This window comes from Natrinema amylolyticum (genome assembly GCF_020515625.1).
Taxonomy (GTDB): domain Archaea; phylum Halobacteriota; class Halobacteria; order Halobacteriales; family Natrialbaceae; genus Natrinema; species Natrinema amylolyticum.
On record NZ_JAIWPJ010000004.1, the window covers coordinates 57,672 to 115,342 of the forward strand.

General features: G+C 61.3%; 49 protein-coding genes and 1 pseudogene (2 of these 50 cut by a window edge). 24 read left to right on the forward strand and 26 right to left on the reverse strand.

What is annotated here, in order from left to right:
• Window positions 1-346, reverse strand: the 5' portion of a protein-coding gene (locus tag LDH66_RS19090) for a class I adenylate-forming enzyme family protein (protein ID WP_226482675.1). It extends 1,184 nt beyond the left edge of the window; the window shows 346 of its 1,530 coding nt (coding positions 1-346); it begins with the start codon at window positions 344-346; the stop codon falls past the left edge of the window.
• Window positions 347-780: 434 nt separating this feature from the next.
• Between LDH66_RS19090 and LDH66_RS19095 the strand changes: the two genes are divergently transcribed.
• Entirely contained in the window at window positions 781-1,206 is a 426-nt protein-coding gene (locus LDH66_RS19095) for an acyl-CoA dehydrogenase family protein (protein WP_226482676.1), read from the forward strand.
• A gap of 291 nt (window positions 1,207-1,497) precedes the next feature.
• Window positions 1,498-2,487 (forward strand): MBL fold metallo-hydrolase, encoded by a 990-nt coding sequence (locus LDH66_RS19100; protein WP_226482677.1) that lies wholly within the window; start codon window positions 1,498-1,500, stop codon window positions 2,485-2,487.
• Here LDH66_RS19100 and LDH66_RS19105 read toward each other — a convergent pair.
• Window positions 2,472-2,740 (reverse strand): annotated as a pseudogene (locus tag LDH66_RS19105) (zinc ribbon domain-containing protein); the annotation flags it as partial. The gene LDH66_RS19100 and the pseudogene LDH66_RS19105 overlap by 16 nt on opposite strands.
• Window positions 2,741-2,864: 124 nt before the next feature.
• Here LDH66_RS19105 and LDH66_RS19110 point away from each other — a divergent pair.
• Window positions 2,865-4,523 (forward strand): class I adenylate-forming enzyme family protein, encoded by a 1,659-nt coding sequence (locus tag LDH66_RS19110; protein WP_226482678.1) that lies wholly within the window; start codon window positions 2,865-2,867, stop codon window positions 4,521-4,523.
• 232 nt (window positions 4,524-4,755) lie between these two features.
• Here LDH66_RS19110 and LDH66_RS23400 read toward each other — a convergent pair whose 3' ends face one another.
• A complete protein-coding gene (locus LDH66_RS23400; protein ID WP_484549489.1) occupies window positions 4,756-5,001 on the reverse strand; it encodes a DUF7979 domain-containing protein in 246 nt (81 codons plus the stop codon).
• Between the two features lie 491 nt (window positions 5,002-5,492).
• Between LDH66_RS23400 and LDH66_RS19115 the strand changes: the two genes are divergently transcribed.
• From LDH66_RS19115 to LDH66_RS19125, 3 genes are all read left to right on the forward strand, one after another.
• Window positions 5,493-6,641, forward strand: a complete 1,149-nt coding sequence (locus LDH66_RS19115) for a thiolase family protein (RefSeq protein WP_226482679.1) — start codon at window positions 5,493-5,495, stop codon at window positions 6,639-6,641.
• A 268-nt stretch (window positions 6,642-6,909) separates the two neighbouring features.
• Complete coding sequence (locus LDH66_RS19120; RefSeq protein ID WP_226482680.1) at window positions 6,910-8,001, forward strand: amidohydrolase family protein; 1,092 nt, start codon at window positions 6,910-6,912, stop codon at window positions 7,999-8,001.
• The gene (locus LDH66_RS19125; RefSeq protein ID WP_226482681.1) at window positions 8,001-8,378 is read left to right on the forward strand and encodes a metal-sulfur cluster assembly factor; all 378 of its coding nucleotides are present in this window, start codon (window positions 8,001-8,003) and stop codon (window positions 8,376-8,378) included. Before LDH66_RS19120 ends, LDH66_RS19125 begins: the two co-directional genes overlap by 1 nt.
• 99 nt (window positions 8,379-8,477) lie before the next feature.
• Here the strand turns inward: LDH66_RS19125 and LDH66_RS19130 are convergent, their stop codons facing one another.
• Entirely contained in the window at window positions 8,478-9,227 is a 750-nt protein-coding gene (locus LDH66_RS19130) for an SDR family NAD(P)-dependent oxidoreductase (RefSeq protein ID WP_226482682.1), read from the reverse strand.
• Between the two features lie 172 nt (window positions 9,228-9,399).
• On the opposite strand from LDH66_RS19130, the gene LDH66_RS19135 reads away from it, so the two are divergent.
• From LDH66_RS19135 to LDH66_RS19145, 3 genes are all read left to right on the forward strand, one after another.
• Window positions 9,400-10,404 (forward strand): thiamine pyrophosphate-dependent dehydrogenase E1 component subunit alpha, encoded by a 1,005-nt coding sequence (locus tag LDH66_RS19135; protein WP_226482683.1) that lies wholly within the window; start codon window positions 9,400-9,402, stop codon window positions 10,402-10,404.
• Window positions 10,401-11,366 carry an alpha-ketoacid dehydrogenase subunit beta gene (locus LDH66_RS19140; protein WP_226482684.1) on the forward strand — a complete coding sequence of 322 codons (966 nt, stop codon included), beginning with the start codon at window positions 10,401-10,403 and terminating at the stop codon, window positions 11,364-11,366. The genes LDH66_RS19135 and LDH66_RS19140 overlap by 4 nt, the downstream gene beginning before the upstream one ends.
• A 185-nt stretch (window positions 11,367-11,551) precedes the next feature.
• A complete protein-coding gene (locus tag LDH66_RS19145; RefSeq protein ID WP_226482685.1) occupies window positions 11,552-13,012 on the forward strand; it encodes a 2-oxo acid dehydrogenase subunit E2 in 1,461 nt (486 codons plus the stop codon).
• 39 nt (window positions 13,013-13,051) lie between these two features.
• Here the strand turns inward: LDH66_RS19145 and LDH66_RS19150 are convergent, their stop codons facing one another.
• The 3 genes from LDH66_RS19150 to LDH66_RS19160 are packed head-to-tail and all read right to left on the reverse strand — an operon-like array spanning window position 13,052 to window position 17,801.
• Window positions 13,052-14,053: an LLM class flavin-dependent oxidoreductase gene (locus tag LDH66_RS19150; protein ID WP_226482686.1), complete on the reverse strand. Its 1,002-nt coding sequence runs from the start codon at window positions 14,051-14,053 to the stop codon at window positions 13,052-13,054.
• A complete protein-coding gene (locus tag LDH66_RS19155) occupies window positions 14,050-15,732 on the reverse strand; it encodes a hydantoinase B/oxoprolinase family protein (protein WP_226482687.1) in 1,683 nt (560 codons plus the stop codon). Before LDH66_RS19155 ends, LDH66_RS19150 begins: the two co-directional genes overlap by 4 nt.
• Window positions 15,729-17,801, reverse strand: a complete 2,073-nt coding sequence (locus LDH66_RS19160) for a hydantoinase/oxoprolinase family protein (RefSeq protein WP_226482688.1) — start codon at window positions 17,799-17,801, stop codon at window positions 15,729-15,731. Before LDH66_RS19160 ends, LDH66_RS19155 begins: the two co-directional genes overlap by 4 nt.
• Window positions 17,802-18,102: 301 nt before the next feature.
• On the opposite strand from LDH66_RS19160, the gene LDH66_RS19165 reads away from it, so the two are divergent.
• Complete coding sequence (locus LDH66_RS19165; RefSeq protein WP_226482689.1) at window positions 18,103-18,888, forward strand: acetoacetate decarboxylase family protein; 786 nt, start codon at window positions 18,103-18,105, stop codon at window positions 18,886-18,888.
• 62 nt (window positions 18,889-18,950) lie between these two features.
• On the opposite strand, the gene LDH66_RS19170 is transcribed toward LDH66_RS19165, so the two are convergent.
• Window positions 18,951-19,961: an alcohol dehydrogenase catalytic domain-containing protein gene (locus tag LDH66_RS19170; protein WP_226482690.1), complete on the reverse strand. Its 1,011-nt coding sequence runs from the start codon at window positions 19,959-19,961 to the stop codon at window positions 18,951-18,953.
• 455 nt (window positions 19,962-20,416) lie between these two features.
• Here LDH66_RS19170 and LDH66_RS19175 point away from each other — a divergent pair, with 455 nt between their 5' ends.
• From LDH66_RS19175 to LDH66_RS19205, 7 genes are all read left to right on the forward strand, one after another.
• Window positions 20,417-21,424 (forward strand): TIGR04024 family LLM class F420-dependent oxidoreductase, encoded by a 1,008-nt coding sequence (locus tag LDH66_RS19175; protein ID WP_226482691.1) that lies wholly within the window; start codon window positions 20,417-20,419, stop codon window positions 21,422-21,424.
• A 168-nt stretch (window positions 21,425-21,592) separates the two neighbouring features.
• Window positions 21,593-22,543: an LLM class flavin-dependent oxidoreductase gene (locus LDH66_RS19180; RefSeq protein ID WP_264182544.1), complete on the forward strand. Its 951-nt coding sequence runs from the start codon at window positions 21,593-21,595 to the stop codon at window positions 22,541-22,543.
• A gap of 136 nt (window positions 22,544-22,679) precedes the next feature.
• Window positions 22,680-23,609, forward strand: coding sequence for an MBL fold metallo-hydrolase (locus tag LDH66_RS19185; RefSeq protein ID WP_226482693.1), 930 nt, complete (start codon window positions 22,680-22,682; stop codon window positions 23,607-23,609).
• The gene (locus LDH66_RS19190; protein WP_226482694.1) at window positions 23,606-24,337 is read left to right on the forward strand and encodes an MBL fold metallo-hydrolase; all 732 of its coding nucleotides are present in this window, start codon (window positions 23,606-23,608) and stop codon (window positions 24,335-24,337) included. The genes LDH66_RS19185 and LDH66_RS19190 overlap by 4 nt, the downstream gene beginning before the upstream one ends.
• 297 nt (window positions 24,338-24,634) lie before the next feature.
• On the forward strand, window positions 24,635-25,840 hold the full coding sequence (locus tag LDH66_RS19195; protein WP_226482695.1) for an acyl-CoA dehydrogenase family protein: 1,206 nt from the start codon (window positions 24,635-24,637) through the stop codon (window positions 25,838-25,840).
• A gap of 2 nt (window positions 25,841-25,842) precedes the next feature.
• On the forward strand, window positions 25,843-27,003 hold the full coding sequence (locus LDH66_RS19200) for an acyl-CoA dehydrogenase family protein (protein ID WP_226482696.1): 1,161 nt from the start codon (window positions 25,843-25,845) through the stop codon (window positions 27,001-27,003).
• Window positions 27,004-27,283: 280 nt separating this feature from the next.
• Entirely contained in the window at window positions 27,284-28,402 is a 1,119-nt protein-coding gene (locus LDH66_RS19205; protein ID WP_226482697.1) for a phosphotransferase family protein, read from the forward strand.
• Window positions 28,403-28,806: 404 nt separating this feature from the next.
• On the opposite strand, the gene LDH66_RS19210 is transcribed toward LDH66_RS19205, so the two are convergent.
• The 9 genes from LDH66_RS19210 to LDH66_RS19250 form a co-directional block, all read right to left on the reverse strand.
• Window positions 28,807-29,991 (reverse strand): CaiB/BaiF CoA transferase family protein, encoded by a 1,185-nt coding sequence (locus tag LDH66_RS19210; protein ID WP_226482698.1) that lies wholly within the window; start codon window positions 29,989-29,991, stop codon window positions 28,807-28,809.
• Between the two features lie 209 nt (window positions 29,992-30,200).
• Window positions 30,201-31,013, reverse strand: a complete 813-nt coding sequence (locus tag LDH66_RS19215) for an enoyl-CoA hydratase/isomerase family protein (protein ID WP_226482699.1) — start codon at window positions 31,011-31,013, stop codon at window positions 30,201-30,203.
• 528 nt (window positions 31,014-31,541) lie between these two features.
• Window positions 31,542-33,086 (reverse strand): class I adenylate-forming enzyme family protein, encoded by a 1,545-nt coding sequence (locus tag LDH66_RS19220; protein WP_226482700.1) that lies wholly within the window; start codon window positions 33,084-33,086, stop codon window positions 31,542-31,544.
• Window positions 33,087-33,170: 84 nt separating this feature from the next.
• A complete protein-coding gene (locus tag LDH66_RS19225) occupies window positions 33,171-33,944 on the reverse strand; it encodes an ABC transporter permease (protein WP_226482701.1) in 774 nt (257 codons plus the stop codon).
• The gene (locus LDH66_RS19230) at window positions 33,941-34,792 is read right to left on the reverse strand and encodes an ABC transporter permease (RefSeq protein ID WP_226482702.1); all 852 of its coding nucleotides are present in this window, start codon (window positions 34,790-34,792) and stop codon (window positions 33,941-33,943) included. Before LDH66_RS19230 ends, LDH66_RS19225 begins: the two co-directional genes overlap by 4 nt.
• On the reverse strand, window positions 34,789-35,841 hold the full coding sequence (locus LDH66_RS19235) for an ABC transporter ATP-binding protein (protein WP_226482703.1): 1,053 nt from the start codon (window positions 35,839-35,841) through the stop codon (window positions 34,789-34,791). The genes LDH66_RS19230 and LDH66_RS19235 overlap by 4 nt, the downstream gene beginning before the upstream one ends.
• Window positions 35,842-36,283: 442 nt before the next feature.
• Entirely contained in the window at window positions 36,284-37,075 is a 792-nt protein-coding gene (locus LDH66_RS19240; RefSeq protein ID WP_226482704.1) for an enoyl-CoA hydratase/isomerase family protein, read from the reverse strand.
• A gap of 63 nt (window positions 37,076-37,138) precedes the next feature.
• Window positions 37,139-38,389, reverse strand: coding sequence for an acyl-CoA dehydrogenase family protein (locus LDH66_RS19245; protein WP_226482705.1), 1,251 nt, complete (start codon window positions 38,387-38,389; stop codon window positions 37,139-37,141).
• Window positions 38,390-38,482: 93 nt separating this feature from the next.
• On the reverse strand, window positions 38,483-39,502 hold the full coding sequence (locus LDH66_RS19250) for a TIGR03617 family F420-dependent LLM class oxidoreductase (RefSeq protein ID WP_226482706.1): 1,020 nt from the start codon (window positions 39,500-39,502) through the stop codon (window positions 38,483-38,485).
• Between the two features lie 337 nt (window positions 39,503-39,839).
• Here LDH66_RS19250 and LDH66_RS19255 point away from each other — a divergent pair, with 337 nt between their 5' ends.
• Entirely contained in the window at window positions 39,840-40,829 is a 990-nt protein-coding gene (locus tag LDH66_RS19255) for an ABC transporter substrate-binding protein (RefSeq protein WP_226482707.1), read from the forward strand.
• Window positions 40,830-40,955: 126 nt separating this feature from the next.
• On the forward strand, window positions 40,956-42,158 hold the full coding sequence (locus tag LDH66_RS19260; RefSeq protein WP_226482708.1) for an acyl-CoA dehydrogenase family protein: 1,203 nt from the start codon (window positions 40,956-40,958) through the stop codon (window positions 42,156-42,158).
• A gap of 41 nt (window positions 42,159-42,199) precedes the next feature.
• Here LDH66_RS19260 and LDH66_RS19265 read toward each other — a convergent pair whose 3' ends face one another.
• Window positions 42,200-43,267, reverse strand: a complete 1,068-nt coding sequence (locus LDH66_RS19265) for a phosphotransferase family protein (RefSeq protein WP_226482709.1) — start codon at window positions 43,265-43,267, stop codon at window positions 42,200-42,202.
• 140 nt (window positions 43,268-43,407) lie between these two features.
• Between LDH66_RS19265 and LDH66_RS19270 the strand changes: the two genes are divergently transcribed.
• On the forward strand, window positions 43,408-44,655 hold the full coding sequence (locus LDH66_RS19270; protein WP_226482710.1) for an acyl-CoA dehydrogenase family protein: 1,248 nt from the start codon (window positions 43,408-43,410) through the stop codon (window positions 44,653-44,655).
• Window positions 44,656-44,698: 43 nt separating this feature from the next.
• Here LDH66_RS19270 and LDH66_RS19275 read toward each other — a convergent pair whose 3' ends face one another.
• The 3 genes from LDH66_RS19275 to LDH66_RS19285 all read right to left on the reverse strand — a co-directional run bounded on the left by LDH66_RS19275 (window position 44,699) and on the right by LDH66_RS19285 (window position 47,891).
• The gene (locus LDH66_RS19275; protein ID WP_226482711.1) at window positions 44,699-46,228 is read right to left on the reverse strand and encodes a class I adenylate-forming enzyme family protein; all 1,530 of its coding nucleotides are present in this window, start codon (window positions 46,226-46,228) and stop codon (window positions 44,699-44,701) included.
• Between the two features lie 134 nt (window positions 46,229-46,362).
• A complete protein-coding gene (locus tag LDH66_RS19280) occupies window positions 46,363-47,439 on the reverse strand; it encodes a phosphotransferase family protein (protein WP_226482712.1) in 1,077 nt (358 codons plus the stop codon).
• Window positions 47,436-47,891, reverse strand: a complete 456-nt coding sequence (locus LDH66_RS19285) for a hypothetical protein (protein ID WP_226482713.1) — start codon at window positions 47,889-47,891, stop codon at window positions 47,436-47,438. Before LDH66_RS19285 ends, LDH66_RS19280 begins: the two co-directional genes overlap by 4 nt.
• Before the next feature lie 341 nt (window positions 47,892-48,232).
• On the opposite strand from LDH66_RS19285, the gene LDH66_RS19290 reads away from it, so the two are divergent.
• Window positions 48,233-49,141, forward strand: a complete 909-nt coding sequence (locus LDH66_RS19290; protein ID WP_226482714.1) for an ABC transporter substrate-binding protein — start codon at window positions 48,233-48,235, stop codon at window positions 49,139-49,141.
• 58 nt (window positions 49,142-49,199) lie between these two features.
• On the opposite strand, the gene LDH66_RS19295 is transcribed toward LDH66_RS19290, so the two are convergent.
• The 3 genes from LDH66_RS19295 to LDH66_RS19305 all read right to left on the reverse strand — a co-directional run bounded on the left by LDH66_RS19295 (window position 49,200) and on the right by LDH66_RS19305 (window position 52,901).
• Complete coding sequence (locus LDH66_RS19295; protein WP_226482715.1) at window positions 49,200-49,973, reverse strand: SDR family NAD(P)-dependent oxidoreductase; 774 nt, start codon at window positions 49,971-49,973, stop codon at window positions 49,200-49,202.
• Between the two features lie 186 nt (window positions 49,974-50,159).
• Complete coding sequence (locus LDH66_RS19300) at window positions 50,160-51,152, reverse strand: MBL fold metallo-hydrolase (RefSeq protein WP_226482716.1); 993 nt, start codon at window positions 51,150-51,152, stop codon at window positions 50,160-50,162.
• Between the two features lie 51 nt (window positions 51,153-51,203).
• Window positions 51,204-52,901, reverse strand: coding sequence for an acetate--CoA ligase (locus tag LDH66_RS19305; RefSeq protein WP_226482717.1), 1,698 nt, complete (start codon window positions 52,899-52,901; stop codon window positions 51,204-51,206).
• Between the two features lie 212 nt (window positions 52,902-53,113).
• Between LDH66_RS19305 and LDH66_RS19310 the strand changes: the two genes are divergently transcribed.
• Both LDH66_RS19310 and LDH66_RS19315 read left to right on the forward strand, forming a co-directional pair.
• On the forward strand, window positions 53,114-53,899 hold the full coding sequence (locus LDH66_RS19310; RefSeq protein WP_226482718.1) for an SDR family NAD(P)-dependent oxidoreductase: 786 nt from the start codon (window positions 53,114-53,116) through the stop codon (window positions 53,897-53,899).
• Window positions 53,900-54,109: 210 nt separating this feature from the next.
• Complete coding sequence (locus LDH66_RS19315; RefSeq protein WP_226482719.1) at window positions 54,110-55,054, forward strand: ABC transporter substrate-binding protein; 945 nt, start codon at window positions 54,110-54,112, stop codon at window positions 55,052-55,054.
• Between the two features lie 73 nt (window positions 55,055-55,127).
• Here the strand turns inward: LDH66_RS19315 and LDH66_RS19320 are convergent, their stop codons facing one another.
• The gene (locus LDH66_RS19320; protein ID WP_226482720.1) at window positions 55,128-56,303 is read right to left on the reverse strand and encodes a CaiB/BaiF CoA transferase family protein; all 1,176 of its coding nucleotides are present in this window, start codon (window positions 56,301-56,303) and stop codon (window positions 55,128-55,130) included.
• 75 nt (window positions 56,304-56,378) lie between these two features.
• Window positions 56,379-57,164, reverse strand: coding sequence for an enoyl-CoA hydratase/isomerase family protein (locus tag LDH66_RS19325; protein ID WP_226482721.1), 786 nt, complete (start codon window positions 57,162-57,164; stop codon window positions 56,379-56,381).
• Window positions 57,165-57,254: 90 nt separating this feature from the next.
• On the opposite strand from LDH66_RS19325, the gene LDH66_RS19330 reads away from it, so the two are divergent.
• On the forward strand, window positions 57,255-57,671 hold the beginning of the coding sequence (locus tag LDH66_RS19330; protein ID WP_226482722.1) for a TIGR04024 family LLM class F420-dependent oxidoreductase. 582 nt of this gene lie beyond the right edge of the window; only the first 417 of its 999 coding nucleotides appear in the window; the start codon lies at window positions 57,255-57,257; its stop codon lies off the right edge, out of view.

Here is a 57,671-nt window from a genome sequence, read left to right on the forward strand (position 1 = left end):
TCGCGTCGCTATCGAAGACACAGAACTCCGCATCGCTGTCTCTGAGGACGTAACTGACTTCGTCGTCTTTGAACCGATGGTTGATCGGAACCGGGAGTGCACCGAGTTTCATCGCGGCGTAGTACGTCTGTATGGTCTCCGGATGGTTCTGCATGTAGACCGCGACCCGGTCTCCGTCCGAGACGCCGCGACTCGAGAGCATCCGCGCGATTCGGTTCACTCGGTCGTCGAACTCGCGGAACGTGATCACGTCTCGGTCGCCGCCGGTGAGGGTCACGAGGCAATCGTCGTCCGGATATTTTCGCGCATTCGTCACAGCGATGTCTCCGAGGGTCAAGCCGTCCATAGTCGCAATCTATCCGGTGCCACTATAATATTTTTCACGGGCTACTTCGACTGCCCCGGTCGCGACGCTCACCGCGTCCCGATCGCTCGATCGCTCGAGCAGTTCCTCTCGAATCAGTCGATTATTGGCCTCAGCGAACCGATTCATAACCCTGAGTGAAGCCGTTTGAGATCTGCTATCCGGAGGAGTAAATAACGTCCTGAGAGTGTTATTACCCGACCGTCCCGAAGGCCGAGATATGTCCAGCCAAACCACGGGCTTGTTTGTTACACGATAGCACAGTAGTGAACAGCCTCGGGGTCAAGCCCCGAGGCACTCGACCTGTTCCGCCTGTAGACACGATTCGAACGCGCTGGGAAACGGCGAAAACGGCGTTCGGACGAACTATCGATCGTTCGATCCGCAGACGCAGGGATTCGTCACTGAACCGGTCAGTGACGTCCCTCGGACGCGGTCGCGTCGAGATCGGCTGCGCGGAGTGGCTGCTCGACGAGGCCACGACCTACGCGAACGAGCGCGAAGCGTTCGACGAGCGGATCGGCCAATATCAGGCGATATCGCACAAGATCGCTCGCGGACAAGCGAACGCGCTGGCGGCCGACGCCGTCGGACTCAAATGCGCCTGGCTGCTCGATCAGGGCGAGCCGGCAATCGCCGAGTCGTCGATCCTCAAGTGGTTCGCCAGCAACGCCTTCTGGGAGACCGCCGACGACGTCGTCCAGATTCACGGTGCCAACGGCCTCGCCGAGGAGAACCCGTTCATGGACCGCCTCCACCGCGTCCGGATCCAACGAGTCGTCGAGGGGACCGACGAAATTCAGCTCGACACGATCGCCAAACAGTACGGCGTGGAGACGTAGGCCGGGAGACGGAGCGAGGAACTCGAGCGCACTGACCGGGGCGCGGCCCCGCCGATACGTATCGGCTTCGATCAGACCGTCCCACGATTATCGAACGCCGTCGGCCACCGGTTCGATCGGCGAGCGGTATCCCGTTCCGTTCCGAATTTCGGGACCCGGCATCGGAACGCGTCGAGGCACGACCGACCCGCCGGCGGGCGAAGGAGCCCTCTCGCTACACAGCGGCGCATCTATAGGATTGCTTTGCCGCTAATCGAAACTTATCCATCGTGGATCACCGTATCTAGCGGCATGAGTGAACCGAATCGGACCGCTAGGAACGATCTCAACGCGACGGTCCACCGGCTGGAATTCTCCGTCGATTGGGCGCCGGGTCACGCGGCGGCGTACGTGATTTCGGGTAACGAGCCGATCCTCATCGACGCGGGTACGCCCGGTGAGCGCGGCTCCGAGGAACTACGCGCTGAACTCGGCGACCACGGATACGATCCATCGGACATCGAACACGTGGTGCTTACGCACGGGCACACGGATCACGTCGGCCAGACGCCGACGCTGCTCGAGGCCGGGTCGCCGACCGTTTACGCGCCGAGACAACTCCGAGATCGATACGAGCGAGAGATGGAGACGGTCGCCGAGAGGACGCGAGCGAATCTACTCGAGGCCGGACTCGAACCCGAATATCTCGAGTCCGCAAGCGAACGCTTGCTTTCCGCTCACCGCACGGTGCGCGAATCGCTTCCCGAAGACGCGGTCGACGTCTGGATCGATGACGACCCGTTCACCGTCGGGACGCACGAAATGGAACCGATATATTCACCGGGACACCACATCAGTCACGTCTGCTTCGGAACGACGCTCGACGGTGACCGAGTCGTTTTCTCCGGCGACATGGCGATGGAACCGTTCCGCGCGCCGTCGCTACTCGTCAACTTCGACGACGGTGTCGAGGACAGCATCCGACTGTTTCGCGCGACGTTAGAGCGCCTCAAGACGTATCGGTTCGAACGGGTGTTCCCGGGTCATGGTCCGGTACACGACCGATACGATGAGTGTCTCGACCGATCAATCGCCGATCTGGAGTCCAAACTCGAGCGGTGCCTCGAGCGGCTCGAATCGGACCGAGCGACGGCCTTTCAGATCGCGACGGACAGAGCGGGCACGGAGCGTGGGATCAGTCGAATCTTCGCAGAGACCGTCGGACTCGTCGAATATCTCGAGGATCGAGGGGACGTCCGGAGCGTTCTCGAGGATGGCGTTCGATTCTACGAGAGTACGTGAACTACCCCACGTTTGTGTTGTCGATTCCGATCGTACCGCGTCCCGATATTCTTCGCGGCGTTGTAGTCCGTGTTGACCTCGTAGTCAGACTTCTGGCAAAGAACTGCTCGCCGGAGCGGGCTATCCCGTGCGTGAACCCACAGACAGTCCGAAAACAGCGTTGTGACGTGTGGTTCGGCTCGACTTGTTCCACGGAGACACCGCGTTTCAGGACTTTGTACTCGACATACTCAGACAGGCGTCGAAACGCCATGGTCTCCTCGGTATCGATAGTGTCGCGTACCGAATCGGTCACATCCTCATCGGGATCTGTCCTATCCCGATCCGTTCTTTCGGGAAACATATATCACGTTGCGTGTTGTCATTCCACAGCACATATGGAACTGCACGACCCGGATCTGATCGCCGAATACGAGGAGGCAGGCGCTTGGGGCGATGAGACGCTACTCGATCAATTCGCGGAGACTGTCGCACGCCACCCTGATCGGACGGCCGTCGTAGATCCACCGAACGCACACGAACTGGTCGACCGAGAGCCCGAGCGACTGACGTATGCGGAACTATCCGACGCCGTTGACGCCGTCGCAGTATCGCTGCGCGACCAAGGTATCGGGAAGAACGATTTCGTCGTCATGCAGTTACCAAACACGTGGGAATCGGCTATGCTGTACCTGGCGGTCGCTAGGGCGGGAGCGATCACGTCGCCGATGCCGATTCAATGGCGCCGACACGAACTCGAGCACGTAGTCGGCGTAACGGACGCCGTCGCCTACGTGGGTCCGCAGGAATTCAACGGGTTCGATCACGTCGAGATGGCGACGGCGTTCGCAGAGGATTCCGAAACGCTCGAGCGGATCCTCTCGCTTTCGGATATTCAGGAGTTTGCGACCGCCGATCCGGATACATCGGCATTAGAAGATATCGAGATCGGTGCCAACGAGGTGTTCAATCTTCAGTGGACGTCCGGGACGACTGCGGATCCGAAGGCGTGTCCGATGACGCACAACAATTGGCAGTCGAATCCGACACCACCGCTTTGCGATATGAACGAGGGTGATGTCGTTCTCTGTGCGGCGCCGTTAGTCAACATGACAGCGCTCGGTGTGAACTATGTCCCGTGGCTGCTCACGAGCGGTACGCTCGTACTCCACCACCCGATCGATCTGGGGCTCATGGTAGAGCAGATGCAAGACGAGGGCGTCACGTTTACTATTCTAGTACCGACGATGCTGAACCAATTGCTCAAACACCCTGATGTCGACGAGTTCGATCTGAGCAGCGTCGAAACGATCACAACCGGATCAGCTGCGCCGTCGGAATGGGCGATGCAGGAGTTCGACGAGCGATGGGGGATCGAAATTATCAATATCTGGGGTCAAAATGAGGGTACCTCCGCCATCAGCGGCCCGAAGACGACACCGTTGGAGCGGCGTGCGACGGATTTCCCGCGATTCGCAGCGGATGTCGACTGGGGAATCGACGACCCGCGGATCGATACCGTCGACATACGAATCGTCGATCCGGAAAGCGGCGACGAGTTGACGGAACCCGGCGAGGTTGGTGAGGTCGCGTTTCAGGGGCCGGGGCTCATGGCGGGCTATTACAACCAACCCGAACTCACCGAAAACGCGTTTGACGAAGACGGGTACTTCCACACCGGTGACCTGTTCCGGGTCGAAGAAGACGACTACATGAGTTTCTTCGACCGAAAAAAAGACGTCATCATCCGGGGTGGGTTCACGATCAGCGCGAAAGAAGTGGAGAACATCGTCATCGAACACCCGAAAGTGGCGGACGCGGCCGTTGTCGGCGAACCCCACGACGACCTCGGAGAGCGCGTCGCGGTCTTCGCCGTACCGCAACCCGACACGGAACTCGAACTTGAAGACATCACGGAGTACATGGGTGACGATGTCGCCGTTTATAAGCGACCGGAGCGACTGGAAGTCGTCGACGAAATCCCGAGGAACCCGGTCGGGAAGATCGTCAAAACTGCCCTCCGAGACCGACTGGAGGCAGCCGAACCCGCTAACTGAGGGTTCCGAATACTGGATGAATACGGGGTGAAGCGATACGAGGAGAGGTGATTGATTTCTTCACAGCGTCGGAAACTGCTGGGTGGAGCGAATGGGGACCGTTGAATATCGGATTGTACGGCCTTGTATATACCACAGGAGATCGCACGATGCGAGATACCGAACCGACTACTAGGTGCGACGATGAGGTGCGTATCGGGATGCGACCCTCTCGAGATTCCGATCGGAGTAGTTAGCGAACATTCGGAGTCGACGCCGGTTCTTCGCGGACCGTGATTCGATAGTAGTCAGTGAACTTGACGATATCGTACGATTCGAACGCGGCGCAGATTCGTTCAGGAACCGCCACATCACCCTCGTCGACTTCAACCAAACAGGGCAAACACTCTTTTGCGCGTTCTGGAAGTTCGTCGTAGTGGTACACCCTCGAGTCTGACGGTACCTGCTCTACAGGAGAGAGTGTGATCATCTCTGGCATGCGTATGCATTACAAAGTGTGGGCTCCGTCCGTTTGTATGTTTTCTCAGCAGTATAACACGTTCGCGGCTTTGTACTACTTACGGCACCGTCGCTCCTGTTGGACGGTCGGAAGTTCGCTCGTGTTGTACACTCAAAATGAATCTTTTGAGACCGGGTATCTCGACGAGCGTTCGAAACTGTCCGCCGGAACAATCCAGCGACAATCGAGCGTGAAAGGGTTGCAAACTCGTGATACGGCGTCGGTACCTGTACCTGGATGCTGTCGATCGATTCCTATTCGGTCCCGGATATTTTCTTACGTGTTCACGTAGACGAACCAGCGCGACGAAGTCGCTGTCTCCTACGTCGTCACAGGGATGATCGAACGACGAAATCGAGATGACCGACATCCGTACACGGTTACAACCGTGTGCCTCCCCTACTGGGAAATGAGCAACGAGGTACAGGCAAAGCCTCTTATCGCCGCGAATGATAGCAGTACCCGTGTCAATGAAAGACGCAGTTATCGTCGACGCAGTACGGACACCGTTTGGCAAACGTGACGGATCGTTCCGCGACACGCATCCCCAGGATCTCGCTGCAGAACCCCTAACGGCACTCCGCGAGCGCAACGGGTTCGAGCCGGAAACGATCGAAGACGTCATCTACGGCTGCGTGACGCCGATGGACGAACAGGGACTCAACATCGCCCGGCTCGCGCCGATGGTCGCCGGCTGGGGCGATATCGTCCCGGGGGTTCAACTCAACCGGATGTGCGGGTCGGGCCAGCAGGCGGCTAACTTCGCCGCGTCGAACGTCATGGCCGGCCAGCACGACGTCCTCATCGCCGGCGGCGTCGAACACATGACCCGCGTCCCGATGGGCTCCGACGACGGCGGGCTAACGGACACGTATTTCGAGCACTTCGACGAGCGGACCCACCAGGGTGAGGGGGCCGAGCGCATCGCCGAGGAGTACGGCTTCACGCGCGAGGAACTCGACGAAATCGCCGTCGACTCCCAGCAGCGCTGGAAGGAAGCCTGGGACGAGGGTCGCTACGACGACCAGATCACGCCGGTCGAGACCGAACTCGACGGGGAGGAGGTCGTCGTCGAGCAGGACGAACATCCCCGTCCCGGCACCGACATGGATACGCTCTCCGATCTTCCCCTCTCCTTCCGCGAGGAGGGCGAGGGCTTCCACCATCCTGGCAACGCCTCGGGGATCGTCGACGGCTCGGCCGCGCTGTTGATCGCAAGCGAGGAAGCCGCCGAGAGACACGGTTGGGAACCGATGGCCCGCATTCGTCAGACCGAGGTCGTCGGCGTCGACCCCATCACGATGTTGAAAGGGCCGATTCCGGCCACCGAGGGGGTCCTCGAGAAGGCCGACATGACCGTCGGCGACATCGATCTCTTCGAGGTGAACGAGGCCTTCGCATCGGTCGTCGCCGCCTGGCTCGAGGAGACGGGCGCGTCCTGGGAGGACGTCAACGTCAACGGCGGTGCGATCGCCCACGGCCACCCGCTGGGCGCGACCGGGGCGATGTTGCTGACCAAGCTGGCCCACGAACTCGAGCGGACCGGTCAGGACACCGCGCTGTCGGCGATGTGTATCGGCTTCGGCCAGGGCATCGCGACGATCCTCGAGCGAGTCTAGCGGCGACGGCTCGCTTCGGTGACCGTCGTCGGTCCTTCGGCGGTCGAATCCCTAGAGCGTTCCCCGCTGCTACCCGTTGGTACCGGTTTCTGGAGGGTACATCGAATCTCGGCTCCTGTGATGACCGTGTCTCCCGGCTCATTATCCGAACCTCGTCCGAAGTTATTAATGGTTGTACGTTAACAATACACAGGTATGGCGTCACATACTACTGTCATATTCGGTGTGAGTGCGAGCGAAGAAACCGAGGCCGAAACGGAGAGTGCCCATGTTAGACCTTGAGGAGACGTTCGTGTACGACGCGGTAACGCACTCGTACAACATGTCCCCGTCGAACTACCGTAACGAACAACACGCCGAGGGGATCACGGAGATGCTCTTCGGGAACGTGTCGGCCGTCGTCGCCGACGAGTACACGCTCACCACGGAGGGCTTCGTGCGGGATTGGGGCGTCGAAGAGACGGCGACCATGCTGTTCGAGGAGAGTTACACGGACATGGCGACGTTCCATCCGGTACCGATGTACGCCTTCCACGACGGGCTGGTCGCCAACGACAAAGCGGGTGCGGTCGTGGACCGATGGCCCGACCGGTTCCGTTCGTACGCCTGCGTGGATCCGCTCCGAGACGAGTGGGAGGACGAACTCGAGGCGCAAGTTCGGGACTTCGATCCGCTCGGGATCAAACTCTATCCGTCCCACTGGAGCGAGGATCATCACGAAGGCTGGAGCATGGGTGATCCGGAGGTCGCGTTTCCCGTCTTCGAGAAGGCGCACGATCTCGGCATCGAACTCATCGACATTCACAAAGCAATTCCCTTCGGACCCGTCCCGCGGGGACCGTATCACCCCGGCGACGTCGACGAGGCGGCCGAGAGCTTCCCCGATCTCACGTTCAGTATCGTCCACGGCGGTTATTCGTTCACCGAGGAGACCGCCTGGCAGCTCGCTCGCTTCCCGAACGTCTACGTGAATCTGGAGGGACTGCCGGCAATTCTACTCGGTAACGAACGGCGGTTCGGCGAGTTGCTCGCCGAGTTGATCAGCTTCCTCGGAGAGGACGGAATGGACCGGCTGTTCTGGAGTTCGGGAGCGATGTCCGTCCACCCGCGGCCGCAACTCGAAGCGTTCCGCGATTTCGAGTTCTCCGAGGCGGTCCGCAAGAACACCAGTATGATGGGCGAACTCCCCCAGATCACCGACGATCACAAGCGGAAGATCCTCGGAGAGAACTACGCGAATCTCATCGATCTCGATATCGACGAGGCCCGTACGCGTATCGAGGACGACGAGTTCAGTAGTGCGCGAGCGGACGGGGAACTCGCGGACCCGTACTCGACGACGAACGCCGAGGTGGCGTGATGTCCGCCCTAGAGAACCGAATTCGCGAGCGGCTGGACGAGGTCGTCGATCCGTGTAGCGCGGCCAACGGGACGGATCTCAGTATTATCGAAATGGGCCTCCTCGACGAGATCGACGTCGACGAGGGCCACGTCACCGTCTCGATGCGACTTACCACGCCCTTCTGCATGCAACTCCCCTACTTCGTCGAAGAGATCGACGAGCGGGTCGGCACCATCGACGAAGTGGTATCCGTCACCCTCGAGACGGACGAGGGCGTCAACTGGCACACGGGGATGATGTCCGAGGAGGCACAGAAACAGCGACGGGAACGCAAAGCCGCCCGCGAAGCGGAGTACTTCGACGAGCCGTCCGAGGACGTCCGCGCCGACGATTGACGGAGGAGGGGTGGCAGAGACCGTTTCTTACAACATCAATCGGATGCCCGTCCGTAACGAACGAGCCGCGTCAGCGGCGAGTAAGGAGGGGAGAGGAGGTCACACGTAGCCGGCGTCGACTTTCAGCGCCCGACCGGTCACGTACGACGCGTCCTCGCTGGCGAGGAAGGCGACGCAGGACGCGACTTCGTCGGGATCGGCCCAGCGGTCGAGCGCCGTCTGCCGGCGCATCGCCTCCTGTTCCTCCTCGGAGTACCACTCGTCGGTCATCGCCGTGTCGATCAGACCGGGACAGACGGCGTTGATGCGAACGTCGTACTGTGCGAATTCGCCCGCGACGGACCGCGTGAAGTGCAGCACTGCCGCCTTCGTGAGCGCGTAGGACGTGATCGGGGCCGGCTTCCATCCCGCCATCGAGGACGTGTTGATGATCACGCCGCCGTCGTCCGCCTCGAACAGCGGGAGCGCGGCGTGACAGCCGTTCCAGACACCCTTGAGATTCACGTCGATCAGTTCGTCCCTGTGTTCGCGCGTCGTTTCGCGGAAGGACCGCGCCTCGCCGATACCGGCGTTGTTGAACAGGACGTCCAATCCGTCGTAGTCCTCGGCGACGGCGTCCAGACACTCCTCGAACCGATCGTAGTCGCTGACGTCGAGCGATCGGAACTCGGCCGTCCCGTCGGCCGCCTCGTTCGCGTCGATCCGCTCGACGGTCTCTTCGCCTCGTTCGTCGTCGATATCAGTGACGACCACGTCGACGCCCTCCTCGGCCAGTCGGTGCGCCGTCGCGCGGCCGATCCCGGACGCACCGCCGGTAACGACTGCAGTCTTTCCGTGCAATCCTCGCATGCGTTCCGGTAACACGGTTATTCTATAAGAAAGTACGCCTCGAGCGCTCCCGGCCGCTCGATCGTCTGCCACACGGAATTCGCGGAGAGATCCGCCAGCGGTGCTATCGCGATGACGCTCATCGGGGGTAGATTTATGCAGTAGACTGAAACACCCTTAGATGTGGGATCGAATGACACAGAACGTTAGCGTCGACGACGACACGGCGAGAGATCTCCTCGAGGAGATGCTCCGCATCGATATCTTCGAGGAGGAGACGAAAGAGCGGTTCGGAGAGGGGGAGATTCCGGGATTCGTTCACCTCAGCGGCGGCCACGAGGGATCGCACGTCGGCATGGGCGCCGCGATGCGGGACGACGACTGGCTGGCCGTCGGCGGTGCGCGACTGATCGGCCAGTATATCGCGAAGGGCGTACCGCTACCGGAGATCATGGCGGAGCTCTACGGACGCGTCGGGGGATCGAACAAGGGCCACGGCGGCCAGATGCACGTCTCCGACGTCGATCGGAGGCTGTACGGACACGCCGCGACGATCGGCTCCGGGCAGAATCCCGCCGTCGGACTCGGGCTGGCGGAGGAGATGAAAGGGACCGACAACGTGGCGGTGACGACCATCGGCGACGGCGGGACGAGTCGCGGCTCGTTCCACACGGCGCTCGTCTTCGCCGCCTACTGGGACCTGCCGGTCGTGTTCATCATCGAGAACAATGAGTGGGCCATCTCGACGCCCGCCGAATCGCTGTCGCCGGACCACCTCTCGGATTACGGAATTCCGCACAACATGCCGACCGAGAGCATCGACGGGAGCGACGTCGAGGAAGTGTACCACACGGTCGCCGAGGCGATCGAGCGCGCCCGCAACGGCGAGGGACCGACGGTCATCGAGAGCCGCGTCGTCCGTCTCGTTCCCCACTTCGAAGGGGACAAGGAGACCTACCGCGACGAGGAGGCCTACGAGCGGGCCAAAGAGGAGAAGGATCCGATCGAGAACTATCGGGAGCGGCTGCTCGAGAACGACGTCATCACCGAGGACGAACTCGAGGACATGGTCGCGAACATCGAAGCGGAGGTCGAGGAGGCCGTCGAGTTCGCTCGCGAGAGCCCGGAACCGGAGCCGGAAGCGGCCTACGATCACGTCTACCAGCTGCCCCTCTACGGGCAGGGTGAGGAACAATGACACGAGAGATCACGTACGTGCAGGCGATCGCGGAGGCGATAGACGAGGAACTGGAACGGGACGAGGAGGTCATCCTGTTCGGCGAGGACGTCGAGGAGTTCGGCGGCAACTTCGGCGAAACGGAGGGGTTGTACGAGAAACACGGTCGGAACCGAGTGCGGAACACGCCGCTGTCCGAAATCGGGATCGCAGGAATGGCCCTCGGCGCTGCCGTCGGCGGGATTCGGCCCGTCGCGGAACTGCAGTTCGCTGACTTCGCGGCGACGGCCGGTGACGAAGTCTTCAACCAGATCCCGAAACAGCCCTACGTCAGCGGCGGCCAGATCGAAGCGCCGCTTACCATCTTCGCGCCGTCCGGGGCCGGAATCGGTGCGGGCGCACAGCATTCGCAGTCCGTCCACTCCTGGCTCGGCAACGTACCGGGGTGGGTCGTCGTCACCGCGACGACGCCCTACGACGCGAAGGGGCTGTTCAAGAGCGCCATCCGGGACAATAACCCGGTCTTCTTCCTCCCCCACAAGATGCTGAGCGAGACGAAAGGCGAAGTGCCAGACGAGGAGTACACGCTCCCGCTCGGGGAAGCCGCGGTCGAGGAGGACGGCGAGGACGTCACCGTCGTGGCGACCCAACTCATGTTCCACCGCGCGAAGGAAGCCGCGGCCGAGGTCGATGCGGACGTCGAGATCGTCAACCCTCGGACGTTCGCCCCGCTCGACACCGAGACGATCGCCGAGAGCGTCCGGAAGACGGGGCGACTGGTCGTCGTCGACGAGACCGTCGAGCGATACGGGACGCAGGGCCACATCGCGAACGAGATCGTCGAGAACGACTTCTTCAGCCTCGACGCGCCGCCGAAGACTATCGGCGTGAAGGACATCCCGATTCCGCTGAGTCCGCCCCTCGAGCAGGAGGCGCTGCCCTCCGCCGACCGGATCGCGAACGGGATCGAATCGCTCTTCTAGCGAACGGGCGACCGGCGACCGGGGAACGCGCTTCTCCGGTCGCCACCTCTCGTCTCGAGGACCGGAGTCGCGACGGAGCGCGGAGACCGGCGGCGACGCGAGCGCTCGGCATCCCGGCACTCGCGGACGAACGGGGATCGAATCGGGTGAGAGTTTAAATAGAAGGGTGAACCATGGTACCAAACATGGTAGACGTAGTACGGATTCCGAAGCTCGGGCTGAGTGACTACGGAGATCTCGTCGCCTGGGAGGCCGATACGGGCGATCGAGTGGAGACGGGGGACGTCGTCGCCGTCCTCGAGTCGGAGAAGGCAAGCGCCGAAATCGAGGCGCCCGCGAGCGGAGTCCTGCTCGCGCAGTACGTCGAGGAGGGCGAAGAGATCGCGATCGAAGTCGGGAAACCGCTCGCGGTGATCGGCGAGGAGGGGGAATCGGCACCGTCGCTGTCGGAACTCGAGGACGGAGAAAGCGACGAGCGGCCGGCGGACGCCGGCGAGGCGTCGTCGGCCCCGGACACCGGATCCGCGGACGGCGCGGAAGCCGACGGCGGACCGGTGACCACGGACGTCAAGGCGACGCCGCGCGCCAAGCGCCGCGCCAACGACGCGGACGTCGATCTGGCGGAAATCGATGGAACCGGACCGCAGGGCGCGGTCACCGAGGGCGACATCGAGGACTACCTCGAGAGCGGCGGATCGTCGGCAGGGAGCGGTGACGGAGCGTCAGCAGAGGGCGGCGACGAGTCCGATTCCGATGCCGCGTCCGCGACGGACGACGTCAAGGCGACGCCGCGGGCGAAACACCGCGCCGAGGAGGACGGCGTCGACTTATCTCGGATCGACGGGACGGGCCCGCAGGGAGCGATTACCGAAGGTGACGTCGAAGCGTTCGCGGGCGGTGCCGACGCCGACGGTCCCGACGCGTCGGCGGCCGCGAGCGACGAGCAGACCACCGACGGGCTCACCGTGACGGAATCGCGGGAACTCACCGGCGCGCGGAAGACGATCGCGGAGCGCCTGAGCCGGAGCGCTCGAGAGAAGCCCCACGTCATGGGGACGCGCGATATCGGCATCGAACGGCTCGAAGAGGTCAGGGACCGACTCGAGGAGAAGGGCGTCGACGTCTCACTGAACGACCTCATCCTCCACTTCGTCGGCCGAACGCTCGAGGATCTCCCGGAGTTCAACGCCCACTTCGAGGACGGCGAACACCGCCTCATCGACGAGGTTAACGTGGGCTACGCGGTCGACAGCGAGAACGGGCTCATGGTGCCGGTTATCGACGACGTGCCGAACCGCGACCTCGAGGACCTGGCGTCGGAGCGGCAGCGACTCGTCGAGACGGTCCTCGAGAACGAGCACACGTCGTCGGACCTCCGGGGCGGGACCTTCACCGTCACCAACGTCGGCGTCTTCGACATGGACGTCTCCTACTCGATCATCAACCCGCCGCAGGTCGCGATCCTCGCACTGGGTCGGCGCAAGCCGATTCCGGTCGAGCGCGACGGCGACGTCGACTTCGAGCGCGCGATCACGTTCAGTCTCACGATCGACCACCGCGTGCTCGACGGGGCCGATTCGGGCGCGTTCCTCGAGCGACTCGCCGAGTACCTCGAGTACCCCGGACGGGCGTTCGACGCCGTGTAACGCACAGTCGCTACGAAACGGAAATCGAGACGGGTGCTCTCAGGGACCGAGCGCGGAATCCGCGAGCACCTCGTCGTGAAACCGCTCGTTCTCCGCGGTTCGGTCGGGCGGAAACAGGCACATGACGTGATCGACGCCGAGTTCTTCGAGCGCTCGCAGTCGCTCTCGACACGCCTCGGGCGGTCCCGCGACCGCGAAGCGGTCGCCGAGATACTCCCACACCTCGTCGTCGATGTCCTCGAGCGCGTCTGCCTCTTCGTCGCCGTGCTCCTGCATATCGTGAGCGTCGACGAGCGCGCGGAGGTCGGCTTGCACGTCGTCGGGCGCTTCCGCGACCGAGAACGTGAAGTTGTGGTAGGCGATCGGTTCGATGACCGGTTTGAGTTTCTCGACGGCTCTCGCTTTGGTTTCCGCGACGCAAGTCGGCGTGAGCGTCACGATATCGAGGTCCTCGAGCGACCGCCCGGCCCGTTCGGCCCCTTTGCGAACGTTCGCCAGCCCGAGTTCCTCGACGGTCTTGGGGTTCGGACCGCCGCCGAAGATGACGCCGTCGGCCACCTCGCCGGCCATCCGCAGCGTCTTCGGGCCCTCCGCAGCGACGTATACGGACACGTCGCGTCGTCGCGACTCGAGGCGGAACGGCTCGCCGCCGAACGTGACTTCCTCGCCGCGAAGCAGACTGCGGATTTTCGTCGCACTCTCCGCTAGCTCCTCGACGGTCGCCGGCTGCTGTCCGACCGAGTAGACGGCGCTGTCGCCGGCGCCGATGCCGAGCACCGTTCGGCCGTCGGCGAGCTGGTCGAGCGAGGCGATCGCGTTCGCCGTCACCGACGGATGCCGACTCTTCGGGTTCGTGATGCCGGGCGCGAGCGTCAGTTCGTCGGTCGCCGTCGCACACGCCGCGAGCGTGACGTACAGATCGGTGTAGAGCTGCTGGGAGTCGATCGCCCAGAGGGTGTCCCAGCCCCACGCCTCGAGCGAGCGGGCGTAGTCTCTCGCGTCGGCGACGGAGTCGCTCGCGACGAAGCCGCCGAATTTCATGACTCGTCGGCCGGGTCGTATCCGTAGACGTCTCGAGCGCGCTCTTCCGAAATCAGCCCCCGCTCGACGTCCGCCGCGACGCGTTCGGGATCGCGGTCCTCGGGATCGCCGTAGCCGCCGGGCGTCGCGGAGACGAGCGTGAGCGTCTCGCCGGGCTCGAGCGTGCCGGGGCCGTTCGGCGGAACCTCTTTTCCGTCGCTCGAGGAGGCCGTCGTCGCCCGTTTCCCCGATCGACCGCCGCGGAAGCCAGACGGATCGCGGTCGGCGCGGCCGGAAGTGAGCGCGAAGTACACCGGCCGATCGGTCGGGTTGCGGTACGACGTCCGCATCGCAGGGCCAGACCGATGCTCGCCGGCCCCCTCGGTGTCGGGAACTAACGCCGTCTCCTCCCATCGGAGCGGACTGTAGCGTTCGAACATCTCGATAGGGGTGTTCTGTCCGTTGTACGGGAAGTAGACGCCGGGGATTCCGTCCTTGTCGGCGCTGGGCGGGAGGCCGCCGGCCGTTCCGCCCACGGCGATGAACTCGTCGCCGTTCTCGTCGGCGCCCGAGAACGGCGCGAGTTGAATGCCCGCCATCTCGGAGAGCGCCGATTCGGGGACGGCCTGTCCCAACGCGCGAATGAGCGCGTCCTCCGCCCGCGAGTAGGTGAGGTGGCGCCCCATCGTCGCCTTCGGCCGATCGCAGTTGAGGATCGATCCCTCCGGTGCGGTCACCTCGATGGGCCGGAAGAACCCCTCCGCGTTCGGCAGATCGGGAACGAGCATGCACTTCACGATGTACTCGGTGATGGTGATGATGTTCCCGAACGGACAGTTGATCCCGCCCTCGACCTGCGCCGACGTCCCGGCGAAGTCGACCTCGAGGGCGTCGCCGTCGATCGTCGCGGCGACGTGAATCTCGAGGTCGTGGTCGGCGATGGTGAACTCGATCGAGTCCTCGTACGTGCCGTCGGGCAGGTCGGCGAGTTTCTCGCGCAGTGCGCGCTCGGTCCGGTCGATGACCTCGCTCGCGACGCGGTCGAACGTCTCGGGGCCCCGCTCGTCGACGATTTCGCGAACGCGTTCCTCGCCGACCGTGTTCCCTGATCGCAACGCCTCGAGATCGCCGAGCGCCTGGTGGGGGATCCGGACGTTGCTCCGGATAATGGAGTCGACCGCGTCGTTTCGCTCGCCGGCCTCGTAGAGCTTCGTCGGCGGAATCAGGATCCCCTCCTCGTACACCTGTTCCGCATCGGTCGACCAGCCGCCGCGGTTCCCGCCGACGTCGTCGGTGTGACCGAGACTGCCCACGATTCCGACGAGATCACCGTCGTGGAAAACGGGGTTCAGGACGACCACGTCCGACAGGTGACCGCCGCCGATCCAGGGGTCGTTCGTGATGACGGTATCGCCCGGTTCCAGCGTCTCCGGCGGGAAGTGATCCTCGAGAATGATCCGCGTCGTCCGAGACAGCGCCCCCGAGAGAACGGGGACGGACTGGTCGGAGAGGCCGATCGCATCGCCGTCGGCCGTCATGACCGCCGTCGAGGCGTCGGCTCCCTCCCGAATGGAGAAGGAGTACGCCAGCCGCTCGGCGGCGTCGTACATCTCGTCGGCGGTCGCTTGGAGCCTGTTCCACAGCACCTGAGTCTCTAAGCCGGCCGAATCAGCCGTGTCGGTGTCGTCTGTCTCGCTCATAGTTCGATAGTGATGTCGTAGTTGTCAGCCACGCTGACGCTCGAGTCGGGATCGGCGACGACCGTCGTCTGGTCGGCCTCGACGACGACGGGGCCGTCGATCGTCTGGCCCGCCTCGAGCCCGTCCCAGCGGTAGACGTCGGTCGCGATCGTTCCGTCCTCGGGGCCGAAGTAGACGTCGCGGCCGTTCGGTTCGTCGCTCCCGCCCTCAGGAACGGCGATCTGTGCGGTTTCGGCGGTGCGATCGGCCTCGGCGAGTTCGAGCCGGTACGTGAGTACCTCGACGGGGAACTCCAGGGTCTCGCGGTTGAACGTCTCCTGATAAGTCCGTTCGAACGCCTCGCGAGCGACGTCGGGCGTCACGTCGTCGATAGCACGTCCCTCGAGGGGCACTTTGATCTCGTGACCCTGATCGACGTGGCGCATGTCGAGGCTGAGAGACGCCTCGGTCTCGTCCGGATCGATGCCCGCCCGCTCGAGTACCGCCGCGGCCTCGTCGCGGAGCGCATCGAACTGTCGCCGGAAGTCTTCGGCGGTCAGCGACGCGAGGACGGCCTGGCTCGTCGAACTGGCTTCGTACATGCGCGGCGCTTCGGTGAGCCCGATCGAGGACCCGACGCCCGCACCGTACGGACAGACGACCTCGTCGATGTCGAGCTTCCTGGCCACGCGGAACGCGTGCGAGGGGCCGGCGCCGCCGAGCGCCGTCATCGAGAGTCCGCGAGTGTCGATGCCGCGGGAGGCGGCGTAGCGGCGGAACGCCGTGGCCATGTTCTCGTTGACGACCTCGAACACGCGCCAGGCGGCCTCGGTCACCGATAGGTCGAGCGGATCGGCGAGCGTCTCGGCGAATATCGACTCAGTGCGCTCCGCCGCCAGCTCCATCCGGCCGCCGTAGAAGTTCTCGGGGTCGAGGTAGCCGAGCAGGAGCGAAGCGTCCGTCACAGTCGGCTCCTCGCCGCCCTGATTGTAACAGATCGGACCGGGATCGGAGCCGGCCGACTCGGGACCGACTTCGACGAGTCCGACGTCGTTCACGGAGGCGATCGATCCCCCGCCGGCGCCGATCTCGGTGAGATCGATGAGCGGCGAGACGAGGTCGTAGCCGCTCCCCTCCTTGAACCGGTGGACGCGGGCGACGTCGGTCTCGTACTTCATGCGGATGTCGCCGTCCTCGACGACCGATCCCTTCGCCGTGGTGCCGCCCATGTCGAAGGAGAACACGTCGTCGTTGCCGTGGTTCTCGCCGAAGATGCGCGAGGCGAGGACGCCCGCCGCCGGACCGGACTCGACGAGTCGGATCGGTTCCGCCTTCGCCGTCTGCACGTCGACGATACCGCCCGACGAGGTCATCATGTAGACCTCGCCCGCGAACCCCTCGGACTGAAGCTCGGAACCGAGGAACTCGAGGTAGTCCGCTACGACGGGTGCGACGTACGCGTTGATGACGGTCGTCGACGTTCGCTCGTACTCTCTGATGACGGGAACGACGTCCGCGGAGAGCGAGACGTTCAGGTCGGGATACTCGTCTTCGATGACCTCGGCCGCGGCGCGCTCGTGGGTGTCGGACTCGTAGGAGTGCAACAGCGACACGGCGACGGAGTCGACGCCGTGGTCCTCGACAAGCGTCCGAGTCCGCTCGCGGACTTCCTCCTCGTCGAGCGGTTCGACTACCTCGCCGTCGTCGGTTAGGCGCTCGTCCAACTCGAGACGGCGCTGGCGGGGGACCAGCGGGTCGGGATACTCCATCTCCCAGTCGAACATGTCGTAGCGCGACCCGCGCCGGAGTTGGAGCGTATCGCGGATTCCCTCGGTCGTGAGCAGCCCCGTCGTCGCTCCCGTGCCTTCGATGAGCGTGTTCGAGACGAGGGTCGTGCCGTGAATGACTGTGTCGAGATCGTCGAACGAGACGTCGTTCTCGTCGAGGATCCGACGGGCCCCGGTCAGCGCCCCCTCCGCCGGATTCGCCGGCGTCGTCGGCTCCTTATCGATGGTGACCGACCCCGACTCCCGGTCGACCAGCGTGAAGTCGGTGAAGGTCCCGCCGATGTCCATGCCAAGTGTATACATATGACGTTCATCAGAAGTGACAACGAACAGTCTGATATATGTTGGGGTGAGGGGGCCCTGTAGGCGCGACACAAACGATCAAAGGTATGAGCGGCGGGTCACATCCAGTCGGACTCGACAATTCGAGGAGATCGTCGACCGATCTAGCGAACCGTTCCAGTACTGACTCGAATAGGGTATCCAGCGATGTTTTGCGGACAAAGAGGGGAGGCAATACAACGCAAAGAGCAGCCGAGAGCGGTGGGTACCGAGGAATCCGGGCGAGCCAAAGCGTTAATATCCGGGCCGATAACCGCAGACTATGTCCGGATTTGTTCGATCCCGAGACGAGGTCGAGGCGATTCAGGAGCGGATGGCAGAGAACCGCTTTTACGACGCGAAGCAGGTGGCGATCAGGTTCCTGACTCGCGAGTCGACGGTCGATCGGATCCTTCCGCCCGGTCTGGAACCGACCGAAGAGCCGATAGTCCGGGTAGACGTGGTCGACGTCGGACGGAGTAACTGCGTCGGCTCGTTCCACGGCGCCGGAGTCTACGTTCGAGCGCACCACGACGGCCGCGTCGGAGAGTACTGTCTGACCATGCCGATGTCGACGGAGGCCGCGATCACGTGGGGACGAGAGTTGTTCGGCGAGCCGAAGAAAAAGGCCGATATCTCGCTCGAGCGTGCCGGAAACGAGGTTCATGGACGAGTCTCCCGGCGAAACGAGTCGCTCATCGAAATCGATGCGACCATGAAAACGAACCGGCAACCCGATCCGAATTCACAGACGATCTACCACTACAAGGCACTCCCCGACGTGACCGGACGAGGGTTCCAGTTCGATCCGACGCTGGTCCGAGTTACGCTCGAGAGCGACCTCCACACGTTCGAAACCGGTTCCGGGTCGGTCTCGTTGGGAAACGGTTCCGACAGCCCGTTGGGGGAACTCGAAATAGAAACGGTTCTCGGAGCGTCGTACACCGAAGCAGACTTGCGTTCGACCCAGGAGAACGTGACCACCGTCGACCCCGAAGCGTTCCTCCCGTACGCCTTCGGAACCGGACGTAGCAACGATTGGCTCGAATTGGACAACATCTCCGATTGAAACGTCGCCCGAGTTCTCCCCTCACCGAGGTCCTTCGCGACCGTCTACGCGTCTGCGAACTTTCAGGGCTCGACGACGAGTTTGCCGACCGTGTTCCGATCGTCCATGTCGGCGAATGCGCGGTCGGCATCTTCGAGCGGATATCGCTCGTGGACGACCGGCTCGAGTCGACCGTCTTTGACGAGGTCGACGAGGCGCTCGAGATCCAACTGCGTTCCCATCGTACTCCCGATGATTCGCTTGTGATTGAGGAAGAGGTCGCCCATGGTGAACGTCGAGGTCGGCCCGGCCGTCTGTCCGCAGACCGCCATTCGTCCGCCGCGTCGCAGGACGTTCACTCCTACCTCCGAATACGGACCGCTGAGGTGATTGATGGTCACGTCGACGCGGCCGATTTCGAGAACCGCTTCGCGTAACTCGTCAGGGTCACCGGATTCGACGACGTGATCGGCACCGAGCGTCTCGAGCCGATCGAGTTTTTCCCGCGAGGTCGACGTCCCGATCGTCCGTGCGCCGAGGATATCGGCGAGTTGGACGGCCGCCACGCCGACGCCGCCGGTCGCGCCTGGGACGAACACGAGGTCACCCGGACCGACTTCGGCCTCCGTGAGCATTCGAAACGCCGTCATATACGCGACGGGAATCGCCGCCGCCTCCGCCGGGTCGACGCCGTCGGGGAGGCGAATGAGCCGGTCGGCTTGCACCGCCGCGTACTCCGCGAGGCCGCCGTGATAGAGGTCGAACCGTTCGCAGAGGGTCTCCGGACCGTCCCGACAGTAACGACAGGAGCCGCAGGTCTGGTTCGGACAGAGGAGGACGCGATCTCCGGGCTCGACGCCGTCGACACCGTCGCCGACCGCCGAAACGGTACCGGCAACGTCCATCCCGGCGATGTACGGCAACTGTTCCTCGTCCACCCGGAAGCCGTCGCGGAGGATCCACAGATCGTGGTGGTTGATCGAACAGGCCTCGACCTCGAGCACCGCCTCTCCGGAACTCGGCTCGGGATCGGCGAACGATTCGACTTCGACGTGCTCCGTACTACCGATTCCGGTGAACGCTGCAGCGCGCATATCAGTTGAATGGAACAGCCGGCGATATATAGCTGCTGTTCGACGAAATGAGTCGGCTGCTTTCCGATTCGGTCCGCGAACGATGTTCACGGACACGAGTCTGTGTCACGTGGCCTCAGCCATCGAGGATGCCGCCGATCTCGATCGAGCGACCGCATCGTATCGCGGTTGTCGGCAGTTTCAGGTGGGCTTTGGCTCGTGCTTCGTCTCGGATCGATCACTGGTGTCGACGCCGCGCTTTACGCGAAACGCTCGTAGCGTTCGCTGGCGGCTCGAATTCGGACGTGCAGGGCTGTGAATTCAGGTATCGAAATCGATCGCAAGCGCGGTATGTTATCGAGAGAGGCGATGAACGACGGATAAACGGGTCGGTAGGCCTGTATGTTTATAATCGATCGACTGGAAGTACGGGTGATGTTCCGGTGTGAAACGAATTTCAACGGAGGAGACAACGCATGAGCGCGGCCCTCGATCTGGTCGTGATGACCGGCGATCACGACACCCACGGGACGATCGTCGACCGAGCCCGTCGGGCGGAAGAACTCGGATACAGTCGCGTTTCGATGGGCGAGGCGACGGGGTGGAGCATCGTTCCCACGCTCTCGCTGATCGCCGATCGAACCGACGACATCGGCATTTCGAACGACGTCTTTTCGCCGTACGGTCGGTCACCGGCGGTGCTCGCTCAGACGAGCCTCGCCTTGTCCGACCTCTCGGACGGGCGCTACCGGCTCGGGCTCGGCCCGAGTTCGCCGGCGCTGACCGAACACTGGCACGGGACGTCGTTCGACCGTCCGTTGCGACGACTTCGCGAAACCCTCGAGCTAGTGCGGGCGATCTGTACCGACGGAACCGCAACCTACGACGGCGAGATTTTCGACCTCGATGGATTGTCCTACGATCGGGAGCTTCCCGAGACGCCGCCGAAGATCGATCTCGCGACGCTCGGCCCGAAGGCGACGGAGTTGACCGGTCGATTCGCGGACGGCTGGGTCCCCCAGCTGTTCTCGCCGACGGGACTCGAGGAGCGGTTGACGGACCTCGAGCGAGGTCTCGAACTCGGCGGACGCGACGCGAGTGACGTCCGCGTCAGTCCGCTCCTGCGGTGTATCGCTAGCGAAGACCGCGAACAGGCTCGCACGAAGGCGCGGTCGATGATCGCGTTCCTGATCGGAGCCTACGGCCCGTACTACGGCGATTCGGTGGCTTCGCAGGGGTACGAAGACGTGGTCGAAAACGTGCGAGCGGCGTGGGACGACGGCGATCAGGAGAAGATGGCCGCAGCGCTTCCAGAGGACGTTCTCGACGAGTTCGCAGCCGCGGGGACGCCGGCAGAGGTTCGGTCGCAGGTGACGCGGTACGCCGATATCGATGGCGTCGACGCGGTTCGGGTCGGCTTCGTCGGCGGAATGACCGACGCCGAAAAGGAAGAGACGATGACGGCTCTGGCCGACTTGCTATAACCCGCGTCACGCTGTCGGCGCGCAACCGATTACCGATGCTCGCGGAGCGTCCGAAACCGACCGGAATCGCCGTTGTCGTCGGTGACTCGATCGTGAGGCAGTACTGACACCGGAACAGCCTTCATCACGGTCGTCGTGTGGTGTCACATGACGGACTATGGTTATTTATTGCCAACGCGGGGTGCGGTCCTGACGAGCGACGACGAACAGGCATTGGCGGCGAAAACGGCGAGCGACGTACTCGGATTAGCGCGCCGGGCCGAAGCGACCGGGTTCAGTTCGGTCTGGGTCGGCGACAGCGTCCTCGCGAAACCGCGTCACGAACCGCTGTCGACGCTCGCAGCCGTCGCGTCGGAAACCGAAGCCGTGGACCTGGGCACCGCCGTCTACTTGCCGGATCTGAGAAATCCGGTCCACGTCGCCCATCAGGCTGCGACAGTGGATCAACTGAGCGGTGGACGACTCCGACTCGGCGTCGGCGTCGGTATCGGACCGGACGTCGAGGCGGAGTACGCGAATCTCGATCGTACCTTCCGCGAACGAGGGGCCAGAACTAACGAGTTACTCGAAATCGTTACTGAACTCTGGAACGGAGACGCCGTCGACTATAACGGGGAGTACTACGATCTCGAGGACGCGAGCATCGGGTTCGAACCGGTCGGCGAGGTGCCGATATACGTCGCCTCAGCGGCGTTCGATCCGTCGGACGGCTTTCCGAGATCGATCGAGGAGCGACTGGCCACACACGGCGACGGCTGGCTCCCAATCGGATTCGGGCCGGAGCAGTATCGCGACGGATTCGGGGAAATCGCAGCCCTGCTCGAGGAGTCCGGACGGTCGAGCGATACGTTCCGCAAGGCGATCTATCTCGACGTGGTCATCGACGAAGACGAGTCCCGTGCGATCGAGACCGCCAGGTCGTTCTACGAACGGTACTATCCGGCCTGGCCGACGCTCTCGGACGACCAAATTCGAGACAAGGGTGCCTTCGGACCGATCGAAACCGTCCGAGAGACGATCGACGCGTACGAAGCCGCCGGCGTTGAGACGATCGCCGTCAGGTTCACGACCGACGCCCAGCGAAAGCAGCTCCGAACGTTCGCTCCACTCGTCGGATAAGCACGGGTTCGTGATCCGTCTCAAAACCCGATCTTCGACGCGGTCGACGTGGACCGATCGATAGCGACTGTCCCGAGCAGATATCCAGACCCATACCAAGAACTATGCACTTACAGATGGTGTGGATAGGTAGAACATGCCACAGGAGGTATCCAAGCCCAAATACCGAGAACTCAGCGATGGCCTCTACTGGACCCAGGAGTGTCTCCCGCTGGGAACGCTCAGCGAACTGGAACGGTTCGATCTCGAGCGGTGGGTCGAACCTGACGAGGACGTCCACGGTTGTCAAAACGCGTATCTCTTTTCGGACGAGCGGAATCTATTGTTCGATACCCTCACACAACCGAACAGCGAGCACGTCGTGGAACTGATCGACGAGTTGCTCGATGGGGACGATCTCGACTATCTCGCCATCTCGCACCCGGAAGCCAACCACGCCGGCAACACCTTCACGATCCTCGAAGCGTATCCGGATGCGACGCTACTGGTTCCCGGCGAAGCGGCCGGTTACGGAAGCGGACACAGTGCCGAACACGAACTCTATCATATCGCGGCCGAGACGCCGGCGGACGTCGACCAGGTTCCGAACGAGATTCGATACGTTGAACCGGGAGATTCGATCGACCTGGGAACGCACACGGTCGAGTTCGAAGCGCCGCTGTTCCCCGACCACTCGTTTACGCTGTGGATGAGCGAACGAACGACGAACACCCTGTTTACGGTCGATTGGATGGGATTCCTCCACCAAAATTCGAACTGCGTGAAAACCGCGAGCGAACTCGACCGCGACGTCGCGGTCGAACAGGTGTTTCGGTTTCACGCACTGGCGTTTCCGTGGATGCGATTCGGGGATACCGACGCGATCGAACGCGCCGTCGACGACGTCAGAGAGCGGTTCGACCCCGACGTCATCGCTCCGGCCCACGGCATGGTCATGACCGAGGATCTAGACGCGTATCTGGACCGCTTCCTCGAGGCCGTCACGGCGCTGTCTCGCGAAGGTGAACGGAGCAACATGGAGAGCAAACTCGAGTACATACTGCGGCCGCCGGAGGTGGACCAATGACGACGAAACTCACCGACGACGTCCACTGGATCTCGAGTTGCCATCCGGACGAGGAGTACCACATGCACATGTCCGAGTACCTGATCCAGGGCGAGGACGGGACCGTTCTCGTCGACTCGGGATCGAGCCACTACCGCGACGAGATCATCGAAGAGATCGATCGACTCACCGACGGGACCGGGCCGGACGTGGTACTACTCACCCACTCGACGCTCCCCCACACCGAAAACGTTCCCGCGTTCGAAGCGAAGTGGGGCGAGATCAAGACCATTGCCGCCACGGGGCGGTATCCCGAAATCGTCGGTCTGCCGAACGCAGAAGCTCGACAGCTCAACCGGCCGGTCGAGTTCGCCGGCCGGCCGCTCACGTGTATTCACCCGTTGCTCACCGACGTGACGGTCTCTCAGTGGGCGTACGACCACGAGTCGGGCGTCCTGTTCACGGCGGAGGCGTTCGGACACTATCACGACCCCGGGAACTGCGAGTTAACGACGGCCGAAATCGACGGTGGCGTTTCCGCCGACCACATCGACGACTTCTATCTCGACAAACTCCCGTTCATCGATTATCTCGACCGTGAGAAGCTCGGTAACGCCTTCGAAATGCTGTTCGAAACCCTCGACGTGACGTACGTCGCCCCCATCCACGGCAATCCCGTCTCGGGCGAGGATATCGACCGCTACGTCGCTGACGTCCTGGAAGCGCTCGAGCCGCCGGAGGGCGCGTAGTACTCAGGTACGTCCGACGACGGAGCGGTTGGAACGCCTTTTATCATCGAACCCGCCAAAACGATTCTCTCGAGCGTCTAACGCGACGGGGTCATCAGATCCGATGCTATCAATCGCGTTCCGGTCTGATCGTCACGGTGTTCCGATTCGCGTTTCCGGACCGAATCCGCCACAGCCGTACCGGATGGGCGCTACGATTCAGCCTCGAGATATTCTCTCGGTAAAACGATTGGACAAATGCACATATATTATGTGAGTTGACGTGTTCAGGTCGTATCGGAGGCGGATAGCATTACCATGGACTTTAGCTATACGGACGAGCAAGACGCGTTTCGCCGCGAATTGCGAGCGTGGCTCGAGGAGAACGCCCCGGACGGTTGGCTCGAGGATCCGGAACTTCCCGATGACGACGCCGAACGCGTCGAGTTCCTTCGAGACTGGCAGCGAACGCTCGCCGACGACGGCTGGGCGGGCGTCCACTGGCCCGAAGAGTACGGCGGACGGGGCGCGTCGTTGATCGAGCAGGCGATCTACCGCGAAGAGATGGCTCGAATCAACGCGCCACCGCAGATCAACCTCATCGGAATCAACCTCATCGCCCCGACGCTGATCGAGGTCGGAACCGAAGAACAGAAACGGCGATTCCTCCCGAGTATCCGCAGTGCGGAGGAGATCTGGTGTCAGGGCTATTCCGAGCCGGAAGCGGGCTCGGACGTCGCGAGTCTGTCAACGAGCGCGGAGCCAAACGGCGACGGCGAGTGGATTATCAACGGGCAGAAGATCTGGACCAGTTACGCTCACGTCGCCGACTGGTGTTTCCTCGTCGCGCGAACCGACGACTCTGGGAAGAAACACGAGGGGCTCACCGTCTTCCTCGTCGAAATGGACCAAGACGAGATCAGCACGGAACCGATCCACCAGCCACACGACGACCGGACCTTCAACCAGGTCTACTTCGACGATGCGGTCGCCTCCGAAGACCTCGTCGTCGGCGAGATCGATCAGGGATGGGACGTCGTCATGACGCTTTCGGCGTTCGAGCACGGTTCGACGTCGATCTATACGATCGAACAGCGGTATCTGGACCTCCTCGAGTACTGCCGAACCGAGACGCGAAACGGGACGCCACTGATCGAACGGGACCGAGTCCGACAGCAACTGGCGGATTTCGATGCGCGTATTCAGGCGGCGAAGGCCACGCACCTCAGGAACGTGAGCGAGCAGATGGAGACGGGAACCCCCGGACCGGAGGGGTCGATGGACCTACTTGTCAGCGACGAACTCAGAAACGACCTACTCAACTTCGCAGTGAACCTGCAGGGACCGGCCGCGGCCCTGTGGGAGAACGGTCACAACGCCTTCGACGAGACGTCCGGCTACATCCGATCGTACGGCGCGTGGATCGCCGCCGGAACGGGAGACATCCAGCGAAACATCATCGGCGAGCGGGTGCTCGGCTTGCCGAAGGACATCAAGAGCGAAACGAGCCACCGGAGTGAGTAACGATGGATGCGAGACTAACCGAGGAACACGAGCGCGTACAGGAGACCGCACGGGAGTTTATCGAATCGGAGGGCGGAATCGACCTCGCGAGGCGACAGATCGACGGCGAGAACGTCATCGACGACCTGTGGGACGAACTCGCCGACCTCGACTACACGGCGATCACCGTTCCGCTCGAGTACGACGGATTCGGCGAGGGGATGGTGTACCTGGCGGCCCTGCTCGAGACTGCGGGTCGATACGCACTGCCCGGGCCGCTCCCCGAGACGGCGGCCGTCGCCGTGCCGTTGATTCGCGATCTCGGCACCGAAGAACAGCGGTCGCGGTTCCTGCCGGCGGTCGCCGACGGCGACCTCCGCATGAGCGTCGCCGTGTACGACGACGAAACCGAACCCCTCCCGGGCAGTATTCAGATGGGAGTCGAACGTCGCGGCGACGAGGAGACGACCGAGTTCCGACTCGAGGGGACGAAAACGCTGGTTCCGTACGCCGCGGAGACCGATGTGGTGATCGTCGCCGCGCGAACGAGGGAGAGCCAGGGATACGAAGGCGTCTCGCTGTTCGCGATCGAAACCGACCACGACGCCGTCGAGGCGACCCGGATGGACAGCCTCGATTGGGCTCGGCCGATGTACGAGCTGTCGATCGACGGACTCACGGTCGGCGAGGACGCGCTGCTCGGTCCGCTACACGGCGGCGGAAGCGCGCTCGTGACCGCGATGGATCGGTTTTCCGTCGCGGGGACTGCGATGCTCGTCGGGGCCGCCGACAGGGCGGTAGAGCTCTCCGCCGAATACGGCAACGAGCGCGAACAGTACGGGCATCCGATCGGCCGGTTCCAGGCCGTCAAACACCGAACGGCCGACATGTGGGTCGATATGCAGAGCGCCCGCTCGCTGGTCTACTACGCCGCGTGGGCACTCGACGAGGACGAACCGGACGCCGCGCGCGCCGCCGCCGCGACGAAGTCCTTCGCGGCCGACCGCTTACACCGCGTCTTCGGCGACGACATCTGGAACCACGGCGGGATGGGATTCACCTGGGATCACGACGCTCACATCTACCTGAAACAGGCCAAGAGCTGGCGGAACTTCCTCGGCTCCCCCGAAGCGAATCGGGATCGACTCATCGACTCACGGCTCGCTGCCGAACGGAAACGGTAAGCACAGCCCTCGCTCGAGCAGTTCGACTTCCGCAGTCGGGCCGCCCGGCTTCGATTGCAAACGATCGGCACGCGGTGCCGTCTCGTTCTTGCAGATTCGTCGCCGCCGAAACGGTGTCTCGTCAGTCCTTAGGGTTATATGTGGGTTCGGTGTTACCTAGTAGCATGATACATCGGTGCGTTTCGAACGGCACGCTCACACCGAAACGTCCCCGGACGCTCGAGCGAAAAAATCGACCGCTCGGAGAACTGACGGTGCTTTCACTCGCTGGAGTCTCGACATGACACGTTCAACTGACTCCGACTACCTCGACCGGTTGATCGACACCGACGCGCTCCGGCGGTACCTGGAGACGACGCTCGGTCCCGCGGACAGGCTCGAGACTGAGTACCACCAGGAGGGGCAATCGAACGAGACGCTCTTTCTCCAGTGGGGGGATCGCGATCTCGTGCTTCGGCGACCGCCCGCCGGAGCGACGGCCGACTCCGCACACGACGTACTCCGGGAATATCGGGTCATCGAAGCCCTTCAAGACGCGGACGTACCGGTCCCCCGGACGGTCGCGAGCTGTGACGACCACGGCGTCATCGGTGCCGATTTCTACGTGATGGAGCGGTGTCGCGGCGACGTGATCAGGGACGAGGAACCCGACCGGTTCGGCGAACCGCGCTACCGACAACTGGTAGCGGATCGATTTATCGACACGATCGCCGACATCCACGAGATCGATCCCGCAGCGGTCGGTCTCGACGATTTGGGGCATCCAGACGGGTACACCGAACGGCAAATCGAACGGTGGACCGACCAACTCGAGTGGGCGTTCGAGCGGACGGAACGGGAACGATCCGTCCCGTTGCTTCGGGAGATCGCCGATTGGCTCGCCGCGAACGTCCCCGAGGAGTACGATCACACGCTGGTTCACGGCGATTACAAGCTCGATAACGTGATGTTCGCGCCGGGCGGGGGACGCGACGCGTCCCCGAACGAGCGAGCGAGCGACGCCCGCGAGCAGTCGCCGGAGATCGAAGCCGTTTTCGACTGGGAACTGTGTACCCGCGGCGATCCCGCGATGGATCTGGGATGGATGCTGGTTTACTGGCCTGATCCGGGTGATCCGGAGTTCGAGGGCCAACTGTTTCCCCAGTTTTTGGTCCGAGACGGCTATCCGACTCGACGGGAACTCGTTGATCGCTACGAGGATCAAACCGGTCGAACGTTCGATCATCATCGGTTCTATCGAACGTTCGGCGTGTTCAAGATGGCCAGCGCCTGTGAGATGATGTACCGACGGTATCTCGAGGGGAACGCGAACAACGAGACCTATCCCCTGATGGAACGGCGAGTTCCGCGCCTCGCGGAACGTGCCGACCGGATCCGAACGGGCGATGAACCGTTGTAGACTCGTTCCTGGTTCGCCAAGAGGCGATGTCCTGTTCGCGGTACGGGCGAGGTGCTTGCAGACTACTTTCGAAGGAGGTGGCTTCTACTCCACTGGACGATAGCCAGACATAAGATGGATCGTGAGAAACGGTATGGGATCACATGGGTTCTTCACGAACACCGACGGTCGCAGGAACGGCTACACTTCCGAACGGCACGTATTCGGTTCCCGAGCGAGACCTCGCGATGACCGTCGTTCGGGACGCCCTCGACGACGCCGATATCGCGCCGTCGGCCATCGACGGATTTTACGTGTCCTCACCACGGCCTTGAACCGTTCTCGACGAGTGAGTCCAGTTCGGGTGAGCGAGAACCGCGCTACCTGCTTGCGGATCGAGACGGACATCTCCGGGTATGCAGCAGTCAATCGTCGGGACCGGCGGCACCGGCTTCGAGCATCCGGTCGATCTGCTCCTCGTTGTAACCGAGTTCCGCGAGGACTTCCCGAGTGTGCTCGCCCCGCCTCGGCGGTCGATCGCCGAGTTCCGGTCGTCCGTTCGTGGTCGAGAACGGCGGACTGGCGGTTCGAACGGGGGTATCGGTGTGAACGTTGTGCGACTCGGTCAACGCGCCCCGTTCTTGCAGGTGCGGATCCTCGACGACTTCGTCGACGTTGTGGAGCGGACCGGCGGGGACCCCGGCTTCGGCCAGTTGTTCGCAGAGGTCCGCTCGGTCGAAGTTGCTGAACTCCTCGTTGAGGATTTTCCGGAGTTCGTCGCGATTCTCCCACCGCTTTTCGTTCGTTTCGAAGCGGTCGTCGGTGGCGAGCGCTTCGCGGTCGATAGTCCGACAGAGTCGCTCGAAGAACCGGTCGTTGACCACGCTGAGATAGAACGGTTCGTCGCCGCTCGCGTGGAAGACTTCGTTCGGCGCTAAGCCGGCAAAGCCTTGCCCCGTGCGTTCGGGCACTTCCCCCGTTCCGGTGTAATGAGCGATCCAGTAGCCCATCCACGCGGTCGCGACTTCGTACAGGTTCACGTCGATGTACTCTCCCTCCCCGGTGCGTCGTCGCTCGTACAACCCGGACGCGAGGAGGAACGCGGCCGTCGTACCGGTCCCCCAATCGATCACGCTCGCGCCGATCCGAACGGGTGGCCGATCCTTGTATCCGATCATCGACATCAGCCCGCTCATCGCCTGAATGACGGGATCGTAAGCGGGCCACTCGGTGTACGGTCCGCCCTGACCGAATCCGGTCAGCGAACAGTAGACGACGTCTTCGTTCACATCGGAGATCGAGTCGTAATCCAGTCCGAACTGTTCGACGACGCCCGGACGGAAACTCTCGACGATGACGTCCGCCTCTGCGGCCAATTCCCGAGCGGCTTTTCGACCGTCTTCGGTCTTCATGTCGAGACAGACGCTCCGCTTGTGCCCGAGGTTGACCGACGCGAACACCGCGCCGTCGAGTAAGCCGCGGAACGCATCCCCCTGTGGCGGCTCGACCTTGACCACGTTCGCACCGAGCGTCGCCAGGAATTGCGTCGAGACGGGGCCGGCGACCGATTGGGTGAGATCCAGTACGTCGATATCCTCGAACGGATTCATACGTAAGGTATCGTGATAGAGACCCAAGTGTTTGAGTGTCGGTACGGAAACACGTTCGGGTGTTTTCGTCTTCGGGCAGAAGACGAAGTCGACCGGGGAGGTGGAGGTCCATCGGTTGGGTCTGGTACGCGTCTAGCACCACTTCGGAAGGACCGTTCCAGGCAACCGACAGAATAGAAATCCGGTCGATGCTGGATCCTTGTCCGACGTTACCGACCTTCGAACTCCGGTTCGCGATCCTCTAATCGCGCACTGAATCCTTCCGTGTAATCGTAGGTGTCGTCTAGCTGGCTCCCGAGTGCTTGTTCGTATGCGAGTCCCTCGTCAAGGGGCATCTCCAAGGCAGCATTAAGCGCTTTTCGTGCGTTCTCCATTCCGAGCGGAGCGTTCTCGGCGAGTTCGTCCGCGAGTTCACGGGCACGCGCATCGACTTCGTCCGGTTCACAGACTTCGTTCACGAGTCCGATCTGTTTGGCCTCGTCCGGATCGATAAATTCACCGCTCAATACGAGTTCTTTCGCCTTCGCTAGTCCGATCATTCGCGGAAGACGCTGTGTCGCGCCGCCGTGTGGGAACGTTCCGAGTTGCACCTCGATAACGCCGTACTTGGCGTCGGTGGAGATAACTCGAAAGTCGGCCGGGAGTGAGAGCTCGAACGCGCCCGCGGGGGCCGCACGCTTGATACCGACTACGGTCGGAACGCGCGCCGTATCGATCACTTCGATCGCCTCCCCCAAGAGATTTCCACTCTCGCTCTGAGCCTCCGCTTCGTCACTCGAGTCCCCGTGCTCGCCCCGATCTCGCATCATCTCGAGGTCCATCCCCGCACAAAAGACGGGACCTTCCCCGAGCAACGCGATGGCGCGAACGGAGTCGTCGGCGAGGACTTCCTCAAACGCTTGTTTGAGATCCCTAAGAACCGCTTCGTTCATCGCATTTCGTTTCTCAGGGCGATTCAGAACGATATCGCCACGGTGGCCATCCACATCGACGAGTATGTTACCGGTACCAATTTCTCGCATATGGCTTAATCAACTATAACGACCATAATTATACCGGTATTTTTCACCCGTATCTTACTACCTCTACAACTAGTAGCGGACAGTATCGTATTCCACTCATATTCGGCGGAGTCCCGACCGTCTCGCTACGAGCTCCCGACTACAGCACGCTGTAATGTGATATACACCCATGGTAATAGGCCACACGCAGGGAGGAGGGGTGTTTAGATAACACCCTAAGTGCGTTAATTGGGCGGATTATCGAACGAGCCCTTGCGAGAGCAAAGTCACCACTTATCTATCACGTGCAGACGATTTGTTGCGGTACACTATGACTAGAGGAGCAAAGACTACCTCAGATCGACTGACCATCACTCCGGTGGTGAACTGCTAGATCGACGAATGAGCCGAACCAGGAGACACGAATTTCAACGAAGAGTTAGTCAAAACCGGAAGCAACCGATGACTGACGATGTGACACGGACTCGGAATGGCGATAGGCGGCCACGAACTAGAAGACTCCTGTGGCAGGTTGAAGGAGAGTCGGTGTCACTCGAGTTCGATTTTTCTCACCTTTCCGCTCGCCGTTCGAGGGAGTTCGTCCAAAAATTCGATCTGTCGAGGGTGCTTGTATGCTGCGAGGTTATCGAGCGAGAACTGCTTGACGTCATCGGCCGTGATGTCTTCACCGACGGTCGCATTCGGCGTCGGAACGACAAAGGCCTTCGGTACCTCGTTTCGTCGTTCGTCTGGGACGCCGACGACGGCGACATCTGCAACGGCTTCGTGCTCTCGCAGCAGGTCTTCGACCTCGCTTGGATACACGTTGTAGCCAGCGGTGACGACGACGTCTTTCGCTCGATCGATGATCTCGTAGTAGTTGTCCTCGTCGCATCGAGCGATGTCGCCTGTACGGAAGTACCCGTTCTCATCGAACGCCGCTTCCGTTTCCTCGGGCAGGTTGTGATATCCTTTCATCACGTGCGGACCGCGGACCAGCAGTTCTCCTTCTTCTCCCGGTGGAACTTCGTTTCCATCGTCGTCGACGATCTTACTATTGGTCATGCGGAACGGCTGTCCAATCGATCCTAATCGCGGGCCGAACGTAGAATTATTGCCCGCGTGGGTCGCACCACTGGTCTCCGTCAGCCCGTACCCTTCGTACATCTCGACGCCCGCGACCGACTCGAACTCCTCTTGGACCGTCACGGACATCTTCGCCCCCCCTTCACCGACCGACTCGAGACTCGAGAGGTCGTACTCGCCGAACGATTCGTCGTTGATCATGTCGACGAACATCGCGGTAACGCCGTTGAACGAACTAATCTCGTGTTCCTCGATTGCCGCCATCGCGTCGGCCGGATCCCACTGGCTCGGATCGCGGAGGTAGACACAGCCGCCCTTGATTAGCGGTTGCCACGTACAGTGATAGACCCCGGTCGTGTGATACAGCGGTAAACTTACCAGGACTCGTTCCTCATCCGCGTCAGTGACGCCGGCGTCCAACCCTGCAAACGCCTGCGTTCGCAAGTTTTTGTGGGTTGAGAGAACGCCCTTCGGCTTGCCCGTCGTACCGCTCGTATAGAGTTGCGTCGCCACGTCGTCGTCCGCACGGTCGACACATATCGGTTCGCCGTCGACCGCCTCGAACGGGACGTCGTCCGGTCGGGCGTCGCCGACAGTGATCACCAGCGGATCAACGTCAGTACCGCTGATCGTTTCCTCGACGACGTCACGGAGCCGGTCATGTGTCACGATGACCTGAGCGTCGGAATCCGTGAGCTGGTGCTCGAGTTCCCGGGATTGGTACTGCGGATTCGCCGGCGAAACCGGCGTTCCCGCTTTGAGCCCGCCGAAGAACGCGATGAGAAACTCCGGACAGTTCGGCACGTAGATCAGCAACCTGTCGTCAGGTTCGATCCCCCGTTCGGATAATCCGCCAGCGAAGGTCGCAGATCGGTCACGAAGTTCGGCGTGAGTGAGCGTCCGTTCGCCCATCTTGATCGCCGGTTCGTCACTGCGTTCTGCTGCCGTGATATCGTGGAGTGCGCCGGTGTTACCGCTTGCAGCGTCTTGGAAGTCGGTCCGTTCCATAACTACGTTTGGTACTCTTCACGAGACATTGTGAAACTACCGTCTGGAAGAGTGAAACGAGAGAAACGAATGAGTCGACCATGCCTACCCTCCGATCTGATCACCCGTGACACTAACGATGACCATGAGTATTACGAGCGTTGTCGCGAGAGCACTGATTTCGGGGCTGAGACCCGTCTGAATCTGATTGAAGATGATAATCGGGACGGTCGTTGTACTGGGTGTGACGAGAAACTGCGTTGCCGTGAACTCGCCAAACGAGATGACAAACGCAATCAACATCCCAGCGATCATCGCTGGCGCGATGATCGGAATCGTCACGTTGAACGTCGTCTCTAGTCGGTTCGCTCCCATGATCACCGACGCGTCTTCGAGACGTTCATCGAAGGTCAGTAATCGAGACCGGACGATGAGGAAGACGAACGGCAGCGCGAGTATCGAATGCGCGAGAACGATCTGCGGATATCCTCGAGGAATCGGGAGGAGACTCCCGAACCGGAGGAAGGCGACGCCGCTAATTACCGGTGAGATCATCAGCGGTAACAGCATGATCGTCGCGAGCGTCTCTTTCATTCTGACTTCGCTCCTCACGAACCCGAACGCGGTAATCGTACCGACGATTCCAGCGACGACTGCGGTAGCAGACGCGACAATGGTACTCACGACCATCGCATCGATGAGTCGCTGGTTTTCGAAGAGCGAGACGTACCAATCGAGCGTCACGCCGTCGGTTGGCAGCGTCGGTGCCGATTGGACGGTTAGCGAGGTCGCGATAACTATCACGAGGGGAATCAGCAGTATCGAGTAAACGAGCACTATCGCGGGGTAGAACACTAATCGTGTGGTGAGTTTCGTCATAGGTCACTGAGCACCTCCGAGATGTTTGCATAGTGATTAAATATCCCGATAAGGATCAGTAATGCACCCGTGAAGACGACCGAAAGCGCCGCGGCGAGGGGGATGCTGTACGAGAACGACTGTTCGATGACGTTTGCCATCATGAAGTCTCCGGGTCCACCGAGTAACGCTGGAGCGAGGAACGACCCGGCAGCGAGAATATAGACGAACAGTGCGCTCGCAATAACGCCGGACAGACTCAGTGGGAAGACCACTGTCCGGAGCGTGTGCAGCGGCGTCGCTCCGAGTACTTTCGAGGAGTTGATCAGTTCCTCATCAATCGACTGCAAGGAGTTGAAAATCGGGAGAATCGCAAACGGCAGCAGCGCAGCCGTCAGTCCGACTATGACTCCGGTCGTCGAAAAGAGGACGCCGAAGTCAGTACCGAACAGTTGCTGGACGGGTCCAGTCGGGAGGAAGAACAACGAGACGCCGAAATATCGAATGATGATAGCGATCCACAGGGGTAATAGGATGAATCCGAGCATCAGCATCTGCCGTTTAGCCTTGAAGGCGATGTAATAGGAGATCCAATAGCCGAGGGTCAGGCAGACGATAGTCGTGACGAGCGCATATGCCAACGTTCGACCGAGCGTCCGCGTGTACGTGCTACTCAGCGCTGTGCTGTAATTTTCGAACAACGAGCCGCTTCCGAAGTTGAGACTCTCAAACAGCAGCACGAATACGGGTATGATAAAGAAGATCGTCAGCCAACCCAATCCGATTGCCATCAATATCTTCCCAGTTGACCGGTCACGAAACAGCCCTAACGAAGGGAGTTCTGGCAGTTGAACGTTTCCGAACTTCATACACAAATCACCTTGTCAGGGTCGAACTGAACCGATACCTCTTTTCCGACACTCAGGTCATCCGATGTTTGACTAAATGCTATCACCTTGGTACCATCGTCGAGTTCGATTTCCAACTCGGCGCGGTGACCGAGGTATTCGACGTCCGTAATCCTCCCGGAAAACGTGTTTGTGTCGCCATTGGCCTGTGGGGTAGGGTGAACGTCGATCTCCTCAGGCCGGATGTACGTCGATATGTCGTCACCGGCTACCGCTTCGGTATCGCCATTTGTCTCGATGTGAATCTCCCTCGAACCCGATCGAATGACCGGTGTGTTAGCGTCAACCAATTCTCCCTCGAACTTCGTCGACTGGCCGAGGAATTCTGCGACGAACTCCGTTTTCGGCTGTTCGTAGAGTTCCGTTGGATGACCCTCCTGTTCCTTTCGTCCTTCGTTCATCACGATCACCTGGTCCGACATCGACAGCGCTTCTGACTGGTCGTGAGTCACGTGCAACGTCGTCACATCAACTTCCTGTTGGATCGACCGGATTTCGTTTCGCATATCCTCTCGCAGGACGCGGTCGAGCCCCGTCAGCGGCTCGTCTAGTAGGAGGATGTCCGGTTCGTAGACCAGCGCTCGCGCGAACGAGATTCGACGCTGCTGCCCACCGCTGAGTTCGTCGGGTTTGTGATCGGCATGCTCCAACATCTGCACCATCTCGAGGTACTTCTCGATCTGCCTGTCGTGGTCGCCGTCGAAGTCCTGCATCTTCAGACCGTACCTGAGGTTCTCTTCGACGGTCATGTGGGGGAACAGCGCCGAGTGTTGAAACACTAGGCCGATGTTGCGCTCGTACGGTGGTACGTCCGAGACCTCTTTACCCCGGAGGTGGACCGAACCTGAGGTGGCATCGATGAGGCCCGCAATCACGTGCAACGTCGTACTCTTCCCACAGCCACTCGGTCCGAGCAGTGTGGCGAACTGTCCCTCTTCAATACGAAACGATAATTCGTCGACGGCCAGCAAGTCTCCGTAGTACTTTGTAAGGTTTTTGACTTCTAACATTTGTATCCTCTTTCAGTGATGTGGTTATCTACTCGACCAGTTGTTGAGTTCTGTGTCTTTTACGGACCGGTTTTATCGGTAACCTTCGCCGGGCGATTCACTTACCCTATGTGTACTGATCGGCACCGGTGCTCCCATTTCATCGGCTATCGGTCTAAAAAATGACCGACGTGATAGCGTATGGGATGGGATAGCAGCACACATATTGCAGTGTAAATTCCGCCACCCGTATTAACCATTTTGTATTTATTTCTATAATTATGCCTAGAATATTATCTCTACAGTTACTGCGACTGGACTTCCAACTCGTCTTCGAGCATCTGAACGAAATCGAGCAACAGGAAACGAAATCAAGAGCGGACAGGAGCGCTTCAGAACCGATGGCTGGCGTGACGTGAGAACCCGACGAAAACGATTCGTCGAGGCAGGATCTAGTGGCCGATCAGTAGCCGACGAACTCGGGATCCCGTTTCTCCTTGAATGCGCTCACACCTTCCGCATAGTCTTCCGTTCTCGCAGCCTTCGAGATCCGCTCGGCTTCGTGGGCGAGCTGTTCGGACAGTTGGCGAGCGGAGGCTTCCTCGAGCTGTCGTGAAATCGACCCGAGCGCTTTGGTCGGGCCGGAGGCCAGCGACGTCGCGAGCTCTTCGAGTCGATCGTCGAACGAGTCAGCGTCCGCGACTTCCGTGACGAGTCCGATTTCTTCGGCTTCGGCGGCCGGAATTCGGTCGTTGAGCAACGCAATACGTTTAGCCTCCTGCAGTCCGACGAGATGCGGAAGGTAGTACGTCGCCGATCCGTCGCCGGTCAACCCGATGCCGGGGTAGCCAAACTGGAGGTATGCATCCTCGTGCATGAGGGTGATATCTCCCAGTAGGCCGAGGGCGAAGCCGGCGCCAACGGCCGGTCCGTCAATTCCGGTGATGATCGGCGTTTCGCCGCGTTTCAGCAGGAAGACGACGTCGTTGATAGAGGACGCGCCCCGTCGGAGCTGCGCCGGCGCACTCGAGTCCTCGTCGAAAGAGGTAATGTTACCGCCAGCACAGAATACGCCGTCGGATCCTCGAAGGACGATACACCGAACGTCGTCGTCTTCGTTGAGTTCTGTTCCTAGCCAGCGCAGTTCCTCGGTCATGGTATCGTTCAGCGAGTTCATCGCCGACTCGCTTTCGATCGAGAGGTACGCGATACCGGTCTCCGTCTGTTCGACGTCGAAATTGTCAAATTCCTTCATAGCTACGAATAAGTTCTTGATGGGTAGCGTCTTATGTTTTTGGCTCCGATTGAGCGGGAGCTCTTACTCGTCGAGAGCGTCCACGCGTCGCTCCTCGTCGAATCGAAGGACGTTCTCGAGTTCTTCCTCTTTGATATCCTCGAACGCCCACCGTGCGATCGACCGTCGGTGAACCTCGTCGGCACCGTCGACGATGCGGAACGGACGGACGTTCTCGTAGAAGTGCGCCAGCGGCAGGTCCTTGCCGATGCCGTTCCCACCGCAACACTGGATCGCGAGGTCGATGATCTCGTTCGTAACGTTGGCGGTGAAGTTCTTGGCCATGGCGACTTCGATGCGGGCATCGCTCCGGTCGAGTTCGCGGGCAGCGTGGCGCGATATCGTCCGCGCGGCGTGTAAGCGCGTCTCGGCGTCAGCGATCCGGTGGCGAAGCGCCTGTTTTTCGGAGAGTGCCGACCCGAAGCCCTCGCGTTCGCTAATGTAGGCCTTCGCGATGTCGAGTGAGCGCTCCGCCATCCCGGAGTAGCGCATGCAGTGCGTGAGTCGGCCCCCGCCGAGACGCATCTGTGCGACTTTGAACCCTTCTCCCTCCTCGCCGACCGTGTTCTCGACGGGGACGCGAACGTTCTCGTATTTCACTTCGGCGTGGCCGCCGGTCCGCTCGGTAATGCCGTGGCCGCCGAGGTGACCGACGTCACGGACGAAGTTGACGCCGTCCGTGTCGGTCGGGACGAGGATGATCGAGGTCCCTTCGTAAGGGTGGGCATCGAGGTCGGTCCGGGCCATCACCAGGAGGAAATCCGCGTCGGTGCCGTCGGAGGTCCACCACTTGTGGCCGTTGATGACCCACTCGTCGCCGTCCTTCTCGGCGGTCGTCTGCAGCATTTTCGGATCCGAACCGCCGCCTTGCATCGGTTCGGTCATCGAGAACGCGGACGAGATGTCACCCTGGACGAGCGGCCGAAGCCACTCCTCTTTCTGCTCTTCGGTACCGACCATCTCGAGGGTGTGCATGTTCCCCTCGTGGGGTGCGTTCGCCCGGATCGAGAGCGCGCCGATAAGCGATCGACCGACCTGCTCGAACGACGGCAGCATGTCGCTGAAGTCCAGCCCTTGGCCGCCGTACTCCTCCGGCATCTGTGGTGCGAAGAGATCGCGTTCTTTCGCCATCTCCCAGAGCTCTTCGATTTCCGCTTCGGTGATCTTCTCACCGGTTCGAAGCGCCTCCCGCTCGCGGGGAATCACCTCTTCGTCCATGAACGATTCGACTCGCGTCGCTACCTCCTGTGCCGTTTCGGAGTCGTGATACTCCATACCACGATGTCTATACGCGGATTTGTAAATCTATGCTATCGCGAACGTTAGCCGGTTTTCGAACTGCTAGAGTAGGACCACGCCGATCACCGATCAGTCGTCTTTGAGGTCGTCGAGAACCTGATTCCAGTACTCGTTGCCGTCGAAAGACAACTGAATTCGGTCGGCGATGCCGCCGTACTTGTCCTCGATTTCGGCCGCGAGTTCTTCCGGCGGGGCTTCGATCGCGAATGCCTCGAGCATGTCGTCGGTGACCAGTTCGGTCATCTCGCCCCACTTCCCCTCTTTCGAGAGCTCGTGCAGCTCCATGCCGACGTCCTTCCAGCCGTGAAGTTCGAGGACGTCGTGGTAGGTTCTGGTCGAACCATAGAACGCGATGCGTTGTTTCGCTTCCTGGCGCATCTCGGCGCGTTGCTCCTCGGTTTCGCCTGTGATGAGAAACGGGCTGGCGGAGAGCGTTACCTCGTCGGGATCGCGGTCGCCTATTTCGGCGCCTTCCTCGACCATCGGTCCGATGACTTCTTCGGTGTATTTCGGCGTGTTGAACGCGTGCATACAGAGACCGTCGGCAACGTCACCGGCCATCTTGAGCATGTACTCGCTGACGCCGGCGACCCAGATGTCCGGTGGACCGTCCTCGAGCGGCCCGGGATTGAATTCGTCGGTCATGAGAGAGAACTGGAAGAACTCGCCGTCGAAATCGAGTTCGTCTTCGTTACCCTGGAACACGTCGAAAATGTGTTTGAGCGCGAGGACCTCTTCGCGAAGCCGAGGACCGGGACTTTCCCACTCGAAGTCGACCGAGAACCGTCGTTCGTTGTGTCCCTTGACTTGGGTACCGAGCCCGAGAACCATGCGGCCGTCGGAAAACTGCTGCAAGTCCCACGCTTGGTAGGCCAACACCATCGGCGAGCGGGTAAACGCCGTGGCGATGCGAGTCCCGATATCGATGTCGTCGGTCCGGTCGGCTACGAGTGGAAGCGGAAGGAACGGATCCTCATCAGTTTCTGGTGTAAACACTCCGTCGAAGCCGAACGATTCGGCCTTCGCCGCGAGGTCCGCCGATTCCGTCGACAATCCTTTCACCGCCGTATCGATTTTGAGGTCTGTCACGTTTGAGTCAGTCTACAAGCAGAAAGATAATAGTACCGCTGAGGAACCGTCTTCTCAAGTCGAATGTAGTCGAATTCGTCCTGTTTTTCTGATCGTACTCTCGTGAACACGAGGTGCCGTCTGAGGCCTCGGCTGGAGACTGTTCAGGGTCACCGGATCCAATTATCAGACATGAAGAAGTGAAAAATATACGAATCATTTAATATGGTTCTCCAAATAAGAGGATACGATGTCACGGAGTAACGAGGACCATGATTCCGGCAGGGGACGGAAAACAACTCGACGGCGTGTGCTGCAAACCGGTGCTGTGGTTTCCGGTATCACCGTGGCTGGCTGTATGGGTGACGACAGCGATACGCTCAATTACATCAGTCGCGGCGGAACGACCCAGGACGCCGAGCGAGAGATGTTCGAAAAGTGGAGCGAAGAGAGTGGAATTGACGTGACACATCAGGAAGTAGCTGATGATACCGAGATGGTCAATCTCATCGCGGAGAATCCCGGCGAATTCGACTTCACGAACCCGGCGCAGTTCGGGCTCGCGTATGAGCGACTCGAGTACGACGGTGAACTGTTCACCGATCTCGATACGGGCGAGATCCCGAACTACGAGGAAAACGTTCAGGATCAGTGGAAAAATGCGCCGCCCATCGAGGGAGAGGACGATGCGATATTCTACTACATGTCCTCTCAAGGAATCGGCTACAACCAAGAGCACATCGACGAGATCACGTCGTGGGAGGATCTCAAAGCCGACGAGCTCGAAGACCGCGTCTCGCTGTTCGCATCGCCGCCGACTCGGTTTGCGAACTGTTGTGCTGCACTCGAGTACGATGTCGGTGAGACGCTCAACGACGACGGCATGATGGACGATGTGTTCGAAGAGATGGAAGAGCAACACCAGAACGTGGTCACCTACTGGAGTGCCGGCGACGAGTTCATGCGATTGCTCCGAGAGGACCAAGTCTACACATGTTCGGCGTGGGGCGGTCGCATGCAGGTCTTGCAGGAGGGGGGAATGGACGCCGCATACGTCATTCCCGATGAAGGCGCAGTCGCTCACACGAACTACTTCGTGATAATGGAAGAGAGCGATAAAAAAGAAGACGTCTACGATCTCTTGAACTATCTCTACGAACCCGAAAACGCCGTCGAACTGAGTACCACCCACAACTATCCGATGGCCATGCAAGATCCGTCGGACGAGCTTACAGAGCTGTTCGAATACGTCGAGAGTCCCGACGAACTGCTCTGGTTCGACTGGGGCGAGATGATTCCGAACTTGAGCGAGATTTCGGAGCGAGTCAACCAAGTGATGGCCAGCTAACCCCATCGTCGTTCCGGAACCACGTGCCGCTTCGATGCGTACGAGTCGCTCACCCGCGCCAGAGTCGAATGATGGACACTGCCATTCGGTAACATGTTTTAAGTGTGGGATCAATGAATGGTTCGTATGGACTTCAGCGAACCAGCCGACGCTAGCCGCCTCAAATCGGAGCTCGACGAGTTCATCGAAACGGAGATACGGCCGCTCGAGGACGACCACGAGCGGTTTCTCGGTCCGGATGCGGAACGACACATCTTCGACGACGAGTTCAGGCAAGTTCCCGAGTACCTCGACCTGAAAGCGACGATCCGCGAGCGCGCCGCCGAGGCCGGATTCTGGGGCATGAACATGCCGGAGTCAGTCGGCGGTCGGGGAATCGGTGCGCTCACCGACGCGCTCGTCGCCGAGTACCTGGCCGACCAGCCCCCGGGTCTCCACACGTATGCGGTCCGCGGTGCCGGCGGTGGTCCGACGCCGATCTTGCTCAACTGCGACGACGAGCAGCGAGAGCGGTATCTCGAGCCGCTCATGGCCGGCGAGAAGACGACGTGTTTCGCGCTGACCGAACCCGACGCTGGCAGCGATCCGCAGTTTCTCAGGACGACAGCGGAAAGAGACGGTGACGAATGGGTGATCAACGGCGAGAAGTCGTGGATCAGCAACGCGCCCTACGCCGATTTCGCGATGGTGTTCGCGCGGACGAGCGGCGAGCCGGGGCAAATCGACGGGATATCGTGTTTCCTCGTCGATACGGACACGCCAGGGCTCTCGGTCGGCGACATCCACCGGCCGATGGGCCACGCCTGGGTCGCGCCGGCGGAACTCGAGTTCGAGGACTGTCGCGTCGGTGACGACGCTCTCCTCGGGACCGAAGGGAAGGGGTTCTACCAGGCGATGGAGTGGATCGGCAACGCGCGGCTGGGCGTCGCGGCCGGCTGCGTCGGGTCGGCCCAGTTCCTTCTCGAGAAGGCTCTCGACTACGCCGAAGAGCGCGAAACGTTCGGCAAACCGCTCGTCGAGCGACAGGGGATCTCGTTCCCGCTCGCCGAGGTCGCGATGGACGTCGAGCGGACGCGACAGCTCTACCAGTATGCTGCCTGGAAGGTCGATGAGGGTCATAACGCGCGCAAGGAGACGGCGATGGCGAAACTCGCCGCTGCGAAGTTGGAAAACAAAGCGGCAGACGTCGCGATGCAGATTCACGGCGCGAAGGGATACTCGCGGCGGGAGCCGATCGAAGACCGGTATCGAACCGCTCGCGGGAAACGACTCACGGAGGGATCGGACGAGATGCAAAAGCAAACGATCGTTCGCGAACTACGGAACTGATCCGTCTCGGAGCCGAGTTGCAGGGAATCGACGGCGTCCGATCAATTAGCCCCATCGATGATGCGCAGCGCCTGTCGCGCCAGTTCCGGAACGCGCTCTTCCATGATCGGATAGTGGTCGTTGTCGGCGTTCCCCTCGAGGTGGCGACGGAAGAACATCTCGCCGATCCCGCCCAGCTTGTAGTAGGCCAGTGCCCGGTAGAATCGGTCGTTCTCGAAGGTGTAGCCCGTCGCTTGCTCGTATCGCTCGACGAGTTCCGACCGCGCGTGATAGCCGTCCCGGAGCAGGTATTCGGCGTCGCCGGCGGTGCCGACCTTGGTGGTGTCATCGTCTTCGTCAGGCCAGTACGACAGTAGCCAGCCGAGATCGGTGAACGGATCACCGATCGTCGACATCTCCCAGTCGAGGACGGCGGCGATCTCCGGCGGCGCGTCGGAGCCGAACATCACGTTGTCGAGCTTGTAATCGCCGTGGACGAGCGTGTGTGGGTGGTCCGATGGCACGTTCGCCTGCAGCCACTCGGTTAGCTCGTGGATTTCGGGGATCTCGCGCGCGTCGGCCGTCACCTCGAGCGCCCACTCGTACTGCTGCTCCCACCTGTCGACCTGACGCTGCGTGAACCCGTCCGGATGGCCGAACTCCTCGAGGCCGACTGCCTCGTAGTCCACGTTGTGAATCGCACCGAGCGTGTCGATCATCTCGGTCCCCATCTGCGTTCGATCCGAGGGGGTTCCGAACTGCTCGGGTTCGCTGTCGCGGATGACGATTCCGTCTAACTGTTCCATCACGTAGAAATCCGAGCCGATAATGTCGTGGTCCTCGGTCGCGACGACCGTCGTCGGAACCGGAACCTCGGTGTCCTGAAGCGCTTCGAGGACGGTGTACTCTCGGATGACGTCGTGTGCCGTATCGGCTGTTTCGCCCGGCGGGGGGCGGCGGATGACGAGGTCCTGATCGCCCCACGTGACGAACAGCGTTTCGTTGGAATGACCGCCCGAGTGGCGGTCGACCTCGAAGACGTCTGTCGAGCCGAGATGGGCGGTCAGAAACGCCTCGAGGGCGTCGAGATCGACGAGTCGGTCGAAGTAGTTCGTGCGTTCTTCTGCCATACTCCGTACCCTCGGTTTTCACAGCCACCATTAAAACTGCTCCCCTCCGGCTACGGTGGGAAGCGGGCGAACGCGTTCCCATGGAACGGCGAACGTCTACGGAGGTAATTTTTTGATGACGTGTGAGTAATCGTACTGCTATGGATATCAGTCCATCAACGGAGCTGCAGTCGTATCTGGATGACCTCGACGAATTCATCGAGAACGAAATCAAGCCGCTCGAGGAGGAACACATCGAATACTTCGACAAACGCCGCGAACACGCACGGACCGACTGGGACTCAGGCGGCGAACCCGACGAGGAGTGGCTAGAACTCCTCCAAGAGATGCGAGAGCGCGCCGACGAGGCAGGGTTCTTCCGGTTCGCGCTCCCCGAGGAGGTCGGCGGCGACGAGGGATCGAACTTCGCGATGGCGGTGATTCGCGAGCACCTGGCGAACAAGGGACTCGGGCTACACAACGTCCTCCAGAACGAGGCGTCGGTCGTCGGCAACACCGTCTTCCCCCAGATTCTGCTCCGGTTCGGAACCGACGAACAGCAGGAGATGATCGAAGACGTCATCACCGGCGAGACGGGCGTCGCCTTCGGGCTCACCGAACCCGACCACGGCAGCGATGCGACGTGGATGGATACGACCGCCGAAAGGGACGGCGACGAGTGGATCATCAACGGTGCCAAACGATGGAACAGCGGTATGCACGCCGCAGAGTACGACCTCGTGTTCGCCCGGACCAGCGGCGAGGACGGTGATGCCGACGGCATCACGGCGTTCCTGGTACCGACGGACACCGACGGCTTCGAGGTCGACTACTTCTGGTGGACGTTCAACATGCCGACCGACCACGCCGAGGTGTCGATCGACGACGTTCGCGTGCCGGATTCGGCAATCCTCGGCGAGGAGGGACAGGGACTGCACATCGCTCAGTTCTTCGTCCACGAGAATCGCATCCGACAGGCCGCGGCGAGTCTCGGTGCCGCGCAGTTCTGTATCGACGAGGCCGTCGACTACGCGAACGAACGGGAGACGTGGGGCAAGCCCATCTCGAGGCGACAGGCCATCCAGTTCCCGCTCGCGGAACTACATACGGAAGCGGAGATGCTCCGGAACACGATCCGCAAGACGGCCCGTCTGCTGGACGACGAGGGCGAAATGGTGACCGAATCGGAGTCGTCGATCAGCCAACTCGTCGCGATGTGCAATTACAAGGCGAACGACCTCGTCTGTCGGGCGGCAGACCGCGCGATGCAGGTTCACGGTGGCGTCGGGTACAGCCGGCATAAGCCGTTCGAGCACATCTACCGCCACCACCGCCGGTACCGCATCACGGAAGGCTCCGAAGAAATTCAGAAGCGCCGCGTCGCGGGCCACCTGTTCGATTTCATCTGAATAGCGCGATACTTGATCGAGCGCCTGCTCGGAAAAAGACCGCTCAGGTGAGGTCTGATTTGAGCACCTTTCCGGTCGGATTTCGCGGCAGTTCCGATCGGAACTCGACCTCTCGAGGCTTCTTGTAGCCGGCGACCCGTTCCTCGACGTGAGACGCGATATCGTCGGCCTCGAGGTCGGTCGCGTCGTCTTCCGGGACGACGACGGCTTTGACACGTTCGCCCCACCTCTCGTCGGGAACGCCGACGACGGCGACCTCGTTGACGGCCGGGTGTTCGTGGATCACTTCCTCGACTTCGGCCGGGTGGACGTTCTCGCCGCCCGAGACGATCATGTCGTCGGCGCGGCCGACGAAGTAGACGAACCCCTCTTCGTCCCGTTTGATGAGGTCGTCGGAAACGAACCAGCCGTCCTCGTCGTACACGTCGTCGGTCTTCTCGGGCATGTTGTGGTAGCCGTCGAACACCGACGGTCCCTTGTACGCCGCGCGGCCGATCTCGCCGCGGGGGAGCCGGTTCCCGGCATCGTCGACGACTTTCATCTCGAGGTTCAGCGACGGCCGGCCGACGCTGTCGGCCTTCTCGAGCGTTCGTTCGGGCGGCAACCGGGTCGCCATCGCCTCCGTCTGACCGAAGCTCTCGACGAGGTCGGTGTCGAACGTTTCGATGATTTCGCGTTTGAGGTCCGCACTCGAGGGCGCGGCGCCCGTGCCGTAGCTCTCGAACGCTGAGAGGTCGTAGTCCGCGACGTCGTCTACCGACAGGAGCATCCGGCTCTGGGTCGGGACGAAGTACGAGGAATTGATCGACTCCTCCTCGAGGAGGGTCAACACGCGCTCCGGATCGAACCCGTCGGTGACGATCGTCGTTCCGCCGACGTAGAGGTTCGTGATGAAGGGAACGAACGCGCCGACGTGAAACAACGGCGTGACGATCAGGTGACGGTTACCCGGCTCGAGGTAGTCGCCCTCGTAGACGCCGTCCGCCGCGAGCGTCAGCAAGTTGTCGTGGGTGAATCGACACCCCTTCGGTCGCCCGGTAGTCCCGCTCGTGTACATCAGCGCCGCCTGATCCTGACGGTCGGGAACGACGTCGACGGCGTCGGCCGACGCGTTCTCGAGGAACGCCTCGTAGGAGCTAGCGAACGCCGGGGGATCCTCGTCCACGGAGAGGAACGTCTCGACGGGAACGATGGGGTCGTCGTGGATGTCGCCGATCGTGTCCGCACCGAAAGCGTCGAGTATCGCGACCTCGGGTCCGCTGTCGTCGAGAACGTAGCTCACCTCTTGGCCTTTGAACCGATGGTTCACCGGCACCGGACGCGCGCCGATCAGCATCGCGCCGACGAAACACTCGAGCGTTTCGACGTTGTTCTTCATATACAACGCGACGGTGTCACCGGCACGGACACCCAGGTCGGCGAGCCCGTTCGCGACCCGAGTAACCCGTGACTCGAATTCGGTGTACGTGTACGCTCCGACTCGGCGTCCGTCAGAACGGTGAACGGCGGCTTCTTGGTCCGGATATTTCCGTGCGTTTCGCTGTACCAGATGACCGACGGTCAGCCCACTCATATGACGATTGTTGACACCCCTCGAGATAGGTGTTACGCCGCGCTCGGTGCGGGGGAGCCCACACTCACCGAGGGATCGACACGCCGCTTATCGATGCGGGTATCGCGAGAAGACGTGGTGGGACCGGTTCGGATTCAGGTACGATCGGCTTCGATCAGATCGAGCATGTCCTCGATCAATCCGGGAACGATGTACTGGAACCAGGCGCTTCGGACATCGTCGCTCTCGCCGGTGTGGAATCGGTACGCGCCGCCGATACCGCTGTTCATCATCCGGAACGCACCGAAGACCCGCCAGTACCGCAGACGATCCGGGTCGATCGTCCGTCCAGTTCGCTTCTCGTACTCGTCGTAGAACCACTCGCGGTCGACGACCGCACCGGCCAAGTTCGGTCGTTCGGTGGGCTCGACGAGTTTCCCGGCGAAGTACCGCAGCGAGGAGTACGCCACGTCGAACATCGGATCGCCGATCGCCGACATCTCCCAGTCGAGCACGGCCGAGACCGACTCGTCGTGGAGTAGCATGTTTCCGATCCGGAGGTCGCCGTGGACGAGCGTCGTTTCGGGCACCTCCGGCTTGTTCGCCTCGAGCCAGTCGATGATCTCGTTGACGGCCGGCTCGTCGACGAGTTTCGTCGCCTCGTAACTGCGTCGCTGCAATTCGAGCGTATCGTCGACGAACGCCTGGGGATCTTTCGTCTCGAGACAGGGGACGTCGTCGCCGTCGAGTTCGTGGATGTTCGCGATGACGTCGACGAGTTGGTTCGGAAGAGGCTTTCCGTCGCGGTCCCAGGAGTCGTACAGCGAGTTTCGATCGCGCGGATCCCAGGTCACTGGTGCCGTTCCCGGCCGGTGGCTGACCAGGAAGAACGGCCCGCCGAGCACCGACTGGTCCGCTTCGAACCAGTAGGGTTCCGGAACGGGAACGTCGACGTCCGCTTCGTACACCGACCGCATGGTCTCGAACTCGGTCTGGATCTCGTTGCGGTAATCGAACTGTCGCTCCTCGCCGTGGCCTGGGTCGACGCGTGCGACGAGCCGTTCGGACCGCTCGGTACCGCCATCAGTCCAGGTGGTCGTAAACGACATCGTCTGCCTGGACCACCCTTCCGTGTGGCGCTCGAGGTCAGTTACCGTAACGTCGCTATCCGCCAATCGGCCGGAGAGGTATGGCTCGAGTTCGCCCGTGATATCGTCCACCTCGAGTGTCATGCCGAATCACGTCCGAGCATTTCGAGTTGTCCCTCGACGCGTACTCGAAGGAAGTCGTAGAGCGGATCCCGTGCCGCCCTGGCGGCCGCGCCGTCGAGTTCCGCATTGATCTCGTCGAGAACGTCGTTACACGCCGAGACGAGTACGGGCTCCAGTTCGTCCCCGTCGGACCCCGAGGCGTCTTCGACGCGTTCTCGCGCGTCTGCGGCCGCTTCTGTGACGGCCGTCGACTCGCAGTCGCGCTCGACGGCTTCGAGCGCCTCGAGCAACGAGTCTCGCTGTCGTCGCGTGAGCTCACGTTGCTGACGCAACTGGTCGGCGAGATACCGCATCGTACTCGACATCGATCCCACCTGCCCGTCGACGAACTCGTCGTCGATCTCCGCCCTAACGTCGTCCTGCAGGAACGACGCGAACTGCTCGATCACCTGCGCAGGTTGTAGGTGTGGCATTCTCTCCCAATAATCGATTGGCACGCAAAAAGATGTTTCGCTCGGCCTACCGTTCGAACGCGATCTCATATTTTATTACTACTATTTATAAGTTATATTAATTAATAAGATTATTGGTGTTCGATAGCGGATAGTGATTTGAATAAGTGCATTAAAATAGATGAATGGTGAGGACTGGAAACATGGTAGAGGATACCAATAATCAGCCAACGCGTCGCCGAGTCCTACAGACGGGCAGCGTCGTCGCAGGAATCGGCATCGCTGGGTGTATGGGAGGCAGCGATGATAGTCTCAGCTACATCAGCCGTGGTGGAGTCACACAGGAAGCGGAGCGGAAGATTATGGAAGAGTGGTCCGAGGAGAGCGGGATCGACGTGACACATCAGGAAGTGGCGGATGACACCGAGATGGTCGAACTCATCGCGGCCAATCCCAACGAGTTCGACTTTACGAACCCGGTCTCGTGGGCGTTCGAGCTCAATCGACTCGAACACGACGAGGAACTCTTCGCGGAGATCGACCTCGAGCAGGTGCCGAACTACGATAACGTCGACGACGCCTGGCACTCCGCGCCGCTCGTCGAAGACAATCCCTACGGCATCTTTTACTACATTTCGACCCAGGGGTTGATCTACAACACTGAACGAGCCGATGTGTCGTCGTGGGAAGACATCAAGGATGACGAGTACGGCGACGAGGTGACGCTGCAAAACAGCGCCGTTTCGCGGTTCGGGAATTCGTGCGCGAGTCTCGGGTACGATATCACGGAAGTCGCGAACGACGACGAGCTTTTCGAAGACGCCATCGATGAAATGGAAGAGCAACACCAGAACGTGTTCACCTACTGGACCGCCGGCGACGAGTTCATGCGCTTGCTCCGGGAGGAGCAAGCCAGCGTCTCCGAAGGGTGGGGCGGACGAGCGGAAAATCTTCAGGAAGACGGCCACCCGGTCGAGTACGTCATTCCGGAGGAGGGCTGTATCACGTGGTCGACCGCGTTCGCCGTCGTGGAAGCGAGCGACAAAAAAGAGGACGTCTACGACCTCCTCAACTTCATCTACGAACGGGAGAACGCCGTCGAGCTGACGCTCGATCACAAGTATCCGATTCCGCTCGAGGACCCGCCCGAGGAAATCACCGAACGCGCCGAGTACACCGAACAGCCGGACGAACTCGTCTGGATCGACTGGTCCGATATCGTTCCGTTACAGCAGGAGCTAGAACAGCGACACAACGAGATTCTGAGCTGACGGGACACACGGTTTACGGAATCCGTCTCAAAAAACGAAGCCGGGGCGAGTGGATTCGTTACTCCTCGAGTTGCGGGACTCCCTGTATCGGAATCGTTTCACCGACGATGTACGACGACGCCGGGCTAGCGAGGAATTGCGCGAGGTCGGCGACCTCTTCGGGGCGACCGATCGTCCGATCGGCTCTCGAGCGATCGATAGCATCGGCGTCGTCGTCGATTCCCATCTGCGTTCGAACGCCTTCCGTCGCGACGAGTCCCGGCGCGATACAGTTGACCCAGACGTCGTCCGCCGCCCAGTCGGCCGCGACCGATCGGGTGTAGTTAATGACGCCCGCTTTGGCCGCGCCGTAGTGGCTCATATTCTTCGAGCCGCGCTGACCGGCGACGCTCGCCACGTTGATGATGTGACCGCCGTCGCCGCCACTCATCTGTTCGTACGCGATCTGCGAACAGTGGAACGTACCGTGAAGGTTGATGTCGACGATCGTCTTCCACCCGTTTTCGCTGATCTCGGCCGGCGACGCCTGAAAACTCGCCCCCGCATTGTTGACGAGCACGTCGAGGCCGCCGAACTCGTCGACGGTCGCACTGACGAGGGCCTCGACGGCAGCGCGGTCCGTGACGTCACACTCGACCGCGAGCGCCTCGCCGGGCGCGTCGCTCCCGTTGATCTCGTCGGCGACCGGTTCGACGTTGCTCGCCTCTCGAGAGGTGACGACGACATTCGCCCCGTTCTCGGCGAACCGTCCGACGATCGCCTTACCGATTCCGCTCGATGAACCGGTAACGATGGCCGTCTTTCCGTCGACGCTGAACTGCGAGATCGTCATTGCGGCACCTCCGCTTCGGCGGCTCGGTCAGACGGGAGACGATTCTGGGTACGGCGTAGCATGTGGTTCGGTACCATCGTTCTGATTTATATGTCACCGCTAATAAAATCTCGCACCGTTCGCCGCGGTGGTCGTCAGATCACCGATCGACAGGGAAGCGATAGCCGCGGTCCGTCGACCGCACGCTCACGCCGGCGAATAGTATCGAACGCCGTCTTCGAGCGTCGAACGGGCTCGACCCCGCGTCTCAAGGTGTGATAGCAACCCGACCATCTCGACGAGTAGTCGTTCGATGTCGTGTTTTCGCCCCGTTCGCTCGGACGCGAGTTCGAATGCCGTCGATCCGTCCAAAGAGAGCGATTCGTGGGTCGTCTCGAGTCGAGACTCGAAGTCGTTGATCGATCGCGCGATCACGTCATCGTATGCGGTGTGCTTCGGGCCGTGGCCGGGGTAGACGCGATCGATATCGTACGTTTCGAGGCGCCGAAGCGTCTCGAGGAACGTCGAGACCGACTCGCGGACGCCGTCGTCGAAGTTGACGAGCAGCGCCGGCGCGCGAAACGGTTCCATCGCGACATCACCGGAGAAGAGCGTTCGCTCGCCGTCGAGTTCGGTGCGATAACAGTACTGCGAGAAGTGGTGGCCCGGCGCGCGTATCGGCTCGACCTCGAGCGGACCGACGTCGATTGACTCTCCGTGGTCGATCCAGACATCGACCTCGTCGAGGGGGAGCAGGTCACGGACGATCCGGTGAAAGCCGACGAGACGCTCGGCCGCAGTGTCGATCACGTCCGCATCGACACCGGCCTCGACGAGGTTCGTGCGCGTCGCCGTCGCGACCGTTTCCATATCTCGCTGGTAGCGCGCTGCTATCTCTCGCGGTGCGTACACGGTCGGCGATCCGCGTTCGAGCAGCGTTCGCAACTGCCCGATATGGTCTCTGTGAGCGTGGGTGAGCAGGACGTGATCGACATCGCCGGGGGCGTGATGAGATGCAGTCAGCCCGTCGGAGAGTTCAGTTCTGGCTTCGTCGCCGGGCGTCCCTGCATCGACGAGGACCGTTTCGTCGTCCTCGACGAGGTACGCAGCCGCGTGTCCCGGTGGCCATTCGACCGTAAACTCGAGTCGATGTACGTGTCGCTCGATCCCGTTCGCAGGCGTTCGATCGGCATCTGCCATGGACTGTCGTTTCGCGAGCAGGATATATAAGCACTTGTCGGCAGTCGCGAATCAGGACGGGTCGAGTCCCTCGCGCTCGCGCAGGTCGAGGCGACGGACCTTTCCCGTCGTCGTCTTCGGCAGTTCGTCGACGAACTCGATCTCGCGGGGATACTGGTACTTCGCCAACTGCGATCGGACGTGGTCTTGGAGCGTCTCTTTCATCGAGTCGGACGCGTCGACATCGGCCGCGAGTACCACGAACGCTTTCGGAATTTCGCCCCGGGTTTCGTGGGGAACGCCGATGACGCCCGAGGAGGCGACCGCATCGTGTTCGGCCAGACACTCTTCGATTTCGGTCGGCCCGATCTTGTAGCCGGAGCTAATGATGACATCGTCGGTTCGGCTCCGGAAGGAGAGATACCCGTCCGCAGACAGCACGCCCAGGTCCTCCGTTCGAAGCCACCCGTCCTGGACTTTTTCCGCGGTGGCATCAGGTCGATTCCAGTACTCCTGAAAACACATCGGGTTTCCGTCGTACTCGAGCGCGATCTCACCGACGTCACCGCGCTCGAGAGGGTCACCCGTCTCGGGGTCCTGAATCCGAACCGTGTGTCCGGGGGCGACTTTCCCCATCTTGCCGAACTGGTGCTCGACGCCGAGCGCCGCGCAGTCGGCGACGAACTGCAGCGCTTCGGTCTGCCCGTAGACCTCGTGTATCACGGCGTTTTCGAAGACGGTCGTCAGTTGTGTGGCCGTCTCCCGATCGAGCGCTTCACCGCCCTGGACGATGACCCGAACGCTCGAGAGATCGTACCGATCCGAGCCGTCGGATTGAATCATCATCCGAAGCGCGGTCGCGGGGCCGCCCGTAGTGGTTACATCGTACCGATCGATCAGTTCGAACTCCCGCTCCGGATCGAATTCGCCGTCCGCGTCGATGACCGTCGGCGTGCCGTAGTACAGCGCCGGGAACAGACTGAGGTACAGGGAACCGATCCAGGACCACTCGACGACGGTGCGGTTGACGTCGTCCGCGCGTACCTCGAGATTGTACTGCCCCATCAATACTGCCGGCAGCGCGCCGAGCATGCTTCGGTGTGGGTGAAGCACGCCTTTCGGATTTCCCGTCGTGCCGCTCGTATAGATCATCATCGCCGGCTCCTCTGCCTCCGTCGAGGCGCTCTCGAACGACGACGACTGTCCCTCGAGGGCCTCCCAGAACGGCGTCTCCTCCTCGGTCGGCGACTCGTCGCCGACGACGAGCGTCGTCTCGAGCGCGTCGATGTCTGCGGCGACGGTCCGAAGCGCCTCGAGGCTGTCGTCGTGGGCGACGAACGCTTTCGTCTCGCTGTCCTCGAGGCGGAACCGCAATGCGTCCGGGCCGAGGAGGACGCTCAGCGGAACCGAGACGGCGCCGAGTTTCCATGCAGCGATATGAGTCACGAGGATCTCGACTCGCTGCGTCCCGCTGACTGCAACTCGGTCGCCTCGGACTACCCCGCGATCCGCCAGCGCGTTCGCGAGTTGGCTGGCGTACTCCTCGAGTTGGTCGAAGCTGTAGCGAGCGCTCGATCCGTCGGTCGAATCGGCAAAGAGTGCGGTTCGGTCCTCGCCGGTGGCCCACCGTTCACAGAGGTAGGTCGCCATGTTGAACGTCTCGGGAATCTCCCACTCGAAGGACTCGTATAACTCGTCGTATCCATCCCACTCCTCGCGGTAGAACCGATACGCGTCCAGTCGCGGTTCGATGTCGCTATCGTCGATCATCAATACTGACGAGAACAACCGTAATCATGTTAAAGTTACTCACACACCGGAGCCAGCGAACAGGTGACCTGTGACAGATATGAGGGCGATAGTTCGGCCTATTCGATTACTGAGACGCGTTCCGTCGGATCGAGAACGACGTTGTCGAGTCCCGCTCGGCGATTTCCTAAAAGGGAACTGTTATTATGGTAGACAGTAACTCACGAAATGGCATGGACCTAGGAATTACCGATAGGACTGCAGTCGTCACTGGCGGCGGTGGACGCATCGGCGGTGAAGATTGTCGCAAACTCGCCGAGGAAGGCGTCAACGTCGTTCCGTTGGATGTCGATGTCGACGGCGCAACGGAAGTCGCCGAGGAGATTAACGAAACTGCCGGCGGCGGTGACGCCATGGCGGTCGAGTGTGATCTCACGGACCGAACCGACGTTAGCGAGTCGATCGATGACGTTCGAGATGAGTTCGGTGGCGTCGACATCCTCGTGAACAACGCCGCGATGGTCGACGCGAGGGCTCGCATCGCCGACTTCGACGACGATGTCTGGGACCGCGACGTCGAGATCAACCTCACGGGGACCTACAACATCAGCAAGGAGGTCTTCCCGAACATGTGCGAACGAGGGTGGGGTCGCGTCATCAACATGTCATCGATGGCGGGCTGGTACGGCGGCTTCGGCCAGTTCTCTTATTCGGCGACGAAAGCGGCGATGATCGGCGTCGGCAAGACGATGGCTCTCGAGGGCGCCCAGTCGGGCGTCACTTCGAACGTCATTGCGCCGAACATCGTCGTCGGAGAGTGGTCAGACATGAGCCCGGACGAACTCCGCGAGAACGTCGATCCTTACTTCGCGCGGATAGCCGAGGCGACGCCGATGCGCGCGCTCGGCGACGAGGCGGACGTTGCCGACATGATCACCTACCTTAGTTCGGAACAGGCCTCTTACGTGACGGGCCAAGTCATCGGCGTGACCGGCGGTGTCGACCTCTTCTCGTTCTAATTTTTCCACTACCTGAGAGTATTTATCTTAATATTTTAGGTCGACAATCTGAGCAGAACGTCTATTACGATGGGCTCTGTCGTACTTAGTGCTATGAGTGGGCATACCACATCCAGCGTCACGCGTCGGCGGGTGCTTCAATCGGGTGCTGTAGCAACAGGTGTTGCAGTAACCGGTTGTCTCGGCGGAAGCGGTGACTCGATACAGTACATGGGACGCGGCGGCGCAACCCAAAATGCGTTCAGGGAACTCGCCGCCGAGTGGGAGGAAGAAAACGATGTCCAAGTCCAGCACATGGAGGTCGCAGACGACGCGGAGATGCTCAGCGTCCTCGAGGGGAACCCCGGCGAGATCGACCTCTGTAACCCCTCTCCGAGCGGGTTCGCACGATTCCGTGACGCCGACGTCCTCGCCGACCTCGATTACGGGGAGATTCCGAACTACGACAACCTCGACGATCCGTGGCACGACGCACCGTTTCTCGAGGGTCACGAGGACGGCGTCTATCGGTACATCTCGACCCAAGGACTCGCGTACAACACCGAACTCGTCGACGAGTTCGATTCCTGGGACGAGATCGAACGGGACGAGTACGACGGGCAGATATCGTTGTTCGCGGGACCGGAGGTCCGCTTTGCCAACGCTGCGGCCGCCGCAGGCATAGATGTCAACGAAATCGGAGACGACAGCGTTTTCGACGCGATCGTCGAGAAAGCCCAAGACCAACACGAGAACGTCTTCCAGTACTGGGCGTCGGGCGATCAACACATGCAGTTCCTGCGCGAGGAACAAGCCCGCATCTCCTCGGCCTGGGGCGGCCGGGTCCTCTCACTGCAGGATGACGGCCATCCGATCGAGTACTTCATTCCCGAGGAAGGGGCCGTCACCCACAGCGAAGGATACGCGATCCCCGCAGCCAGCGAGAAACAGGACACCTCTCACGAGCTCCTCAACTGGCTCTACGAACGCGAGAACTTAATCGAACTCTCGACGAGTATCGACTACCCGATTCCGATCGAAGATCCGCCCGAAGGGATCACCCAATTACCCGATTACACGGAACACCCGGACGATCTCACCTGGATCGACTGGAGCGTGGTATTACCGCACCGGCAGGATATCGCACAGGCGTTCGACGAAATACGCGCCAGCTGAACCGTCGACCGTCGGGGTTCAGTTCGCAAAAACAGCCAGAACGTCGGTGGACCGATGACGGTCGAGTCGACGGTTATCGGATCGCGTCTGCGTCGCGAAGTTCCTCGAGTTCCGCGTCGGTGTATCCCACGGACGAGAGCAGCGACTCGGTGTGTTCGCCCTGTCCCGGCAGCTCTTCGCCCGCTCCCGCGGGCGTCTCGCTCGACCGAGCGGGAAAGCCGATCCGTGGCGGAGCGTCGTCGGGGCGGACGATCATATCCCGCGCGTCCAACTGCGGATGGTCGACCATCTCCGCGGGGCTGTAGACGCCGCCGAAAGCCGCGTCGACGTCGCCGAGCGCGTCTTCCCACTCCTCGCGGGTCCGTTCTTCGAACAGCGCCTCGAGTTCCTCGGTCACCTCTGCGACGGCCTCGGGATCGTGATCCTCGTGAGCGTCGATGAGGTGTTCTTTCCCGACCGCCTCACAGAACGCGCGCCAGAACTTCGGCTCGAGGGCGGCGAGGGTGACCCACTCGCCGTCGGCCGTCTCGTAGCTGTCGTACCACGGGAACGTGCCCGACAGGGCAGTCTGTCCGGGACGCGGTTCCGCGGGGTCGCCGGTAAGTGCCTGATAGGCCACCGACTGGGAAAACGACGCGACCACGTCGCTCATTGCGACGTCGATGTACTCGCCGCCCGTGTTACCGAGTTCGCGCGACAGCAGCGCTTCGGTGATCGCGAACGCCGAGAACAGCCCGCCACTCATGTCACCGATGGGATAACCGGGCATCTGGGGTTTGTCATCGGACGACTCCCGAGTCATATCGAGCAGTCCGGCCAGACCGATGTAGTTCAAGTCGTGACCCGCTCGGTCTGCCCACGGTCCCTCCTGTCCGTATCCGGTCAGCGAACAGTAGATCAGTTCCTCGTTGTACGACCGGAGCGTCTCGTAATCGATCCCGAGACGATCGACGACGCCGGGCCGAAACTGTTCGAAGACGACGTCCGCCGATTCGACGAGACGGTAGAACGCTTCGGTACCCTCGTCGGATTTGAGATCGAGCGAGACGCTCTTTTTGCCGCGGTTGACCATTTCGAAGATGGCACCGACGTCCCGTTCGGAGCGGGGTTGGCCGTGTCGGGCGTAATCCCCGGCGCCTGTGTCTTCGATTTTGATCACTTCCGCACCCGAATCGGCGAGCAGTTGCGTCGCGTACGGGCCCGGAAGCAAGCGTGTGAGGTCGAGTATGCGTACTCCGTCGAGTTGCATAGTCTACGATACACGTTCCCGTACTTCAACATAGGGTTTGGGGACGGTTCGAAAATCGGAGCCGCCGCCGACTCGTTAGCGCCCTTTGAACTCCGGTTCGTAGTCGTCTTCGGCGAACGCGCGGGCGCCCTCCTCGTGATCTTCGGTCGAAAGCAACGGCTCGAACAGTTTGTTGTCGTAAGCGATACCCTCCTCGAGGGTAGTCTGGGTGGAAATCCGTGCGGATTCCTTGATCGCCTGAATCGCAAGCGGCGGCTTCGAGGCGATCTTTTCGGCGAACTCCTGCGTCGCCTCGTCTAGGTCGTCGGGAACACGATTGACGATCCCGAGTTCTTCCGCGCGGGCCGCGCCGATGTGATCACCGGTCATCGCGATCTCTCTGGCCGCTGCGGGGTTGGCCAGTTCGGAGATGAGTTGGACGCCACCGGCACCGGGGATGATGCCCAAGTCGACTTCGGGAAGCCCGAGGCGTGCGTCCTCGTCGGCGAACCGGAAGTCACAGGACATCGCCGTCTCGAGGCCGCCGCCGAGGCAGTAGCCCTCGATTTTCGCGATGACCGGAACCGGAAACTCCCTGATGAACCGGTAGTGCGTTCGTTCCGCGCTGGCGCCGGCGGAGGCGTCCTCGAACTCGGTGATGTCGGCACCCGCACAGAAGTTCCCTTCAGCTCCCTCGATGACGACTGCTCTGAGTGCGATCTCGTCGTCGTTTTGCTCCTCGAGCATCCGGAGGCTCTCGACGATGTCCTGGGTCAGTTGGCCGCTCAGCGCGTTGAGTGCGTCGGGTCGGTTCAGCGTCACTCGCCCAACGCCAGTGTCTTCGTCGAACGCAACCGTCGTCGTGTCTAACGATTCCTGCATACAGGCACACGTCGATGTGACAATACATAACTATGTCGATGGATAGCACAGGTGTAGTTTTATGGGAGTCGTCAGCAACCATACCGTCGTATGACAGAACGAGACGTCTTTCTGCCAGTTGGTGCACAGCCGACGCTCGATGCGCTCGTCGACCAGGCGGTCGCCGCGGAAGAACTGGGATACGACCGGGCGTGGTTCCCGGAATCGTGGGGGCGAGACGCCGTCACGGCGATCGCCACGACCGCGGAACGAACCGATGAGATCGGCCTCGGAACGAGTATCGTCAACGTTTACTCCCGCTCGCCCGCACTGCTGGGACAGACTGCAGCGACGTTACAGGAGTCAACTGACGGCCGATTCCGCCTCGGCGTCGGCCCGAGCGGACCGATCGTCATCGAGAACTGGCACGGAATGGACTTCGGGAACCCCCTTCGACGGATGCGGGAAACGATCGACATCGTCAAACAGGTGCTGACCGGCGAACCCGTGCAGTACGACGGCGAGTGC

Excerpts from the sequence above, each read along its gene's own strand:
- LDH66_RS19130 (WP_226482682.1), bottom strand. The coding sequence starts at position 9,227 with ATGCGAGGATTGCACGGAAAGACTGCAGTCGTTACCGGCGGTGCGTCC.
- LDH66_RS19315 (WP_226482719.1), top strand. The coding sequence starts at position 54,110 with ATGGGACGCGGCGGCGCAACCCAAAATGCGTTCAGGGAACTCGCCGCC.
- LDH66_RS23400 (WP_484549489.1), bottom strand. The coding sequence starts at position 5,001 with ATGCCAGAGATGATCACACTCTCTCCTGTAGAGCAGGTACCGTCAGAC.
- LDH66_RS19165 (WP_226482689.1), top strand. The coding sequence starts at position 18,103 with ATGTCCGGATTTGTTCGATCCCGAGACGAGGTCGAGGCGATTCAGGAG.
- LDH66_RS19190 (WP_226482694.1), top strand. The coding sequence starts at position 23,606 with ATGACGACGAAACTCACCGACGACGTCCACTGGATCTCGAGTTGCCAT.
- LDH66_RS19320 (WP_226482720.1), bottom strand. The coding sequence starts at position 56,303 with ATGCAACTCGACGGAGTACGCATACTCGACCTCACACGCTTGCTTCCG.
- LDH66_RS19195 (WP_226482695.1), top strand. The coding sequence starts at position 24,635 with ATGGACTTTAGCTATACGGACGAGCAAGACGCGTTTCGCCGCGAATTG.
- LDH66_RS19255 (WP_226482707.1), top strand. The coding sequence starts at position 39,840 with ATGGGTGACGACAGCGATACGCTCAATTACATCAGTCGCGGCGGAACG.
- LDH66_RS19185 (WP_226482693.1), top strand. The coding sequence starts at position 22,680 with ATGCCACAGGAGGTATCCAAGCCCAAATACCGAGAACTCAGCGATGGC.
- LDH66_RS19140 (WP_226482684.1), top strand. The coding sequence starts at position 10,401 with ATGACACGAGAGATCACGTACGTGCAGGCGATCGCGGAGGCGATAGAC.
- LDH66_RS19280 (WP_226482712.1), bottom strand. The coding sequence starts at position 47,439 with ATGACACTCGAGGTGGACGATATCACGGGCGAACTCGAGCCATACCTC.
- LDH66_RS19215 (WP_226482699.1), bottom strand. The coding sequence starts at position 31,013 with ATGCGAGAAATTGGTACCGGTAACATACTCGTCGATGTGGATGGCCAC.
- LDH66_RS19200 (WP_226482696.1), top strand. The coding sequence starts at position 25,843 with ATGGATGCGAGACTAACCGAGGAACACGAGCGCGTACAGGAGACCGCA.
- LDH66_RS19310 (WP_226482718.1), top strand. The coding sequence starts at position 53,114 with ATGGACCTAGGAATTACCGATAGGACTGCAGTCGTCACTGGCGGCGGT.
- LDH66_RS19265 (WP_226482709.1), bottom strand. The coding sequence starts at position 43,267 with ATGGCAGAAGAACGCACGAACTACTTCGACCGACTCGTCGATCTCGAC.
- LDH66_RS19245 (WP_226482705.1), bottom strand. The coding sequence starts at position 38,389 with ATGGAGTATCACGACTCCGAAACGGCACAGGAGGTAGCGACGCGAGTC.
- LDH66_RS19210 (WP_226482698.1), bottom strand. The coding sequence starts at position 29,991 with ATGAATCCGTTCGAGGATATCGACGTACTGGATCTCACCCAATCGGTC.
- LDH66_RS19115 (WP_226482679.1), top strand. The coding sequence starts at position 5,493 with ATGAAAGACGCAGTTATCGTCGACGCAGTACGGACACCGTTTGGCAAA.
- LDH66_RS19305 (WP_226482717.1), bottom strand. The coding sequence starts at position 52,901 with ATGATCGACGATAGCGACATCGAACCGCGACTGGACGCGTATCGGTTC.
- LDH66_RS19235 (WP_226482703.1), bottom strand. The coding sequence starts at position 35,841 with ATGTTAGAAGTCAAAAACCTTACAAAGTACTACGGAGACTTGCTGGCC.
- LDH66_RS19120 (WP_226482680.1), top strand. The coding sequence starts at position 6,910 with ATGTTAGACCTTGAGGAGACGTTCGTGTACGACGCGGTAACGCACTCG.
- LDH66_RS19270 (WP_226482710.1), top strand. The coding sequence starts at position 43,408 with ATGGATATCAGTCCATCAACGGAGCTGCAGTCGTATCTGGATGACCTC.
- LDH66_RS19205 (WP_226482697.1), top strand. The coding sequence starts at position 27,284 with ATGACACGTTCAACTGACTCCGACTACCTCGACCGGTTGATCGACACC.
- LDH66_RS19145 (WP_226482685.1), top strand. The coding sequence starts at position 11,552 with ATGGTAGACGTAGTACGGATTCCGAAGCTCGGGCTGAGTGACTACGGA.
- LDH66_RS19100 (WP_226482677.1), top strand. The coding sequence starts at position 1,498 with ATGAGTGAACCGAATCGGACCGCTAGGAACGATCTCAACGCGACGGTC.
- LDH66_RS19230 (WP_226482702.1), bottom strand. The coding sequence starts at position 34,792 with ATGAAGTTCGGAAACGTTCAACTGCCAGAACTCCCTTCGTTAGGGCTG.
- LDH66_RS19260 (WP_226482708.1), top strand. The coding sequence starts at position 40,956 with ATGGACTTCAGCGAACCAGCCGACGCTAGCCGCCTCAAATCGGAGCTC.
- LDH66_RS19110 (WP_226482678.1), top strand. The coding sequence starts at position 2,865 with ATGGAACTGCACGACCCGGATCTGATCGCCGAATACGAGGAGGCAGGC.
- LDH66_RS19300 (WP_226482716.1), bottom strand. The coding sequence starts at position 51,152 with ATGGCAGATGCCGATCGAACGCCTGCGAACGGGATCGAGCGACACGTA.
- LDH66_RS19290 (WP_226482714.1), top strand. The coding sequence starts at position 48,233 with ATGGAAGAGTGGTCCGAGGAGAGCGGGATCGACGTGACACATCAGGAA.
- LDH66_RS19295 (WP_226482715.1), bottom strand. The coding sequence starts at position 49,973 with ATGACGATCTCGCAGTTCAGCGTCGACGGAAAGACGGCCATCGTTACC.
- LDH66_RS19285 (WP_226482713.1), bottom strand. The coding sequence starts at position 47,891 with ATGCCACACCTACAACCTGCGCAGGTGATCGAGCAGTTCGCGTCGTTC.
- LDH66_RS19220 (WP_226482700.1), bottom strand. The coding sequence starts at position 33,086 with ATGGAACGGACCGACTTCCAAGACGCTGCAAGCGGTAACACCGGCGCA.
- LDH66_RS19175 (WP_226482691.1), top strand. The coding sequence starts at position 20,417 with ATGAGCGCGGCCCTCGATCTGGTCGTGATGACCGGCGATCACGACACC.
- LDH66_RS19170 (WP_226482690.1), bottom strand. The coding sequence starts at position 19,961 with ATGCGCGCTGCAGCGTTCACCGGAATCGGTAGTACGGAGCACGTCGAA.
- LDH66_RS19150 (WP_226482686.1), bottom strand. The coding sequence starts at position 14,053 with ATGAAATTCGGCGGCTTCGTCGCGAGCGACTCCGTCGCCGACGCGAGA.
- LDH66_RS19240 (WP_226482704.1), bottom strand. The coding sequence starts at position 37,075 with ATGAAGGAATTTGACAATTTCGACGTCGAACAGACGGAGACCGGTATC.
- LDH66_RS19325 (WP_226482721.1), bottom strand. The coding sequence starts at position 57,164 with ATGCAGGAATCGTTAGACACGACGACGGTTGCGTTCGACGAAGACACT.
- LDH66_RS19135 (WP_226482683.1), top strand. The coding sequence starts at position 9,400 with ATGACACAGAACGTTAGCGTCGACGACGACACGGCGAGAGATCTCCTC.
- LDH66_RS19155 (WP_226482687.1), bottom strand. The coding sequence starts at position 15,732 with ATGAGCGAGACAGACGACACCGACACGGCTGATTCGGCCGGCTTAGAG.
- LDH66_RS19125 (WP_226482681.1), top strand. The coding sequence starts at position 8,001 with ATGTCCGCCCTAGAGAACCGAATTCGCGAGCGGCTGGACGAGGTCGTC.
- LDH66_RS19275 (WP_226482711.1), bottom strand. The coding sequence starts at position 46,228 with ATGAGTGGGCTGACCGTCGGTCATCTGGTACAGCGAAACGCACGGAAA.
- LDH66_RS19225 (WP_226482701.1), bottom strand. The coding sequence starts at position 33,944 with ATGACGAAACTCACCACACGATTAGTGTTCTACCCCGCGATAGTGCTC.
- LDH66_RS19160 (WP_226482688.1), bottom strand. The coding sequence starts at position 17,801 with ATGTATACACTTGGCATGGACATCGGCGGGACCTTCACCGACTTCACG.